Below are 57,671 nucleotides of genomic sequence, written 5' to 3' on the forward strand. Positions count from 1 at the left end.
GCCGACGCCCTGCTGCGCCAGCGCTTCGCTCTGCTCGCGAATCGATCCGTACAGCGACAGATCGCCGGTTTGCAGCCGCACCACCAGCTTGCCGGCGCGCGCGCTATTCACCATCAGCGACACGATCTGCTCAAGGGTCATCCCGGCGCTGTCGCGGCACTCCGCCTGCGGCCGGCAGTATTCGAGCAATTCGGTGTTGATCAGCGAACCGGCGTAGATCACCACATCGGCCTGTTGCAGCAGGCGGTAGCCTTTGAGCGTAATCAGTTCGCGGTCGCCCGGCCCGGCGCCCACAAACCAGATTTTGCCGGCATCAAACGTCCGGCGTTGATTCACCTGTCGCCGTGTCTCGCTATGTTCAGACATCAGTTCCCTCCTTGCAGCAGGAAATAAGATAGGTAGGATTGTTCGGTTTAAAATAGTGGCCGCCGCCGAGCGGCGTCAGCGACGCGACCTGAAGCTGCGTGCAGGCCAGCGCCGCCACGCCCAGCGCCTGCAGGTGCGTCAGCGCCGTATGCAGATTCTCCAGCAGAATAAAGGTCAGCACCAGCCGGCCGCCGGGATGTAAATGCGCCAGCGACCAGTCGATAAGCGCCGTTAACTGCCCGCCGCTGCCGCCGATAAACACCGCATCCGCCATAGATTCCAGCGGCAGCGGCGCGGCGCCGGCGATAATCTCCACGTTGTCGCAGCCAAAGCGCCGGCGATTCTCTTCAATCAGCGTTAGCGCCGCCGGATTGCGCTCAATGGCGGTCACCTGCAGCCGCGGGAAACGCAGCGCCGCCTCCAGCGACACGCTGCCGGTGCCGGCGCCGACGTCGATCAGATGGCGCGCGCCGCCCAGCTCCAGCCGCTCCAGCGCCAGCAGCCGCACCGGCTCTTTGGTCATCGGCACCCGCTGGCCGCGTAAAAATTCATCATCATTCATTGAGGATCACCACTACGTTCATGTCATAGCGCTGCGCCACCTGCTCCGGCGCCAGACGATGGATACGTTCATCCGGCAGGGAGAGGTTTTCGCCGATAATCAGCGTGCGCGTCAGGTTTCGTTGCAGGATGGCGTCGGCGATGGCGCGCGGGCCGATATGCCTGTCGGTCACCATCGCCACCTTGTCGTGCCGCAGCAGCCAGTCGAAATCGGGCGCCCGCCCGTGGCTGCTGGTGAGATAAATATCATTCATATCCAGCGCGATACGGGCGCACAGATACTGCACGGCGCTGATGCCGGGCACGATAAGCAGTTCATCCGCGGCGAAATGGGCGGACAGGCGCTTACCGATGCCGTACAGCAATGGGTCGCCGGAGGCGAGCACCGCCACCCGGCGCGACTTGCGCGCGTCGAGCCAGGTCATCAGCCCGTCGAGATCGGCGTCCAGCCTGCGGGTCTCGCCGTTAAAATCGGGGAATAGCGCCAGATGGCGCGCGCCGCCCACCAGGATCTCCGCGGCGGCGATCGCCCGCTGCGCCTGCGGCGTCAGATGCGCCAGGGAACCGGGGCCGATGCCCACCACCACGATCATCGCAATGCCTCCACAATGTCCGCCAGCGGCCGGTTGGCGCCCAGCACCTGGTTATCGAAAGAGAACAGGACGACGTCGATATGCGGCGGCGTATTGGAGAATCGCATCATATCGTTTACCCGTTGACGAATGCGCCGGGCGATACGCTCATACACCGCCTCCAGGCCGTGCCGGGCGATCACCTCCATCGCCGCTTCAGTGGTATCGCACTGATTCACCGCCAGCAGGACCTCATGGGGCGCGCCCATCAGCGCCAGATTGGCGATCAGCGTCTCCATGCGCCCGTCGGCGATATGGCTGTGGGTATGGAAAATGCCCGCCGCCACTTTAATCAGCTTGCCGAGGTGGCCGATCAGCGCCACATGGCGGAATTTAAGCCTGACGGTTTCCTGCAGCATATAGCCGACGAAGTTGCTCATGGTCACCACGCTGCGCCCGTCCAGCCCAAGCTGTTCGCGCACGAAGCGTTCGCCGTGGTTGCCGGGCACCAGAATGACTTTGTCTTCCCCGGCGGCGCGTTTCATCTCCAGTTCCAGCGCCAGCGAGCGTTTCCAGCTCTCTTCCGACATCGGCGTTACTATTCCGGTGGTGCCGATAATCGAAATCCCGCCGAGGATCCCCAGGCGTCCGTTATAGGTTTTCTTCGCCCGCTCCTCGCCCTCCGGGGCGAAAATTTCGATTTCCGCGCCGCGCGTCGGGCCGATCGCCTCGCGCACCGCGGCTTCAATGGTTTGCAGCGGCGTGCGGTTAATCGCCGAACTGCCGATCGGCAGGCCGATGCCCTTGCGCGTGACGGTGCCCACCCCCTCGCCGCCGCGGATATGGATATCTCCCCCGTCGTTCAGGGTGACGCGGGCAAAAATCAGCATGCCGTGCGTGGCGTCCACGTCGTCGCCGCCGTCTTTGCGGATCGCCGCCGTCGCCTGCCCTCCTTCAATCAACGGCTGTTCGACATTGAGATACAGCGTCACGCCCGAAGGCGTCACGATGGAGACCTGATCGATCGTCTGCTGGCGCAGCACCATCAGCGCCGCCACCTTCGCTGCCGCCGTGGCGCAGGAGCCGGTGGTATAGCCCTTGCGGTATTGCTTGCCGTTGTGCCAGACGCTATCCAGCCCTATTGACGGTTTTTGCACATCGGCGTTCACTGGCTCTCCCGCATACGATACAGAATGGCGTTGACGATGGCGGCGGCCACATTGCTGCCGCCCTTGCGCCCGCGCGCGGCGATACAGGAGAGCGAGCTGGTTATCAGCGCCTCCTTCGACTCCGCCGCGCCGACAAACCCCACCGGCACGCCGATAACCGCCAGCGCCGAGTCCGGTTTCGCCGCCGCGTGCTCCAGCAGCCGAAACAGCGCGGTGGGGGCATTGCCGAAGACAAACAGCTTGTCGCCGGGCTCTTCCAGCGCCACGTCCACGGCGGCCATCGAGCGCGTGATATTTTCGGCTTTCGCCCGCTCAACCACGCGCGCATCGCTGATAAAACAGCGGCACTGGCAGCCGAATTGCGCCAGCAGCGTTTTATTGATGCCCGACAGCGCCATGGTGGTATCGGTATACAGCGTGCAGCCGGCGCGCAGGCCCGCCTTGATGCCTTCCACCACATGCGGCGAAAAATAGAGGGTGTCCAGCCAGTCGAAATCCGCCGTGGTGTGGATCGCGCGCTTAACGATCGCTTCCCGATCCGCATCGGCGAAACGGTAATCGGGACGCTCATCGGCGATAATGTCGCCGATGATGGCGAAACTTTGCCGTTCGATATCCTGCGGTTGTTGAAGATAGTTCATCGCTCTGTTCCTTATGCCGCCAATATCGCCGACGGCAGAAAATAGGCGGCGCTAAACAGCAGTAACGCCAGTAAAGAAGCCACTCTCATCAGGTTGACGCTGCGCGGGATATCGCTCAGCGCGATCTCCCGCCGCGCATCGCCGATCCAGGGTTTTTCTACCCGCTCGCCAAAATAGGTATTCGGACCGCCGAGCCGCACGCCCAGCGCGCCGGCCACCGTCGCCTCCGACCAGGCGCAGTTGGGGCTGGCGTGCCGGTAGCGATCGCGCCAGCCGATGCGCCACGCCTGCCGGTAGTCCTCTTTCAGCAGCCAGGCCGCCGCCGCCAGCAGCAGCCACCCCAGCCGCGCGGGGAGATAGTTCGCCAGATCGTCCATGCGGGCGGAAACATAGCCGATCGCCCGGTATTTCGGGTTTTTGTAGCCCACCATCGAATCCAGGGTATTCACCGCCTTGTAGGCCATCGCCAGCGGCGCGCCGCCCAACAGCAGGAAAAACAGCGGCGCAATCACCCCGTCGATGCTGTTCTCGGCCACGGTTTCCACCACCGCCCGGGTAATTTGCGGCCGTTCAAGACGCGAGGTATCGCGCCCGACGATCCACGAGAGCCGGCGACGGCTCTCCGCCAGCGTTCCCTGCCGCAGCGCCTGGTGCACCGCCAGCGCCGCGTCGCTCAGGCAGCGCCCCGCCAGACAGGTGTAAATCATCCAGACTTCCGCCAGCCAGCCGAGCCACGGATGCAGCGACGTCAGCAGCGTCAACACGCCCCAGCTTACCGCCCAGGCGGCGCTCACCACCGCCAGCCACAGTACGGCGCCGCCGGCCTTAAGCGCCCGTTCGCTGCGGCAGCGGGCGCGAATGCCACGCTGCAGCCAGGCGATCAGCGCGCCGATCCAGCGCACCGGGTGCGGCCAGCGCGGCGGATCGCCCAACCAGCAATCGAGCAGGAAAGCGGCGAACCAGGCGGCGAGCGTCGGGCTCATCGCTGCCTCCGGGCGGCGCTCAGCCAACGATCGAGCAGCCCCGGCCGCTGGGCGAAATGAATATGCAGATAGCCGGCGTAGGTCTGTTCGATCTGATAGCCGCCCTGCCACTGCTGGACGACGGCGCCGTCGCGCCATTTGGCGCACGCTAAAACCGGGGGCAGCGAGCTGGAAAAGTCGGAATAATGAAATTCATGGCCACGCAGAGTTTCGCCCGCCGCCGCCAGCAGCGTATCGCGCGTCGCCCGCGCCTGGCAGTAGCCGAAGCGGGTCAGCCGTTTTCCCATGACGCTCTCGCCGGGCAGAATGCCGGCCATCGCGTGACGCCGCCCGTCCGGCGCGGTCAGAGCGGAGCCCAGATACATCAGCCCGCCGCATTCGGCATACAGCGGAATACGGCGCCGATGCGCGTCTTGCAGGGCGCGATGCATCGCGGTATTGGCCGCCAGCCGCGGCGCGTGAATTTCCGGGTAGCCGCCGCCGATATAGATCATCTGGCAGTCGGGGAGCCGGCGGTCGTGAAGCGGGCTGAAACGTTGGATACGCACCCCGGCCTGCTCCAGCAGATCCAGGTTGTCCGGGTAGTAGAAATTGAAGGCCTCGTCATCGGCCAGCGCCAGCGTCAGACCGTCGGCCAGCGCAGCGGCGGGTAGAACGGGCGCCTCTCCGGCGGGCGATGGCGCATCGCCGCACAGCGCCAGCAGACGATCCAGTTCGACGGTTTCCTCAACCTGCCGCGCCAGCCGCTGCCAGCGGAGATCGTCATTAACCCGCTCCTGCGCGGGTATCAAGCCGAGGTGGCGGGAAGGCAGAGCGACGTCATCCATCACCGGCAGCCGCCCCAGCACCGGGATGCCGCAGTAGTGCTCAATGGCGTGACGAATAAGCGCGTAGTGCTGCGCCGAATTGACGCGATTAACGATCGCGCCGGCGATGGTCAGCGCGGGATCGAAACGGCAAAAGCCCATCACGGTGGCCGCCACCGACGTCGATGCCGCCTTGCCGTCCACCAGTAAAATCACCGGGCACCCCAGCTGCTTGGCCATCGCCGCCGTGCTGCAATAATCGGGATCCGTGCCGTAACCGTCGTACAGCCCCATGACGCCTTCGATCACCGCCACCTCGGCGCGGCGCATATGCTGGTTATACAGGCCGTTAAGGGTGGACGCCGGCAGCATAAAGGCGTCCAGATTACGGGAGGCCACGCCGCACACCGCGCTGTGCCAGCCGCTATCCAGATAATCCGGGCCGATTTTGAACGGCTGAACGGCGACCCCACGCCGCATCAGCGCCCGCAGAATTCCCAGCGTCACGGTGGTTTTACCGCATCCGCTGCCGGTGCCGGCGATAACAAACGCCTTTTTATGCGCACCGGACCCGACCGGTTTTATTTGACTTAAGCCCGACATAAAAAATCCCGACGTTTCGGCCGGGAATACGGTGTCAAAAGCGCACGCGCCGCCGGCATCGCCGCGGTGCGCATCGCATGACAACCCGCTTCCCACCGAAGGAGTTGAATAAGGTTATATACCCTACGGGTATAGCTGTCAGGTCGGTCTTCTGGCTTAGCGTCATCCTCCCCCGCGCCTTCCCAATCGTCTCGATCAGTGGCCTCCCCTTTCATGATTGACATCCAGGGGGATACGGGTTCGTCGGCATCACAGCAGCGGGGGCTGCGGGGGATTCACACCCCCTTCCCTGATAAGATCTCTCCATCCGCGTCGGATGGAGGGCGTCTTACCTGACGGCGATACATTTTTATTTACATCCGTTTATCTACTCATCATCCCGTTATCGACGGGATACCTCACAAATTCATAACGCATGACAACCTAGTATGCATCATACTGGATCGCGGAGAGTATCCCTTGATGTCGTGCAATAAATAGAGAGGAAATCGCAATGCAAAATATACATGGTTTTGCCGCGCTTGATGCCGCCAGCCCGTTAGTCCCGCACCAATTCGTCCGCCGAGACCCGCGGGAAGATGATGTGGTCATCGACATTATTTATTGCGGCGTGTGTCACTCCGATATCCATATGGCGCGCAACGAATGGAAAAGCAGCGTATACCCCATCGTTCCCGGGCATGAAATCATCGGCAAGGTGGCCGGCGTGGGTAAAGCGGTAACGCGGTTTAAAGAGGGCGACTGGGTCGGCGTCGGCTGTATGGTGGACTCCTGTCAACGCTGCGACGCCTGCGAAGGGGGGCTGGAACAGTATTGCCATGAAGGGGCCACTCTGACCTACGGCGCCGTCGATCGTCACGACGGCCAGCCGACCTTCGGCGGCTACTCCGAACGTATTATCGTTGCCGATAAATTCGTGCTTCGCCTGTCCGACAAGCTGGATATGCAATCCGCCGCGCCCTTGCTGTGCGCCGGGATCACCACCTATTCGCCCTTAAGACACTGGAATGTCGGCCCCGGCGATAAGGTCGCCGTCGTCGGTCTGGGCGGTCTGGGACATATGGGGCTGAAGTTCGCCAAGGCTCTCGGCGCGGAGGTTACGCTGTTCACCCGTTCCAAAGGGAAAGAGCAGGAGGCCCGCCGCCTGGGCGCGGATAACGTGGTCATCTCTTCCGATGACGCGCAGATGAAGGCGGCCGCCGGCCGTTTCGACATTATCCTTGATACGGTGCCGATGCAGCACGACCTCAACCCCTATCTCGCCACGCTGGCGCTCGACGGCACGCTGATTCTGGTCGGCCTGATTGAGATGATTGAACCGACGGTACACAGCGCGTCGCTGGTGATGGGCCGCAAAGCCATCGCCGGCTCGTTGATCGGCGGCATTCAGGAAACCCAGGAGATGCTGGATTTCTGCGCCGAACACGGCATCAGCTGCGATGTCGAGATGATCAGGATGCAGGATATCAACGCCGCCTACGAACGTATGCTGAAAAGCGATGTGCGCTATCGCTTCGTCATTGAGATGGCTTCGCTGAAAGCGAGTTTCTGACCCGGCGGCATTGGCCGCCGTTCCTTCGCTTATGCTACCCTGATGCCCAAAATGGGCAGCAAAAAGATGGCGATACCATGAGCGAACACGGCGGCAATATACTGGAAATGGCATTGAGGATCGGCGCGAATACCGACGATATCATCGACTTCAGCGCCAATATCAATCCGCTGGGCATGCCGGCTTCGCTAAAAGCCGCGATAGTCGGCCAGTTGGAGCGCGCGCAGCGCTATCCCGACGTGGAATACCGCGAGCTGCACGGCGCGCTCGCCCGCGCTCACGGCTGCCAGGTGGAGAATATTATCGCGGGCAACGGCGCCACCGAACTGATTTATGCCGTGACGCACTATCTTCAACCGCGCCGGGCGCTGCTGCTGACGCCGGGATTTGCCGAGTACCGCCGCGCCCTGCGGCGGGTCGGCTGCGTCATCGACGAGTATGCGATGACGCAAGCGGACGGCTTTCAGCCCGACGCGCGCCTGCTGGCCGCGCTCGACGACGCGCATTACGACTGCCTGTTTCTCGCCACGCCCAATAATCCGACCGGCCTGATGCCCGACGCCCGGCTGGTGCTGGCCGTCGCCGAACGCTGCCGCCGGCGCGATACCGCGCTGATCGTGGATGAAGCCTTTATCGATTTTCTGCCGGATGCGCCGGGGCTGATTCCACACCTATCCGCCTTCCCCCGGCTCTATATTTTACGCTCGCTGACCAAGTTTTTCGCCATTCCCGGCCTGCGCCTCGGCTATCTGGTCAGCGGCGATCGCCAGGGCGTCGACGCGATGAAGCGCGCGCGGGAGCCCTGGACAATCAATGCGTTCGCCGCGCTGGCGGGCGAAATGATTCTCGACGACCGCGCCTATATCGATGCGACCCGCAGCTGGCTGGCCGACGCGCAACCCCGGCTTTACCGGGAGCTGGCTGCCATCCCCGAACTTCAGGTCTGGCGGCCGGCGGCAAACTATATTTTTCTGCGCTGCCTGCGGCCGGAAATCGACCTCCAGCACGCGCTGCTGGAACGGCGGATTCTTATTCGCTCCTGCGCCAACTACCCCGGCCTGAGCGCCGCTCACTATCGGGTCGCCGTTAAAAGCGACGGCGATAACCGGCGGCTGATCGCCGCCTTACGTCAAGTTTTCGGCCGTGGCTGAAGCGCGCTGCCCCGCCTCCTGCGGCGAGCTGATTCAGGGCTGGATACTCGGCGGAGAGAAGCTGATCTCCTGCCCGGTGGACTGGTTTTGCAGCGTGTCGATCACCGACGGCAAACCGGGGTTGAACGAACGCCCGCGCATGCGGCAAATGCTGGAAAGCGTACTGCTCCGCTTCGGCTTCCCGGCGGATGCGGCGCGCGGGCTGCGCATTGACTTCAACTCCACCATTCCGGTGGCGAAAGGGATGGCCAGCAGTACCGCAGATATCGCCGCGACCGCGCTGGCCGCCGCCCGCCATCTCGGCGGCACGCTGGATGAAACGGCGCTCGCCGCGCTGTGCGTCCGCCTGGAGCCTACCGACAGCACGCTATTCCGCCGGCTCACGCTGTTCGATCACCAGACGGCGGCGACCGCGATCGCCTGCGACTGGCAGCCGGATATCGATATTTTGCTGCTGGAAAGCCCGCAAACCCTGAACACCGCCGATTATCACCGCCGCGATCGCCGCCGGGCGCTATTGCTGCAGGCGGATCGCTTGGAGCGCGCCTGGCGGCTATTCCGCTCGGCCGCGGCGGCGCAAGATCGCCACCGGCTGGGAGACGCCTGTACCCTCAGCGCCATCGCCAGCCAGCGACTGCTAATCAAACCGGCCTTTAACGATTTGCTGGATGCGGTGGAAACCAACGGCCTTTACGGTCTGAACGTGGCGCACAGCGGCAGCGTGGTCGGGCTGCTGCTCGACCGCCGCCGCCACGATGTCGAGAAGGTATGCCGCCAGTTGCATCGGCGCGGAATTACGCGGCACTACCCGCGGCAATATTTGCTGTCGATGGTCGCCGGCGGCGTGCGCTAACGGCGCGCCGTCGGAAAAAGCGGCGCCCCGCCTAATGATTGCGGGGACGAGGCAGGGGGTTATTTATCGCCAGCCGGCTGCTGTAGATAGTCGGTCAGAAAGGCTTCCGCATTCCCCTGCTCGGACAGGTTTTTGCTATAGCCGATTTGCACGGGCTGCGCTTCGCCGGGCAGATAGAGTTCGCCGTAGCCTTGATTCAATATCAGCGCGACAAACTTCTTACCGTCTACGTTCAGCCAGTAACGGGTGCTATTGGCGAGTTTTTCGACATTCATCTTCTGGATCTTGCCGTTCCAGTGATGATCGATGCCGGTGATCTGCACCAGCGCCTGCGATTCGGCGGGCTCGCCAATGCGCAATGTCCAGATCTGCGCGCCTTCCGCTCCCTGATAGGCCTTCACGATATTGGCGATCGGCGGCCGCGGCGTTTCCGCATAAACAGCGCTGATTCCCGCCATCTGCGCCAATAAAAGTATCGCGACCAGACCGAGTATATAACGTAATTTTTGCATTATTCCGTTCCTGTATTCAGACAATCGTTATCTTAAACGCAATGAAAGAGAGGGGCATAATAGCATCGCTATCATAGCGTTAGCATCATTATCGCTATCAGCGAGCTAAAGAAAAGCGCGGCGGCCCGCAGGGTGAGGGGCAGAACGTCCGCCATAAAAAAACAGGCAGGAAAAACCTGCCTGCCAATAGTATCGATTGCTGGTCTAAAGGATAAAAACTTAGCGCGGCCCCATCTGACTGCCGTGCGCATCCTGGAAACCAGGACCGCCGGGGCCGCCGCCATGACCGCCGCCGCCGCCGCCGCCACCCGGAGGCGGAAACAGACAACCGCTCAGCGCCGTGATTAATGTAATCACCCCAATGATTTTAAAAATACGACTCATGTTCACCTCAGTGTTGATGGGATATCACCAGCGAATAATAGGAGGGCAACCATCGGCAAACAATGCGGAATCATCCTGAAAATATGCTTATAAACATTATGTTACATCAGCCTACTTATTTCTGTATCAATCAAAACGCCTTCCTGATTTCAGGCGATGCATCAGCCGGCGCCGGCGGCTCATGTGCGATAGAGATTCAGACGTTTCACGCGGCTTTCGAAGCGCGCCAGGCGCTGTTTTAGCTTATCGCGGTTGCGGCTCGCCACGCAGTGCAGCAGCACGTTCAGCGCATTCACCAACCCGGCGGTGGACTCCAGTATCAAGCCGGTTTTGGTGGTAATGGTGACGATATGCGGCGTATTCATATATTTGGCGATGCCATACTCATCGGTGAAAACCACCAGATCGGCGTTTTCCCGCATACATTCATTAGCAAAGGCGATGCCCGCATCGGCATACGGAGCGATATCGATGAGCAGGACGCAGCACCGTTTGTCATCGCTATCAATCCATCCGCCCAATACGCCGCCATAAATATCAAGAAACTCGACATTGGATCTGACCAGCGACAATCGGTTGGCGAAATCCTCCGTCAGACCGCGGATCGTCTGGAAGCCGCAAACGAAAACGCGCTCCGCCTGGCTTACGCGCTGAACAATTTCTTGCCAGCGTTCGCTGCCGATTTGCTCCCAAAACTTAACCAACGCCGCTATCTCATTATTAAGATGAACGGTTAAGTCATCGTTTTGCTGTTCGACGCGCTCAAGCAACGTGGTATTCAGCAATGACTTTACCCGCACCTCATCGCGCAGATCCTCTTTCAGCCCTTTCAACCCCTTGTAGCCCAGGCGGCGACAGAAGCGGCTGACGGTATTCGGGCTAACGCCACTTTTTTGTGCAAGCGTCGCACCATTTTCGAAGGCGATATTCTCAAGATTGGCGTTGATATAGGCCCACAACGTCTTTTCCGACGGCGTCAGATTGCCTTCCAGCTTCTCCAGTCTGGCATCAAGCATCTTGTTACCTCCTTAATAAAGAAAGACATATAAATACCAGATAAAAAAAGATGACATAAAAATACCACCAAGCCGTGCGCCGATCTTTTTCTGGCATATTAATTGCAAAAAAACAGGAAACGACAGAATTCTGTCAAACACTCTATCAGTTTAGTCCCCATTGCTAAACAGCAAGCCCACCGGAGAAGAAAAATGTACATCATTAACCAAACAAGTTGGATGAAGAGCATCATTTTCGGGGTAACGTTATCTTGCGCATTCAGCAGCTTACCGGCGAAAGCCGCCGGCGAGCTGCGGCTATATAACTGGGGGGACTACATTAACCCGGAAGTATTGACGCGCTTTACCCAGGAAACCGGCATTAATGTAAAACTCGACACCTACGGCAGCAATGAAGAGATGCTGGCCAAAATACAGGCGGGAGCCAGCGGCTACGATATCGTATTCCCCTCGGTGCACATGCAGGACGCCATGGCGGCGCTGAAGCTGCTGGCGCGTACGGATATTAACCGCTCGCCCGACTTTAAACATATCGACCCGGTATTTTTACGCGCCAAAAGCGATCCCGCCGGCGAATATTGTCTGCCCTACGCCTGGGGCAGCGTCGGTATTTTCTACAATAAGAAAAAAGTCGATAAGCCGATTACTTCCTGGAAAGACTTCTTCAGCGAAGCCGAGAAAGGGAAAAAGGTGATCATGCTTGATGATATGCGCGAAACGCTGGGCGTCGGCTTAATCGTTAACCATAAATCCGTCAACAGCACCAATCCTGACGATCTCAAGCTGGCGTCCGACTGGCTAACCGCGCGTAAGCCGTTAATCTCCGCATTGACCTATGAAAGCATTCCGCTGGTGCAATCCGGCGATGTGGCGGCGGCCCACTATTTCGTCGGCGCGCTGATGTATGTGTCGCAGGATCCGGAAAATCTGGCGTACGTCATTCCGGATGAGGGCGCGACCATGTATCAGGAGAATATGTGCGTACTGGCCAACGCGCCCAACAAAGAGAATGCGAAAAAATTTATGGCGTTCTTCCTGAAGCCTGAAATCGCCGCGATGAATACCGCGCAGCAGATGAACGGTACGCCGAACCGCGATGCCGTGGCGCTGCTTCCCGATGCATTGAAAAATAATCCGGCCGCCAATCCGCCGGAAGAGATCCGTCAGAAATTGCAGATATTCGACGATTTGGGCAAAGGCCTGCGCCTGTATGACCGCACCTGGACGAAATTCCGCAGCGCCAACTAGCTCCGCCGGCGCGCGCCGGCCGACCCGATGCGCGCCGTAAAATCGCGCGCTAGCCATACGCCAACGTCAATGCCCCGCACCGGGACGCTCGCTACTGGGAATAGACAATGAGTCATGACCGCCAATTTCGCACCGTCGTGTCGCTTGAAAAAGCCGTTAAATATTATCAAACCCCCGAGGGCAATAGCGTTAAGGCGCTGGACGATCTCTCTTTCTCGGTCAGGGACAATGAGTTCGTTACGCTGCTAGGCCCCTCCGGATGCGGCAAAACCACGCTGCTGAGGATTATTAGCGGGTTCGAACGGCTGGATGCCGGCGATCTGTTGATTTTAGGGAAAAAAATGAATGATATACCGCCGCATTTGCGGCCGGTGAATACCGTGTTTCAAAGCTATGCCCTCTTCCCCCATATGAGCGTGGCGGACAATGTCGGCTATGGTCTGGATATCCGCGGCGTACTGCGTCAGGAGCGGAATAGCCGCGTGGCCGAAACGCTGGAAATGGTGGGGTTGCTGAATATGGAAAAGCGCCGCCCCGCCCAGCTCTCCGGCGGCCAGCAGCAGCGCGTGGCGCTGGCGCGCGCCATTATTAATCGCCCGACGCTCCTGCTGCTGGATGAACCTTTGTCCGCGCTGGATCGCAGCCTGCGTAAAAGCATGCAGCTCGAGCTTAAGCGCCTGCAGGCCGAGCTCGGCATCTCATTTATTTTCGTCACCCACGATCAGGATGAGGCGCTGACCATGTCCGACAGGATCATCGTGCTGAACGGCGGGAAAATACAGCAGAACGACAGGCCGACGGCCGTTTACCATACGCCGACCAACCCTTTTGTCGCCGGTTTTATCGGGGAAGGCAATATGATCGCCGTGGAGATCGCAGAGAAAATGGACTGCGGCACGCTGCGGCTAACCAGTGAAACCGGGGACGCCTGGCTGGCCGAAGAGCGTCAGCCGTACCAAACGGGGACGCGCCTATGGCTGTTGCTGCGGCCTCAGCATTTCCATCGCGTCAGGCCCGATAGCGGCCAGACGCGCTATGGCGAAGTGAGCGGCGTTATCAGCCAGACGATCTTTATGGGCAGCGATATCGAGGTTATTGTGCACGCCGATCGGGGGGATACCGTCAAGGCGCTGATCCGCCTGACCGACTCCGCTCACGATGATTTGGCGCCGGGCAGCCGCATCACACTGTGGTATGCCGCTGCCGCTTGTCATCTATTGCCGCGTTGAGGATACCCATGAGTCAATGGAAAAAATCATTTCCGCTTATCGGGCTGCTATCGCCGATCACGCTGTTGCTGGGAGTCTGTCTGTTTATTCCACTGGCGATCATGGCGGTATTCAGCGTACTCGCGCCGGGCATGTATGGCGGCGTGGAGTGGAGCTATTACTCCGATAACTATGGCCGCATACTGGGCTGGGCGGACGGCACCCAGGAAGAGTTCGATATTCTCTATTTAAAAATTATTCTGACCTCTTTTCGCATTGCTCTGATGAGCGCTATCGTTTCGCTGCTTATCTGTTACCCGATCGCATTCTGGGTAAGGAGCCAATCGCCCAGGATACGCAACTTTTTACTTTTCCTTATCACGCTGCCGTTTTTCGCCAGCCTGATTGTACGCCTCTATGCCTGGGTGCTTATTCTGCGTCCGAGCGGATTTCTTAATACCCTGCTACAGGCTCTAGGAGCGATCGCCCAGCCGCTGGATCTGATTTATACCGAACAGGCGGTGTTGATCGGCATGGCCTATATCTATATTCCCTTTATGTTTCTTCCGGTTTACGCCAGCGTCGAACGGCTGGATTCGCGCCTGATCGAAGCCTCCTACGATCTGGGCGCCAACCGGGTAAAAACCTTTTGCCGGGTTATTTTCCCGCTGACGCTGCCCGGCGTAATTTCCGGCTCCATTATGGTGTTTATTCCCAGCCTCGGAAATTTTATCGTGCCGTCGCTGCTGGGAGGGGCGAAGGTGGTGATGATCGGCAGTTTAATCGAACAGCAGTTTCTCTCCGCCAGAAACTGGCCGTTTGGCGCGGCGTTGGCCATGTTGCTGATGTCGATGGTGCTATGCGTACTGTTGATCTATCTCTGTCTAAGCAGCCGCTATTCCCACGCCGGCGGCGTATCGAACGGGAGGAAAAATGAAGCGTAATATTTTTTCACGGCTCATAACATGGCTATTTAACTGTTATGGCATTCTGTTCTTTATTTTTCTTTATCTTCCTATCTTTCTGATTGCGGTTTACTCCTTTAACGCCAACCCCATTAATATGATGGTATGGCAGGGATTCAGTATTGACTGGTATTTATCGCTGTTCGGCGTCAGCAATAATTTATCGGACAATGCGCTATATATCGATTCCACCGCACAGGTGCTTAACGCATTAAAAAACAGCCTGATCATCGCCCTGATCACCACCGCTATTTCGACGATAATCGGCACCATGACCGCGCTGGCGTTAATGCGCTACCGTTTTTATCTACGAGGCTTCTATCGGTTCCTGCTGTATATGCCGATGATGATGCCGGATATCCTATTAGGCATCGCGCTGCTGATTTTTTTCGTCAATGCCGGCGTCCCCTTGGGAAGAACCTCGATTATTCTCGGCCACTGCACCTTTTTGTGCAGCTATGTTTTTCTGATTGTCAGCGCCCGGCTGGCGGGCATGGATACCCGGCTGGAAGAGGCCTCTTACGATTTGGGCGCCAACGGTTGGGTCACATTCCGGCGCGTTACGCTGCCGATGTTATTGCCCAGCATTATCGGCGGCGCGCTGCTGGCGTTTATTATCTCGATGGACGATCTGGTCATCACCTATTTTATCTCCGGCGTTGACGCCACCACGCTTCCCGTACAGATATACGGCATGATCCGGCGCGGAATAAAGCCGGAAATCAACGTGATCGCCACGCTGTTGATTATTATATCGCTGCTGATCGCCGCGGCGGGACTCTATCTTAGAAACAGAAATGAAAATAAATAAGGAAAGTCATGATGGCCAAACTCAGAGCCCGCCAATTGGGATTACGCTTTCCCGGCGCCACAGGAAAATATAACGCCATCACCGATGTCGACGGCGTACTGGTCGGCTATCGCACGCTCGACGGCGTCAGCCGGGACGGCAAACGGATAAAAACCGGCGTCACCGCGATCTTGCCCCGGGGATACCAGGCCAAGCCGCAGCCGGTATGGGCGGGCTACGATGCGCTAAACGGCAACGGCGAAATGACGGGAGTTCATTGGATAAAGGACGGCGGCTACTTTGTCGGCCCGGTTTGCCTGACCAATACCCATTCGGTCGGCGCCGTCCATCAGGCGGCCGTGGAGTGGATGCTGACCCAGTACCGCGCTACCTGGGAAGCGCATCATATCTGGGCTATGCCGGTGGTGGCCGAAACCTATGATGGCGTTATCAACGACATTAACGGGCTGCACGTTACCCGGGAGGACGCCTTATGCGCGCTTAATTCGGCGCGCTCCGGCACGCCGCCTGAAGGCAACGTGGGGGGCGGCAACGGTATGATCTGTTATGGCTTCAAGGGCGGAACCGGCACCGCGTCGCGTCGCTTTGCCATTGAGGATCGCCAATACTCGCTAGGGAGCCTGGTGCAGGCCAATTACGGCCAGCGGGATTGGCTTGAGCTATTCGGCGTGCCGGTCGGAACGCTGATCGCGCCGCCGCCGCCGTCGGCGTTGCTGCGCGAACGGGGGTCAATCATCGTGGTACTGGCGACGGACGCCCCGCTGATGCCGCACCAGCTTCAGCGTTTAGCCCGGCGGGCGGCGCTGGGGATCGCCCGCTCCGGGAGTCCCGGGGGCAATAATTCCGGCGACATTTTTCTGGCGTTCAGTACTGCGAATGCCGGCGAGCTGCCGCAGATCGCGGCGGCGCACCGCTCTTTTCAGTACCTGAATGATGAGTGTTTCGATGCGATCTATCAGTCGGCGGTCGATTGCACGCACGAAGCGGTTATCAACGCGCTGCTTGCCGCGGAAGATGCGCCGATGCAAAAGCCGGTCGGGATATGTAAAGCTATCGACCCCCAGGCGCTGTATGAGGTGGTGAAACGCATGAATCCATCCGCGATCGTCTCTTAGCCTGTATCCAGTGAGGGCTATTTACCTGTCGTTTTAAACCCGACGGCGCTCGCAATCCGCGACGGCCCTCTTAAAGGTCTCCCCCGACTCAGCCCCTTTACGCCAAAGGGAAAACAACCTGTTGCCCGTAGTCTCTTCCTGAGTTGAGACTAAGAGACGGCCTGCGCGGGGATGACGGCAAGGAAACAAGAATGATGGTAAAGAAACAGGGGATGCCGGAAAAATTCAGGGCATAACAGCCATGTTATGCCCTGAAGCGAAGGATGGACTATCAGTTATAGGTCACGCCGTACAAAGACGTGCGACGCTGCAACATCTGTCCGCCGTCACGCGTTAACGGCACCCATCCGACGGCGCCCCGTTTCACCGTCGGCTCGGAGAGCAGCAGGTCAAACGGTATGGAGATATAGAAGCCTTTGGTAAAGCTGCCTTCACCATATTCGCTGGAGCTGACGTCGGTTTTCGTGGCAAAGGCGCCGGCGACGATGCCGCTGTCAAAGCGGCGGGAGAGATCGAGCGTCACCCCTTTGTCGCCCGCTAGGTAGCGCCCGACGCTGACTTTCGCCACCGCGCCTTCGACGAACGGCAGTTCCCAGTACCCGGTCAGGTGGCCGGTTACCACGTCGTAATCCGCCGTTTTCATGATGTTGTCCCAGTCGCGCTGCTTGACGTAGTTAACATCCATTCCCAGCGCCCAGCTTTGTCCGTAAGGCCGATACAGCACTTCCGAACCGACGCCGGCGTACATCATCTCCAAATAGCCGCCGTACACCTGGGTGTACCAGTCCGGCGCCGGATTATCCATGCGCGTCAGCTGTAAATTGGTGAGCAGCACGTCGGAAGAGGTGACATATTCCCGGATCCGGGTTCTGACCCGCGGCAGCGTGGTTTTATCCGTAGGCGCCGTATAGTTGAACCTGTCGTAGTTATCCAGCAGATTCAGCGATGCCGTGCCGCCGAGGGTCCAGTGGTCGCTCAGGCGATAATCCACATTGCCTTTCAGCGCCACCTGATACATATAGAAGGATTCAGGACCGCCGAAGGATTGCGTCAGCGCCGGCTCCAGCGAATAGGAGAAACGGTCCGGCTCGGTGCGCAGCACCTGCTGTCCGCGCATATCCGCCACCGGTTCGGCGCGATGCGTTTGCGGCTCCGGCTGACCCAGCGGCGTCGCCGCCTGCTGCACCTGGTGGAACGCTTTAGCGTCCACCGCGGTGCTGGCGATCGGCATCCGCTGATTGCGCTTCACGATATGATACTCGGCGACATCCTCCGGCACGTGGTTAGCCAGTATCGTGGCCGCCCGCTGGTTAGCCTCGTCGTTATCCCGGTATTTAGTCTGATCGGCGACCACGGTGACCTGATGCCGATCGGCATAAATATCGGCTCCGCGATATCCGGCCTTATCATCCAGCTCTTTCGCCACCTGCTGCCAATTGGTGCCCTTCCCGTCGCTGACCGGCGCATAAACCGGCGGCGCATCGTCGATGCGATTCGGTTTCAGGCGGTCGAAGTTGGTGCGCAGGGTAAAGCCCCACATCAGGGTGTTGCCGCGCTGCCAGGAGAGCGTGGTATCGAGAATATCACCGACGCGGTACACCATGCCGAGGTTAAACGGCGAATCCTGGCTTATTTTCCCGGCGCTTTCATTGCTGTAATCATTGGCGTCATATTCCAGCTTGAAGCGCAGCGGATCCCACGGCGTTTGATATTCAACGCCGCCGAATATCGCCGCCGGGCCGTGGAAAAAGTTTTTAACTTCGAACTGTCCGGTCTCCGTATTCGCCGTACGGGTACAGAAGCTATCTTTTAAAGAACAGGCGGGGTTTTTGATATTGCCGCTTTCCGCCATATTCCCCCAGCCGACGCCCAGGGTGAAGTCGAACGGCCCGAGTCGCTTGCTGGCCGCCAGATATTCGCTATCGAACAGTCCGGTACCGGCGATATCGCGCAGGCCGACGGAGACGTCCGGCAGCCAGTAACTCTCCTGCCATAAGCGTGCTTTCAGATCGAAAGCCTTATCCTTATAGCTTTGATTGCCGCTGAAGCTGGGATCGTTGCTATAAAGACGCGTTCGGATATCGGTATAGCGCACCGTCGCTTCCAGCCAGTCAAATAGCTGCAGCGACACCGAGTAGCGGCGGTATTCATCGTTATCCCGGTAGTTGAGGCTGAACTCCCCCGTCTCGGCCATACGGGCCGTCGGCATTTGCAGCAGCCCGGTGCCGCCGAAATCGGACTGCGACACGCCAGCCGGCTGAAAGCGCGTATTGGCGTTGGTCGCCGCATTTTCTTTCGCCGTATCCGCCGCCATCGTCTGGGCGCTTAAAACGCCGCCGATCGCCAACGACAGGCAGCCCAGTTTAAAGTTTTTGTTCTTTATCATTAGTGTGGGATCCGGTTTGCAAGATAGTCGGCAAGCTGATCGTTTAGCGATGCCATATCGCTGGGCAAGACTGAAGGGTCAAAACCGATAAACAGCGTTTCGCCTGCCGCAGGCTCAATATGTTGCCGATTCCACAGCGCCAGAGGAACCTTGCGCCATACCCCGTTACCGCCGATCAGATAACCGACGCTTTTATCCGCCCCGGCCAACAGACGACGGCTGGAAATGTAATCCTCAACCGACCACCCGGAACGCAAGGCAACGCTGCCTGACGTTTCCAGCTCCCCCACATCGGCAGAGGTATTAATCAAGCCAATCAGCGAGAAATGATTGGAGTACGGCGCGAGATAAAGCGCATATTCGCCGACCAGCGGCCGGTTATCGCGAATATAAACACGTACGCGATCGGGATCGAGATCGGTATGAATTCGGCCGGCAACGTCGATCGGCTCCAGCGTTTTACGCAGCAGCCACGCGGATATCGCCAGATCGCCATCGCCGGAATTACGCCAGCGCGTTTCCAGCGCGGCCAGCTTTTCCCTGAGCGCGTCGCCCTGCGCATAGACTTTCTGCGTGGTGGCGAAATCGGATATCAAGGCCGTGCGCCAGTTGATATTTTCGGGTAAAGCGGTCTGCTGGTAGAATTTTTCCAGACGCGTGCCATCGTCGAGTTTTACCACCGCAATAGTTTGCTGCGGATCTTTCACGGTCAGCTGTGCGGCGCTCGCCGAGCCGCAAACCAGCAGCAATAAAGTCGCCATACGAGTGAGTGACAACATTTGAGCCCCTTATTGTACGTATGGTTTTAAAACGGTAAATTTCACCAGCGCCATATCAGGTCCCATATATTGGTGACTCTGTACAACCTGGCCATTTGCCGGATCGAGCCAATAACTATTGGTATAGGTCTCATTCAATGAAGGGACGGTTACCCGCTCATCGAAACGCATCAATTCGCGCGATTGATTTAAAATCTGAACCTTTTCCCTGCCCCGCGCCAGGAAAACGGAAGTGAGATCGTACCCGCCGCGGAAAACCTGGGCCCACTCAACGCGAGTCCGCCATTGCAGCGGCGTGGTGGATTTCAGCAACCCCAGCGCCAGCGGATCCTGAGCGAGATTATCGACATAGGTAATATCTTCGCCAAATCCCTGCGTTTTGATGAGTCGACCATGTTGGGTGACCACCATATTTTTGTCCGCGGCAATCCATTTCAACTGCTGTTGTTCAGCAAATGCCAACACGACAAAGGCCTGGGGAGCTTTACCCACTTTCAGATAAGCGGAAGCGTAAGGGGTATTGGCGACCTGCTGCGCGCTAACGTGCGTATCATCCTGCCCCAAAAAAGCCAGCTTCGCCGTTTTCCCCAATGATTCCATTTTCTGGGAACAACCGGTCATAAGAATGGACAAAATAGGCATGGCGATCAGCATATTCATTTTTGCCATTCGTTTTATTGTCGTCATGGATTTTATTTTTATCACTGAATGAATTCTCGCTGAACAGCGTAATAGTCAGGAAAAAGAAAGGCCACCGAAGTGGCCTTATGGTTAACACTATATTAACGCGTGCTAGTAACGGTAGAGGTGGAAGTAGCAGTACCCGCACCGCCATTGTCATCGTCGTTAGCAACGGCAACGGCAACGCCGGCCGCGACAGCCGCAGCAACGCTGACGGCAACGATTCCAGTCGTACCAGCCGCAGCGCCGCCGGCAGCGCCAGCGGAACCTGCAGCGGCGCCGCCTTCAGCGGCAAACGCATTTGACGACATGGCTAATACAGCAGCCAGTGTAATTAACGCTTTTTTCATTACGATTTCCTTTTTTGAACATGAAGTACTTCAGGGTGAGGCATCGTCACTACGACCATACCCCGTCCTTCATTCCGGTCGGGACTATAGCAAAAAGATCCTGTTTTACCATTGACCTACCGATACTGGGATCCTCCCAGTCATGAGTTACAGGTGTATGGCGGTTAAATAACTATCCTAAACACCATCATCCCCAAGCCCAATTCTTGCAACATTATTAAAAATAGCAAGATCCATACACACTAGACAACGAAGATCCCAGTAAAAAAACAGACTTCTTTAACCAAACTGACAAGGGGGAAAACCAAAACACCCTATTTATCAAAACAATATGAGGATTTTCCCTTTAAAAACAAGAGCGCCAGATATTTCCTAATCTGGCGCTCTTATCTAACATAGTCCTAACCGACAAATCGTCATCCGCAACCGCAAACAGCCATCGACAGATCCCGTCTGCGCGGGAATGACGGAAAGAAGGCGCGAACATCACGCCCTTCTTTCCCGGAATGATATTACTCCAACCACTCGGTATGGAATACGCCTTCTTTATCCGTACGTTTATAGGTATGCGCGCCAAAGTAATCGCGCTGCGCCTGGATAAGATTAGCGGGCAGCACCGCGGAACGGTAGCTGTCGTAATAGGCGATGGCGGCGGAGAACGTCGGGGTCGGGATACCATGCTGCACGGCATAGGCTACCACATCACGCAGCGCCTGTTGGTATTCATCCGCCACTTTTTTGAAGTACGGCGCCAACAGCAAATTGGCGATATCGGCGTTTTGCTGGTAGGCATCGGTGATGGTTTGCAGGAATTGCGCCCGGATAATGCAGCCCGCGCGGAAAATCTTGGCGATCTCGCCATAGTTAAGATCCCAGTTGTTTTCCGCCGATGCCGCTTTCAACTGAGAGAAGCCCTGCGCATAAGAGACGATCTTGCCCAGATACAGCGCACGGCGAACTTTTTCCACGAACTCCGCCTTATCGCCGCTGAACGGCTGAGCAACCGGCCCGCTCAGCACTTTTGACGCCGCGACGCGCTGATCCTTCAAAGAAGAGAGGTAACGGGCAAACACCGACTCGGTGATTAGCGACAGCGGCTCGCCCAGATCCAGCGAGCTTTGGCTGGTCCATTTACCGGTGCCCTTATTCGCGGCTTCATCCAGAATAACATCCACCAGATACTTACCGTCTTCATCTTTCTTGGTGAAGATATCGGCGGTAATTTCAATCAAATAGCTGCTCAGCTCACCTTTATTCCATGCGGAGAAGGTGGACGCCAGCTCTTCATTGCTCAGGTTCAGCGCCTGCTTCAACAGCGCATAGGCTTCGGCGATCAGCTGCATATCGCCATACTCAATGCCGTTATGCACCATCTTCACATAGTGGCCCGCGCCATCCGCGCCGATATAGGCCACGCAAGCCTCGCCATCGGCGCGCGCGGCGATTTTCTCCAGAATCGGCGCCACCAGCTCATAGGCTGCTTTTTGACCGCCGGGCATAATAGAAGGGCCTTTCAGCGCGCCCTCCTCGCCGCCGGAAACACCGGTGCCGATGAAATTGAATCCTTCAGCGGACAGCTCTCGATTGCGGCGAATGGTATCTTTATAAAAGGTATTGCCGCCGTCGATCAGGATATCGCCCTTCTCCAGATAGGGTTTCAGCGATTCAATGGTTTTATCGGTCGCTTCCCCGGCTTTAACCATCAGCAGTATACGACGCGGTCTTTCCAGAGATGCAACAAACTCTTCAACGCTGTAGTAAGGAGCCAGTTTTTTACCCGGATTTTCTGCGATCACTTCGTCAGTTTTATCTGAAGAGCGGTTAAAAATGGAAACGGTATAGCCGCGGCTTTCAATATTAAGCGCCAGATTGCGCCCCATCACCGCCATACCGACAACGCCAATTTGCTGTTTGGACATTAAAGCAACTCCTGTTTGAAGGATAACCTGCCCGCGGTACGCATCATACCCCGCCGGCAATCAAAAGCAGGCCAACATGGTAACTCAGCTTACGGCGGGTGAATAGTGATTGGTTTGATAGCGGGAATAGTCCCTGACTAACCAACCAAACGCCGTGTTTGTTTCCGCCGCTTGCTGAGATTTCTCCCATTACGTAGTATGCACCTCAAAGACCCATCTCTCCCTCGACCCAGAGGCCTCTGCATCTAATGTAAGAAGGAGAATTTCATGAGTGCGAAACTTTATCAGCTAAAGGTCAGCCTTATCGGCATTAAACCTGCCGTCTGGCGACAGTTCACCGTACCTTCTTCTATTACTCTCGATCGTTTACATGACGTACTGCAAATCGTGATGGGCTGGGAAGATAGTCATCTTCACCAATTCGCCTGCGGTAAAAAACGGTTTACCGAACAACCGCAAGACGCCTCGCAGGGTGAAGAGGAAGGTCTATTCCGCCTCAACGCACTACTCAAGCGCAAAGGCGATAAGCTGATTTACCTTTATGATTTCGGCGACGATTGGCAACACGAAATTCTATTGGAAAACAGCAACTATAAACCAGACGAATTCGATGCCCCGTTGCTTTGCCTGGACGGCGAGCGCGTGTGCCCGCCGGAGGATTGCGGCGGCGCGCCGGGTTATGAATATTTGCTCGGCATTCTGCAGGATCCGACGCATGAAGATTATGAAGAAACGCTGGAGTGGCTGGGCATTCCCGCCGAACTGCTTGAGGTTGCGCCGGATATTTTCGCAGCATTCGACGCCGATGAAGTCAACGGCAGCTTGGCGCTTTACTTCCGCTGGACAAGAGATCGATGCCGGCCGTGGCTTGACGAGTAACCGCTGCCTGGAGATGCCGGCCGAAGCAACTCCCGATGTTTCCGTCGGGGGTTGCCTTCGCCGGCTGTTCGGCGCATGAAAACGCGCCTAACGATTATTTATACAAAACCCGAACACTGCCGTACCGGCTGCGGCACGGCGTCTTTTATCAGGCTTGCTCTTTCAGCAGCGCTTTGATGCTTTCTTTAAACGCTTTGCCGAATTCCGGGTTGCGCAAACCATAGGAGATGAAGGCCTGCGCATAGCCCAGCTTACGCCCGCAGTTAAAGCTACGGCCCGACATTTGTACCGCATCCACCTGCTGCGTTTTAATCAGCGAGGCGATCGCATCCGTCAACTGAATGCGCCCCCACGCCCCCGGCAGGATCTTATCCAGAATCGGCCAGGCGTCCGCCGTCAGCACATAGCGCCCAACCGCAGAGAGATCGGAGCCTTCGGACGGAGCCAGCGTTGGTTTTTCAACCATTGAAGTAATGGCCGAGGCGTCCCCGGCTTTCACCAACGGCGTTTCACACTCCACCACAGAGTACTCGGGCAGCACCTCATAAGGACGATGCTTCACCAGCACCTGACTATTGCCGCTCTTCTCAAAACGCGAGATCAGCAACGCCAGGTTCTCTTTGGTTTGATCCGCCGTATCCTCATCCATCACCACATCCGGCAGCACCACGACAAAAGGCGCATCGCCGATAATGGGTTTGGCGCAGGTAATCGCGTGACCCAAGCCCAGCGTTTCGCCCTGACGCACGTTCATGATGGTGACGCCTTTCGGACAAATAGACTGAACTTCCGCCAGCAGTTGACGCTTGGCGCGCTCTTCCAATAGGGATTCAAGCTCGAAAGAGGTATCGAAGTGGTTTTCAATCGCATTCTTGGATGCGTGCGTCACCAAAATAATGTCTTTAATGCCGGCATTGGCGCACTCATTAACGATTTTTTCAATTACCGGACGGTCAACCAATGGCAGCATCTCTTTAGGAATAGCTTTGGTAACCGGTAACAAATTCATCCCTAAACCCGCTACAGGGATAACAGCCTTCAATGATGTCATGAGTTGATTCTCTTATTGGATTATTGTCTCTTGGTGGCACCATACGCCGATGGGCCACATATGCCTTTAAGATTACACCTAATCGAAATCGAAGAGATCTCGGATATGCGTTTTTCTGCAACATCGGACAGTTCTGATGCCGCCAACGGCACCGTCATCTCCGCGTCGCTCGCCGGAAGCCGCTTTCGCCCGCTCCTCGGCGCAACCGGCAATCACCCACGGCCAATACAGCAATCCGTTATACGCCGCAATGCCACCCAGCAAGGTGATGTTTCCCCCTTCCTGCAGGCAGCCGACAAACAGCGCCCAGTAGCCGAATTACGTAATATAGTGGGCCAGATAGAGCACAGCGACGCCCTTGTTGCAACAACATAAAACGCCGGTTTTAGCCAGCGTTTTTATTTTGCTACGAAGGTTCAGTTTGACCAAAATTCCGGAAAAAAGCACTTCTTCTACCGTCCAGATACAATCATCGGGAAGATGCTCAGGCTGTGTTTCATTCGCAGCAATAGCCACGGCTTTAGACCAAATAACCCCATACCAGTCTGGATCATTAATCTTTGTCTTCAGGCTGGGAGACGCCTTTAGCGCGTACGCAACATCTTTACGTTGTGCTTTAATGATTTTCTCCCAACTTGAACCACGACGTTACGATTGAAATTTCCATTTCAGCAGGCGAGCAATCAAAATAACCATGCGGCTTACCAACTCCCTTTGTTCGCTCTTACCCACGTCTGCAATCTCCTCTACGATATTCTCGCAGTCGATTTCTGAAAGTTTACCGGAGCGTAAAAGTGCTGCTTGCTCATTGGCCCAGGCCACAACATCCGTCTCGTAACGCGGATGAGTGGTCATTTTTACCTCCGCAGACTCATGAAAGTAATTATTTAATTTTTAACACAAATTTTGATAAGCGGTGATGGGTTTGTCAACAGTCTGTGGTTCACTTTGTCTTCATGTAAAAAAGCGCTAGCCACCTTTACTAACAAGGGCGAGAACCTCTGGATACTATCGCCCGCGCAATATATTCGGCAAACGACTCTGGTGAAGTATGCCGACCACCGTGATGCCATAAGGCGCGAACAAATAATAAATGGTGTGGCTTATATATGAGAAACACCACAATCCCGGAATACCAAGCTCCGCAATATTATCACTGCCCATTTGCCGGTTTTCAGCCAGGCGCTGCAAACAGATCCGCATGCCATGCAGGTATTCGCGGGTTACTATCAAGCCGAACTGTTTTACTGAATGGTTTTTTATTGCGCGAAGATCCTTTCGCGCATCGTCGGTCAACTTATAACGGGGCATCAGAGATCCTTCATCAACTCATCAAACATCTCATCACCATCGTACACCTGACCGGCATTGACCTGTGCGACGGAATGCGCGAGTTTGTCTCGCAGTTGCTGGAGCTTGATCTCCTCATAAGCCAGATAATCATCAACGGACATCACTACCACGGAAGGTTTACCATTCTTGGTGATACTGACTGGCTCGCGCTGCGCTTTCGTGAGTAGTTCTCCAAACTGGGTTTTGGCCTGGTTGGCGGTAAAACTGAACATTTCCCCTCCTAAAAACAGCATGAATCGAACGATTCGAACTTATGTTAAGGCGTTCAGAGTACGTCTGCCAGTTTTTCTTTGGTTATCTTGCATACTATATATCTTTCACCGACCCAAGGACGGATAGAATCAAAAGAACCGATTAAAGAGCCCCCAACCACCACACCGCCATCCCCGCATCAGTAGGCGGGGATCTGCTTTCGCTGACGACTCGGCGCTGTTTGAGACATCCCCTTATGTCAGCCGCGCTCATTAATCCGGCGCACCACATCATACAGAGCGGCGGCTCCACCAATAGCGCAGCAGCAGAACGGCAAGGATAACCAAGCCCAGCCACAATAAGATGGAGAGCTTTTTATCGATGTCGCCGATAACACTTTCAATTACCTGACCGCCGAAATAGCCGAGCATCACAAATACCGAAGCCCAGAGGACGGCGCCAAGAATATTGAGCGGCACGAAGCGCGCGGGAGGAAGCCGTCCGGCGCCGATCAGCGCCGGACCGATAATGCGAAAGCCATACATAAAGCGCACGCCGATAACAAACAGCAGCGGATGACAGGCAATCAGACTCTGGGCGTAGGCAATCCGCTTTTGTTGGCCCTTTAAACGCGAAATAACCCGTTCGCCATAACGGCGCCCGGCGAAATAGAGCAGTTGATCGCCTAATGAACCGCCGGCCGCAACCATGGCAATCACCCACGGCCAATGCAGCAATCCGTTATGCGCCGCAATCCCACCCAGCAAGGTGATGGTTTCCCCTTCCAGCAGGCAACCGACAAACAGCGCCCAGTAGCCGTATTGCGTAATATAGTGGGCCAGATCGAGCATGTTTATTATCAACACCTTATTTCTATATCAAATAAGAGAAAGTATACATTTTCCTAGCTGAATAATTCCCATCAAAATAGATCTCAATCAAAAATATCGTTAATAAATTCTTATTTAAAACGCAATTAGTATAATTGATTTAGTTTAAAGACATAAAAAACAATAAATATAAAATCATACACTATATGATGACAAATTAATTTCAACCACAGACTCTAATTTGTTTATGACCAAACAATTATTACCTGACTTAGTCAGGTAAATATACCCTAACTCACTAATATCTGAAGAACCGTCTTTAATTACACCAATCAAATTACAAGTGATTTTTATTATATCAGTGTTATTATTCATTAAAACCATAGCTGAATCAACATTAGTTCTAAAAAATCGATCCTTCCATGTAGCTGAGATAAGAATAAAGTTGCCCGATGTTAAATGTCCAAACTTAAACTTATTATTGGGCTGTATTGTAAACGAGTTAAACTCAACAGGATATTTATTACTAGGCATACCGGAAAAGAGAAGAGGAAATACTTGTTCTGTGCCGTGCACAACAGATGAAAAATCGCCTAAATTTACTATACGATTTCCATAAATGGTTGCAGTTTTCGCGGCAAAGCTATCTATTGAAATAGCTACTTCTCTTTTTCCTTCGAATAGATTATTTGTAACTTGGGAATCTAAGCACTTATTTCCAACGTATATACCAACAAATCCATCGTCTTTTTCTCCCGAGAAATCGAATCGATTGTCAATAATACTACAACCCAAACCATTAATAGAGATCATAGGAGGATTAGAATGTTCTGGCTGTACTATTCCTTTCCAATATACATTTTGGACAACAACACTATCACTACCAGAGACTAAAGCGGGACCAGACAACCATGAAGTCCCTCCAGTTATTTGAATATTTCTTCCTGACACCAACTGCCAAACACCACGTAATTGTGCATTGTTTATAACAAGAGGCCCCATTCTGGAATCATATTTAAAATAGCAACCTCGTGAACCAAGACTTGATATTAACGTAGGTGAGTTAAAAACTAGTAATTGGTTATCGTCATCAGAAGATCTTCTAATCATATGAAACATAAAGAGATCTTTTCTTGCCCACGTTAACTCAGGACAGTCAAATGTTACTCCTCGAGTTCCAAGTATCGTTGAAGGAATGGAATCCGCATCATGGCTTTCTATCTTAGAGGAGACAAAGAAAACATGCCGGGTTCTTTTCTGTATCTGCATAAGTTGAGGGCATGATTCAATATGAAAACCGTAAAACCTGACAGCATTTGTACCATCATCAGGGCTATCCCCTGGCCCTATAAGCAAGCCAGGAATAGGGTTATGAAGATCACGAAAATTGCCACACTCCATAATACGCAAGTTGGTAAAATCACTATCCCAAACGTTCCCGAGCCAAAGACCAACTCCATCCATATAACGGCAAACGACGTCATTCAGAGTAAAATAACTAGCCTCTTTTATTTTTATCCCACCAACTCCGATCGGCGGATGACTATAATTAAGAGCACTTTTATTTTGATATCCACACCCGATAGTCATATTTTCAATACCAGACTGAAACAAACGACTATCAGACATATCTGTTGTTGTGAAACAAAATTTAGCATCACTTTTTGGAATAATTCGAGTAGCAAACTTCCCCTGTCCGCGATATTTTATACCAGAAAAAAATGGTACATCCCCAATAAGATATGTACCATTTCCAAATACAACCTCTGCATATGAAGTAGTAGCATCATTATATGCGGAAGAACGCGCTCCATTGATAGATGTGACCGCGGCCATGACCGCAGAAGTTGAGTCCCGATTTCCTGTTGGATCAGCCCCAAAACCATCTACAAAGACAGATACTATTGCGTCTTGTACCGTCCCCCGTTGTCTTAGAGGTATCAGCTCAGCACCACGCCCAACGCCAACGCTTGTGATTTGTTCCTTTAAAGACATATCGTCATTTTGATCAATACTAGTATTGTTTACTGAGTTAGCCTTAGACACTAGGCCAAAAAAAGACAATGGAAGTAGCTTTTTTAGTATTCCTCTTCGTGAAAAATCCGACATTCAGACACCTCTATAGAAATTACATCACATGAAAAACATACTAAGTAACTTATATTAAGTCATAGAAAAGGTCATCTATCTGATGAACATATTGATATCGGATTATTTTCATTAAAGGTAAATTATCTACATTGTAGATTAAATGTATGCACTTCATAATATTTATTAATTATAGAGCATTTTTTACCTATTACAAAATCAATATCTCCTTTAGTGGAGAATATATTAAGATTATAACTCGCTCCTTCATTAAAAACAGGATTGAATAAATATGATGTCGATATTAAAGATATGAGAAATATACAAATAATCTTTGTTAGCTGTATTCTCATCCCTCTTCCTTTTCCAGAAATAAAACCATCCATGTTGATAACAAGAAATGGAACAAAATAAAACCCAACTCTAATTAAAACACTAGAAAACCTGCTTATAAACAGCATGTAAATTGCGCATAACGATAAAGATAGATCCGCATATTTTCGTTTTAGTATAAATAAAGTAAAAAACATCAATGCATATACGAATATAATTTTTGATGACATTATAAATTCAAATATACCCATTTGCTTATCAACTAAAATCGTACCGTATTGAGTTATTTTCTCACCGATGAACGGAAGAAATGAAAGCGTAGTAGGATAATAAATTGAATATATAATTACTGTTGCTACCACAGTCGCAACAACAATAAATCTTGATGTATTTTCGCCCGTCTTCCTTGTTATTATATGGTAGGGTAAAAGCATTATCGCAAATAAATGAAAGAATGACGCGAGTATACACAAAAAAGGAAACGCTTTACCTTTCCCTCTTTTTTCAAAAACTAAACCAATCATAACTATACATATTGCAAGACATTGTCTAAACCATTCACTTAATATATATATACTAAAGAATGAGAATATAGCAAAAAAAGCAAATGTGGGACTTTTTAAACTGTTGCAAAAGTAATATATTGATGAGTATATAAAAATAAACGATACTGTAAGGAATTGTAAAAATGAAAAACCTAACCAAGAAAAAAACTTCATGATCCAAAAAAGACCAGGCTCTGTGAAGAAGAATGGTTGATAACCATCACTCAAAGAATTATTATAAACCTCCATGTAGTTCATCCAATCATACCCATAACAAAAATTAAAGCTAAAGTATGTTGCTATGGATATAAAAAGAGCGTTAAACAAAAGTCGGTTTTCTATTATAGATGCGATAGCCAACGTTAAAGATATTATAAAAAAAACCATCCTTTACTCCCATATGCTAAATGCTAAAAACCAATAGCATAAAAAATAATATCTTTTCATATCTAAAAAGACATTGACAATAATTTATTTTTCAAGCATACCTGTATGCAAAAACATGCATACAGGCTAACACACTATACTCAAGGTGTTTTTATTTCAAGTTATTTTTAACATCCAACAATAAGTCTAGTACAAAAGTATTCTGCCAATTATTTTAATACAGTTCACCAATAGTTGGCCATGAATATGAAACTAGCTTATTGGATGGGAAAATACTACGTTAGAATGATAAAAATTAACGCGCTGCTCTATTATTAGAGTCAGTAAAGTAAACCACATTTTTCAATTAATCTGAACCGAAAAGATCGCGAGTATAGATTTTTTCCGACACATCAGCGAGTTCCGATGCCATACGGTTGGAAAGAATTACATCTGAGATCTGTTTAAACTCCACCAAATCGCGAATTACGCGCGAACGGAAGAAACTCTCTTCCTTTAGTTCAGGCTCATAGACGACGACTTCGATTCCTTTAGCCTTAATCCTTTTCATTACGCCTTGAATCGCCGACGCGCGAAAATTATCAGACCCGCTTTTCATAACTAAACGGTATACACCGACAATTCTTGGATTCTGGTTAATAATTGAATCCGCAATAAAGTCCTTACGAGTTCGGTTGGCTTCAACAATAGCGTTAATAAGGTTATTAGGTACGCTTTCATAATTAGCCAACAGCTGCTTGGTATCTTTCGGTAAACAGTAACCGCCATAACCGAAGGATGGATTATTGTAATGATCTCCAATACGCGGATCTAAACCGACCCCCTCTATAATCTGCTTGCTATCCAGACCGTTTGTTTGCGCATAGGTATCCAGCTCATTAAAGTAAGCCACGCGCATGGCGAGATAAGTATTGGCAAACAATTTAATCGCTTCGGCTTCTGTGGCATCGGTAAGAAGCACAGGGACATCTTTTTTTATCGCACCTTGCAACAGTAATTGAGCGAACTTTTCAGCTCGCGTGGAACGCTCGCCAACGACAATCCGAGACGGATAAAGATTATCGTAAAGAGCCTTTCCCTCGCGCAAAAACTCTGGTGAGAATAAAATATTATCCGTACCATATTTTTTACAGATCTGTTTGGTATATCCAACCGGGACGGTAGACTTAATAATCATCACCGCACCAGGGTTAATCGCTAACACATCCTTAATAACCGCCTCAACAGACTTTGTATTAAAATAGTTGGTTTTGGGATCATAGTCCGTTGGTGTCGAGATAATAATAAAATCAGCATTTTCATAAGCTAATTTTTTGTCCAACGTTGCCTGAAAGCAAAGATTTTTATTCACCAAAAAATCTTCAATTTCCTTATCGGCAATTGGGGATTTTTTATTGTTAAGCAGTTCAACTTTTTCAGGAATAATATCAACTGCTACGACTTCATTATGTTGCGCCAATAACATGGCATTAGACAGGCCAACATAACCTGTACCGGCGATTGCTATTTTCATATTTTAATCACATTTATTAAAAATTACACACCAAGTACGAAACAAAAGTTAGCGCCGTACTTCACTATATATACCGAATATCTATCAACAAATGCCTCTGTTTACAATTTTTTGGGGTAGAGATATTATCGAAATTTTTAAAAATCATCTAGACTGTACTAACAACCGAAAAAACCCCCTATAAAAAGAATAATATTATTATCATAGAAAAATGATTTTTATTATATCAAATTATAAATATTCCTCATGTGTATTCATACAGTCATTCAATATACTTTTCAAATTAATGGATGGTTAACTCTATGATTAAGAATCAATCACTATAAATAACATTTATAAATTGATGTAAAGAAAATAATGAAAAATAAGAAACTGTACTTATACTCCAGTGTTAGCCAGTATTTTTAGTTTAAATTAATTGTTATTTAATTTATTTTTCAATAGAAACAGAATGAATATTAACTAACACTTTTTTTCTGATTATCATGCAGGCAAAAATCGCAGTGATAATTAGCTCAGTGACGGAAACAGCCATTGCGACCCCATGAACTCCAAAAAAACTGGTGAAAAAAAACAAATAAGATACATGGCATACCAACCCAATAAAATAGCCTTTCTTTAAATAAAAGCTCAAACCTGCAGGTACGATAATAAGATTCACTAGAATAATAGCCATAGAAATTATAAATTGAGTGATAATCATAATTGTCAACAGACCCGTAATATCATAACCATAACCAAAAATTAGGGTAATGATAAACTTACCGACAATAAGATTACCTAAAAAAGCTATCGATGTTATTCCTAAAAAAATAAAAAATATTTTTAACAATCGATTTCTAATAGCATCAAATTTTTCTACTTTAAATAGAGAGCATACAGGGCTAAAATTCCCCTGTACTATAGGGTTGTAGAGTTGACGTAATACCGCAGCTAGCCTATCAGCTACAGCGTAATGCCCTAATGCAGAATCACCAAATAAAAATTTAACAACAATAGGATTTAAATAAGTAAATCCTAATGTAAATGCTGAAGCAGAAAAATTATGAAAGCTTTCTTTCACCTCATCCTTCATCCTATTCATACTTACAAGTCGTATGTTAAGCCTCACCAGATTACGTTTTCTCAGCAAATATTGAATCATTAATCCAGCAAGTACAGGAGGAAATAACTGAATTACCGCAGCCCAATAAATATCATCAGCACTAGATACAAGTAAAAAAACAAACAGTAATGATCCTGTTCGACAAATTAGGTTAAATACTGCTAGAGTAGAATTACGTCCAATTCCTTGAAACAACCAATTGGCAGTTAACACTGAACTTAGTGATGACGCTAAACCGAAGAAAAATAGAATACTATCAATTCTAGATTGAGTAATAAAAAAATCCATAATACAACCTGCGATCATGACCAACAAGAAAATTATTGTTTTAGCGCATTGTACATTGGAATATACTTTATCAATAACTTTATTATTACCAATATTGACACCGATCTTTCGAGCAGCGGAAAAATTAAAACCGAAATCAACGATAAAAATAGCAATAAAACTAATGGATTGAGCGTAGCTTAATTTACCAAAAAACTCACTACCTAATACTCTGGCAAGATAGGGGAAAGTCAACAATGGTAGAAGCATATTGGATATTTGGATTAGATATAAATAAAAAACTTCCTTCTTTATTCTTCCTTTTTCCATCATAATGTCCACCAGATTAAATAGCTTAGCGTTTTCCTTTCACCATTTCTAGCTCTATACATTAGATTCAACTTGTTAAGAAAACTCATATTATTATCGATCACAGGTCTGAAATAATCAGTTTTTACTTTGTGTCGATGATAAAATGCAGCCAGTTCTTCACGCATTACCGCTGTTCTTTTTCGGGTAACACTGAAACCACGCAAACATAGTAAGCTATCGGGGAGTATACGCCTGCGAGCCATACCGGGAACCCCAACAGTATTATTTCCATGTTGACGATATTTAATCAATGGTCGATCAATATAACAGATTACTCCACAACTAGCGGCAATCATAGCAATCCACCAATCATGCATGCGAATACGTTTAGGGATAGGCTCAAACAGTTGCTTCAATTGACGATTGAACAACATGACACAGCCTGGAATATGGTTACTAACCAAAAAATCTTCGGGATTTACGGCTTTACTAGATTTAATTGATGAACGATAAAACGATGGAGCTATTCTCCCTAAAGTTTCATTGACGATCTCCAGATCAGAGAATGCTAATATGGCTTCTGTAGGGCTAATCAATTCCTGTTTTTTTACCTGCACTAACAGAGCAGACAGCTTTTCAGGATGCCAGTAATCATCCTGATCGCATAAAGCTATATAAGGAGCGTCACAGAGAGAAATTGCTCGATCAAAGTTTCTTAATGCTCCCAGTCCTCCCTTTCCCGGATGGATAATTATTTTTCCCTGTTGATAAAGTGGGTGAGCTTTAACCACCATTAACGTATCATCTTTCGAACCGTCATCACATAAATGAATGATAAAATTCTTATGTGTTTGTTCCGAGATAGAATCCAACTGTTGTTGTATAAAACGCTCACCATTATAGGTTGCCAGAGCAATGTTGATCAGATCGTTGTCTGTCATAGTAATAAACCGCAGATATTAAAAATAAAATGGAATTATGCTGCATCAGGCGTTTTCCCTGATGCACATTAAATCAGTCCAGCTTCGCCACAATGACAGTTAGCGCCTGGCGCCAATCAGACAGAACAACTTCTAACGCTGATATTTTACCGCAGTTCAGCACAGAATAGAGTGGGCGGGCTGCAGGAGTAGGATACTGTTCCGTAGTAATCGCCTTAACTACCGGGGCTTTCTCTAATTTTTCTAATCTTACCGCATTATAAAAAATAGCTTCGGCAAATTCACACCAAGAAACTTCCTTATCACCACAGAAGTGATAAACACCGCCATCAGCATTCTGCTTCAATAAATCAATAATCGCCTGAGCAATATCCCCTGCGTAAGTCGGGCAACCACGCTGGTCGGCAACAATGCCTAACTCATCTCGATCTTTTGCTAAACGCAGCATGGTTTTCACAAAGTTATTGCCATATTCGCTGAATACCCAAGCCGTACGAATGATAATAGCGTCAGGCAGAACGTGAGAAACGGCAATCTCGCCGTCCAGTTTGGTCTTGCCATACACACCCAGCGGGTTGGTTTTGTCGGTTTCTACATAAGGAACCGTAGCGTTGCCGTCAAAAACATAATCCGTCGATACATGAACCAGACGCGCGCCAACCTCCTTAGCAGCCCGCGCCAGATTTTCCGGGCCGGTTTTATTCACCAATGCCGCCAGTTCCGGTTCGCTTTCCGCTTTATCCACCGCGGTGTACGCAGCCGCATTGACAATAGCATCCGGTTGAAACTCTGTTACTGCCGCCAATACCTTCTTATAATCGGTGATATTCAGATCGGCGGTGTCCGTCGCCCATACCTGCCAGCCGGCGGGCAGTCTATCCTGGAAACAGCGGCCAAGCTGGCCGTTTGCGCCCGTCAGTAAAATTTTCATACCGCCAGCTCCTTAAATCGTTTACCTAACTTGTCTTTTTCAGAAAGCAGAGGCTCGGTTACAGGCCATTCGATACCGACGTCCGGATCGTTCCACAGCAGGCAGCCTTCATTTGCCGGGTTGTAATAATCTGTGCATTTATATTCAAAATCAGCCACGTCAGACAACACAACAAAACCGTGCGCCAGGCCAGGCGGGATCCAGAATTGGGTTTTATTCTCTTCTGAAAGGATCACCCCTTCCCAGGCGCCGTAAGTTGGCGAGCCAGGACGAATATCAACAGCGACATCAAAGACTTCACCGCGAACGACCCGCACCAGTTTTCCTTGCGGATTTGATCTCTGGAAATGCAGCCCGCGCAATACGCCTTTAGATGAGCGGGAGTGGTTATCCTGTACAAAATCCAGATCGATATTCAGCATCTCCTGATAACGTCGTTTTTCAAACGTTTCCAAGAAAAATCCTCTTGCATCGCCAAAAACCTTCGGCTGAACGATTTTCACGCCCTCAATACGGGTATCCTTAACCTGCATCTTATTTCTCCCCAATCAAACGGGCCAAATATTGCCCATAATTCGTTTTACTCAAGGCTTTCGCCTCTTCAGCCACTTGTTCTTTGCTCAACCACCCCTTGCGGAAAGCGATCTCTTCCAGACAGGCAACTTTAAACCCTTGGCGTTTTTCGATAGTGTGAACAAACTGCGATGCTTCCATCAGGCTGTCATGCGTGCCGGTATCCAGCCAGGCAAAACCACGTCCTAACTGTTCGACATTCAGCAAACCTTTCTCCAGATACATTTCGTTCAGCGTGGTAATTTCAAGCTCGCCGCGCGCGGAAGGTTTTACCTGTTTAGCCATATCGACGATCCGATCGTCGTAGAAATAGAGGCCGGTTACCGCCCAGTTGGATTTAGGCTTCAGCGGTTTCTCTTCCAGAGAGATCGCCCGATTATTTTTATCGAATTCAACCACGCCAAAACGCTCGGCATCTATCACCTGATAGCCGAATACCGTAGCGCCTTCCGTGCGCGCCGATGCGGCTTCCAGTTTTTGACCGAAGCTTTGACCAAAATAGATATTATCCCCCAGCACCAGGGCACAGCGCTCGCCGTTAATAAACTCTTCGCCAATAAGGAACGCCTGCGCCAGGCCGTCCGGGCTGGGCTGAATAGCGTAGCTGAAATTGACGCCGAACCGGCTGCCGTCGCCCAAAAGTCGTTTAAATGAAGGCATATCTTCCGGCGTGGAGATAATCAGAATATCTCTGATACCGGCCAGCATCAGAACGGAGATGGGATAATACACCATCGGTTTATCATAAATCGGCAACAACTGTTTAGACACGCCGCGGGTAATAGGATGCAAACGCGTTCCGGAACCACCTGCCAATACAATACCTTTCATATTCTTTATCTCTCCTAAATTAACGCGTTAGCCCCAGACGTTCACCGGCATAGGAACCATCTTTAACACGGCGCCACCATTGCTCGTTCACCAAATACCATTCCACCGTTTTGCGAATGCCGCTTTCAAACGTCTCCTGCGGTTTCCAGCCTAATTCGCGGTATATTTTTGACGCATCAATGGCATAACGCATATCGTGACCGGGACGATCGGTAACATAAGTAATCAGATCCTCATATTTACCAATGCCAGCGGGCCGGTTTGGCACCATTTCATCCAGCAGCCGGCAAATAGTCTGCACCACTTCGATATTTTTGCGCTCATTATGCCCGCCGATATTGTAGGTTTCCCCAACAACGCCTTCAGTGACCACTTTGTACAAAGCACGGGCGTGATCCTCCACATACAGCCAATCGCGAATCTGAGCACCATCGCCATATACCGGCAGCGGTTTACCTTCCAGCGCATTGAGAATAATTAACGGGATCAATTTTTCCGGGAAGTGATAAGGACCATAGTTGTTCGAGCAATTGGTCACAATGGTCGGCAAGCCATAGGTGCGCAGCCAGGCGCGGACCAGATGATCGCTGGAAGCCTTAGACGCGGAATAAGGGCTGCTGGGGGAATACGGGGTAGTTTCGGTAAAGAGATCGTCCGTACCATGAAGATCGCCATACACTTCATCGGTGGAGATATGATGGAAGCGAAATGCTTTTTTGGCATTATCGTCCAATGAATTCCAATACTGACGCGTAGCCTCCAATAGCGTATAGGTGCCAACGATATTGGTTTCAATAAATGCGGCCGGGCCGTCAATGGAACGGTCAACATGGCTTTCCGCCGCCAGATGCATCACCGCGTCAGGTTTAAAGGCATTAAAAATACGCTCTAACTCTTTACGATCGCAAATATTTACCTGTTCAAATTTAAAACGCGCGTTATTTGCAATCGGTTTTAATGATTCAAGATTGCCGGCATAGGTCAGGCTATCGACTATCAGAATTTCATCCGTCGTATCATTAATAATATGGCGGGCAACCGCAGACCCAATAAACCCGGCACCACCGGTAACGATAATTTTCATTTTCTATTATCTCATTTTTAATAATGGCTGATAAAAAGAAACTACTCTGATAGCAACTAGTTATATATCAGAATCATAGTTTAGTTTAACTAAGGCTAATATTGGAAAGCATATATAACAAGCAATTATTCAAAACAATAAATTCAAAGCCATCTTTAAAAAACGCCTTAAAAAATCACCTTTATAAATAAAAAACATCTCATAATAATTAATAAATCGGTATCTCATTATTAATTATTATTCCATGCGTAATAATGTCAGAATTTCATTAGTCTTTTCTTTCATTAGTACAACATCAAATCGCGACTCAACATTCAAACGGACCACGGGCTCTGTATTGGAACTGCGTAAATTAAAACGCCAATCTGTATATTCCACACTGATCCCATCAGTATAATCAACTGCTAGTGCTCCAGATTCATACTTATTCAACACACGGGCTATCGCTTCTTTCGGTTTTTTCAAGGAACTATTGATTTCACCGGAGGCTGGATAGGCTAGCATACGATCATGAACTAACTGTCCAAGTGTCTGTCCCTTAATACATAACAACTCAGCAACCAATAACCATGGGATCATACCACTATCACAGTATGCAAAATCACGAAAATAGTGGTGAGCACTCATTTCCCCACCGTATATTGCATCTTCTTTACGCATACGTTCTTTGATAAAAGCGTGACCAGTTTTAGACATAATAGGAATACCACCAGCCTTAGTCACAATATCAATCGTGTTCCAACTCAATCTAGGATCGTGAATAATGTAAGAGTTTGGATATTTCTCCAAAAAAGCTTCAGCCAATAATCCGACAATATAATAACCTTCAATGAAATTACCCTTTTCATCAAACAAAAAGCAGCGATCAAAATCTCCGTCGAATGCAATTCCCATATCAGCTCCATGCTTGAGAACCGCATCTGTAGTATCCTGGCGACACTCTGGTAGAAGTGGGTTAGGAATTCCATTGGGAAAATGTCCGTCCGGTTGATGATGTAGCTTAATAAATTCAACAGGCACGCCAGCCAATCTGAAACGAGCCTCAATAGCATCTATCACATGACCCGCAGCGCCGTTCCCTGAATTCAGTACTAATTTAAGCTGGCGATTAAATTTTTGGAAATTGATGTAACTAAGCAATTTGTCGATATAAGCATCCAATACAGTGATTTTTTTATATGCCCCACGCTTACCTATTTCTACTTCCGTAAAATTATTTTCTTCTGCTAAGCGTTGAATATCACGTAATCCAGTGTCACCACTAATTGGTTTAGATTCCTCACAAACCAACTTCATTCCATTATAATCTATTGGATTATGGCTAGCAGTTACTTCAATTCCGCCATCAGCATTTAAATAAGAAGTAGCAAAATAGATCTCCTCAGTACCAGATAAACCAATATCCAGCACATCAGTACCAGCATCTTGAAGACCATTTGCCAACGATAATTTCAATGCATCACTGGTAAGACGGACGTCTCCACCCAACACAATATTTTTAGGCTTTAAATACTCTCCGTAAGCCCTTCCGATACGGTAAGCAATATCTTCATTCAACTCTGCTCCTAATTTTCCACGAATATCATACGCTTTAAAGCAAGTTAGTTTTTCTGACATCTTAATTATCCCTAAATTAACAATTGCCATAATGGTCTTTTATACGAATAATATCGTCTTCACCTAAATAGGAACCAGATTGAATTTCCAGTAACTCTAACGGAATTTTTCCAGGGTTCTCCAACATGTGAATGGAACCTATTGGAATAAATGTCGATTGATTTTCTGTCAGCAAGTAGGTTTTATCATTTAAAGTAACCTGTGCCGTTCCAGCAAGGACTACCCAATGTTCAGCACGGTGATGATGCATTTGCAAAGAGAATCTACCACCCGGTTTTACAGTAACCCGGTTGACATGGTAACGAGGTGTTTTAACGACCTTATCATTACGCCCCCATGGGCGGTAAGATTCGCGATGAAGTCGACATTCACAACGATCATTTTCTTTTAGATACTCTACAACCTTTTTTACATCTTGAACCTGGGATTTATCAATCACCAATACTGCATCCTTAGTATTGATGATTACTAAATTTTTTACCCCTACCGCAGCTACTAATTTTTCATCGGTATTAATGTAGCAATCTGATGAATTATACGTAAACACATCACCGGTTAGAACATTACCATTGAAATCTTTATCATTCACATCCCACAGAGCAGACCAAGACCCAACATCATTCCAACCCGCATTAAGAGGAACCACAACGGCTTCTGTGGTCTTCTCCATAACCGCATAATCCACAGACTCATCAGGACAAGCAATAAACGCTTCCTTATCAACACGAATAAAATTTTCTAACGCATCAGGTTGCTGAGCAGAAATAGCCTGCTGGCAAGAACGAAGGATATCCGGACGGAAAGTTGACAGTTCATCAAGAAAACGACTGGCGCGAAACAAAAACATACCGCTATTCCAGTAGTACTCACCACGTTCCAAATACGATCGTGCCGTTGCTAAATTAGGTTTCTCAACAAAGCGTTGAACCCGAAAAGCAGAGACATCTATAGCATCAATCTCCTCACCACGCTGAATATAGCCATAACCTGTTTCCGGTCCTGTTGCCACAATTCCAAATGTCACTAATTTTCCCTGTTCCGCAAAAGGAATAGCATTCTGAATAGCTTGATGAAATATGGTAGTATTTTCTATTACATGGTCCGCAGCCAATATGAGTAGAAGGGGATCCTCCCCATTCGCTATAGCATTTAATGCGGCAAGCGCAATAGCTGGCGCTGTATTACGTCCGACTGGTTCAAGAATTATATTATTTGATAATTGGTCAATCTGCCTCAGTTGTTCAGCGACCAAAAAACGATGCTGTTCATTACAAATAACTAGAGATCTACTAACTTCAAGGCCGATTAGACGGGAAATAGTTTCCTGAAGCATAGACTGCTCACCATGTAGACGTAAGAATTGCTTAGGATAAAGCTCTCTTGACATGGGCCATAAACGGCTACCAGTACCACCAGCCATAATTACAGGAAGGATCATAGTATCTCTCTTATATTAATAATTAATGCAATAATCTTGGTTTTAATAAATTCTATTTAAAAATTCAATAAGGATTTTATATATTAGAAAATATTAATATAGTTATGAGAAGCCGCTTTATATAAGTTAAACACATTTTAAAAAAAATATAAAATAATCACAGGAGTGAATTTATGATTTATCTGAAGCTATTTTTATATTATTACATCTAGGATGCATTCCTGACATTAATATCTTAAACATTATAAAAACTTCTTTATATCTAAATAACACAATTCTTTTAAAAAACATTTTTATAAAAAATATAAAAGAAGATAGAAAACTTTCCGGATAACTCCGTAAAGTAATAACATTATCAATAAGTCTTTCTATCCGACGGAATTCAGAAGGTTTTTCTTCTAGACTAGACATACTATGAGATATAATGTTTGCTATTTGAATATTTATATGACACCCATTGTTTTTAATTAACTTTATTCTTCTGAACAAGCTAACGTCTACACCATATAAAGCATAGCGCTCATCAAATAAGGCGATATTATAATGACAGAACTTATCAATTAGAGATCTATATATAATCAATCCTGAACCAATAGTGTAAATAAAATCATTATCATCATACATACCTTCCTTATCTAATAAGCACCCTCTTCTTTTGGGATACATTACTGTACCAGATATCGATTTTATTATGGGGACTCTAATATCAACATCATCATTATGAACATAATTTAGATAATCTATAGGCACAGTAGTATCATCATCAAAAATAACATATCGTGAGTATAGATTACTTTTCAGAAAATCATTATAAATATAGCTTAAAGGCCTATTATTAAGATCTTCTATAATAACCAAATGGCTAAAATTACTTTTTAATTTATTCAAAAAAACACTATCTTTCTTAATCGATGATGGACCATTATTAAATATGGTCAGTGTAGTACTGATATTAGCTAAGTTAATAAGAGAATTTAAAGTCGTTGAATCATCACATTCTTTTGAATATAAAACCACTAAAATGTTAGTTTTCATAGTAACAAACCATTGTTAATTTAATATAATATGAAGATATTTTTGTGTTTTTATAAAAATTTTTTATTTGTAAGACTATTCAGTTTTTAAATTGTGAACGTTGTAACACCACTATTATTTCAATATGTGTCGATTAAGATATATAGTTCTATGTTATTTTAATAAAAAATAAATTTTAAAGTAAAATTAAATTATTTTTACATCGAGCTAAAATAAGCATCTATATATTTATTAGCGATATTTTTTTCATCGAAAATTCCTTTTTCCATTTCTGTCACAGGCATAGCACCTATATCCAAAAATTTTGTAAAATCTTCTTCTATATTCGCTGTAAGATATATATTTGGTAATATTCTAGATAGTTCGGTTATCCCACCAACAGGAGTTGAGATCACTATTTTTCCAGACAATACACATTCTACAACGACTCTTCCAAATGGTTCATTCCACTTAATAGGAAGAATAACAATATCCGTCATTTCCAAAAAATTTTCCAGCGAAATATAGCCTAATAAATCAACTCCTGTTTTTTTTGCATTAATATATATTTCGCTATTCTCCCCCATAAAATCTCCAGCAGCTATGAATTTATATTTATCATTATCCTTTAAACTCTTAGCCATATGACAAAAAACATCAAATCCTTTTTCTTTTGTAAGTCGACCAATAAAACCAATTCGTCGTTTACATACATCGTTCTCATGCACTAACTTATTTTTTATTACAGGTATTACAGAATTATAAATTGTTTTGCTTTCAGCTTTTATAAAAAAATTATTTCTTAAATGAATATTTCTTATGAAATCACTTATTCCAACAAATACATCTACATTTTTACTGGCTAGTTTTTTTGGGAAATTAATAAGATTAACTAAAAAAGAGCCATCATCTACTATTTTCCCATTTTTAAATAAAGTACTATTAGGATGTATTAAATAGTAATCTCTAGTCGTATGTACTACTTTTTTATTGTATCGCTTCGATGCACTCCAAACAGAAACAGACCAGCCAGCAAGATTATTTGTATGTATTACATCCGGGTTAAACGTCTTAATTTCATTAAGAGCAATAAAATATGACTTTATATTAAAACAGTCTAAAATATGCCAAGCTAATTTTTTTATTAAATTTACTTTAATATTACCGAATGGCCAATAAATATTAGGTATTGGGTAATATTGACAGTGAACACCATTAACATTATTATTTGATATATTTGGATCATTTACTAATGAAACAACTTTTACTTCATGTCCCATTTCCACCAAGGTCTCTGCCAGTAATTGAACTGATACTTCTGCTCCACCAAGCTTTTGAGGATAATAAAGCGTGTTAAAAATTAATATTTTCATATTTTTCTATTTTAGAAGTTTTATTGTTTCTTGAGAAAATAATCTCGCATCATCAACCACATATAAGTGATTATCACTATCAATAATACCCTCAGCACCAACAGATGTTGATACTACCGGTATTTTAGCTGCTAGTGCTTCAATTACTTTTATTTTAATCCCAGCACCATATCTCAATGGTACTATTGCCACTTGTGCTTTTTCGAAAAAACATTTTGGAGATTCAACAAATCCTGTAACAACTACAGACTCACAAGCTAAAGATTTTATAGTTTCAGATGGTGAAGTTCCGACCACATATAATTTAGCATTGTTAATTTCTTTTTTTATTAAAGGGAATATTTCGTTAACAAACCATATAACAGCATCTTCATTTTCTTTTCTATTCATAGCCCCCCAAAATAGCATAGATCCTTTTTCTATATTATCTCTATCTATTTCGCTAAAAGATTTATCAACCACGGGGTAGTCTATGAATATTTTTTCTCTATCAACATTCACATTTATATCTAGCAACTCTTTGTCTTTGGAATTTAGCACTATTATTTTACCAAGACCTTTTAATTTTTTTTCCCATTTCTTTATTAGAACAAACTGCGTATAGTAAAAAGCTTTTGAAATAATCCCCTTTGCATTCTCGAAGCCTCTTTCAATAGATTGAGAAATAACATCATGAACAACTAGAGTTGTTTTATCATACAGATATGAAGGTATATTTTGAATACCTTGTTCATATTCGACATGAATTTTTGCATCAGGAATTTCATTAAGTATATTTTTTATTACATTTTTCATTACAGAATCCGTTCTGATTCCGACTCCAACAGGCAACAACGGATTTTTTATAAAATTTTTTAATCGTCTAGTATTATTTATTTTAATTAAGTTAATAGAGGCACAATTTTTAAATCTTTCATTATTTAAGTAATTTAACTCTTTCTCATTAGCAAAGGACACCAAATGCACTCTGTTTCCAGCTAATATCATTTGATTCAATCTATGATAAGCTAGCTTTTGCCCTGCTTCAGGTATATTTGGCTCTGGTAAATACATAGATATAAAAATAATATCATTATAATTTATTTTACTCATGGAATAACCTTTAAACATATTAAAAAATCAGATGACCTTATTATTAAATATAATATTTAATACGCACCATCTCTTTTTATAACCACATTGATAGTTTTAAAAAGAATTGCAATATCATTCCATAAAGACCAATTTTTCACATACCAGGCATCAAAATAGACGCGGGTATCGTAATCAACATCACTTCTGCCGCTCACCTGCCATAGTCCGGTCATCCCCGGCTTGGCCATTAAATAATAATCAACGTCGCCGGCATAACGCTCCAACTCCTTTTCAATTACCGGACGCGGCCCTACCAGACTCATCTCCCCTTTCAGCACATTAAAAAGCTGCGGCAACTCATCCAGGCTGGTTTTACGGATAAAGTGCCCTACCCGGGTAATACGCGGATCATTTTTTAATTTAAAGTCTTTATCCCATTCGGCGCGAGCTTCAGGGTCGCTTGCCAATAATTGCTGCAGCACCTCTTGTGAATTGATAACCATAGAGCGGAACTTCAGGCATTTAAATTTTTTACCGTCACGGCCAACGCGCTCATGCCCATAAATGGCATTACCGCCATCTTTAGAGACCAGATATGCCAGAACAAGCAACAGCGGAGAAAGACAAATAACAATGCCCGCCGCACCGACAATATCAAACGTTCTTTTCAAAATGCGGGAAGTTCTTTTCGCCAGATTATTACTGACGCGCAAAATCATAACTTCATGGCTGAAAATAAACGACATATCCGTACCATACAGCGGCACGCCGCGTAATGTCGGGATCACGGACACCGAACGGCAATGGTGCTTCGCCAGCTTCTTTAACCACTCATCACGCAAGGCATGCTCATCAAACTCTAACGCCACAATAAACTGGGTTGATTCAGGATCGCACTGTTGCCAGAGCTGTTCCTCCTGGCAAATCACCGGTATTCCCAACAGTTCTTTCTCGCACTGTTTCCCGCTGGAGAAAAAAGCGCAGATGGCGAATCCCAGCACTTCTTCACTTTGCAAGGCAGCGTAGGCATCGCGGGCATTTTTGCCGGTGCCGATAATAATCGTCTGCTTTTGCCACAGGCCCAGTTTATTTAAAAGCCTTTTCACCAGCGCCCGTCCCAGGGGGACTAAAATAATCGCCAGCATCCATGTGATTACCCAGATATAACGGGAAAAATGCCATTTTGAAAAAGCGACAAGAGCCAGATCGAAAACAGAAAATATTACTAATGTCCGAATAACTTCTTTTAGCTCAAACCAAAACGGTTTGCGATAGGTATAATGGCGCAATCGCACCCAAAACCAGCCAATGCATAGCAAGGATAATATAAAATGCGAGGTGAATCGCGCGGGAAGCTCTGAGTCGGGAATAAAATCTGAAACATTATAGTTTAGTAAGCTTACTAAACCTAAGGTAATAAGCAGTGATAAATTAAATAGCAAAAAATCCGATAGCGCTAAAAAAATCTTTATTATATTGTTATTTATTGAATTTTTAATTGTATGCATGACTGCACCCCAGTTTATATTAATTCTTAGACCAATAACCCTTATGCATACTGAATTTCTTCACCAGAGCTTTAGGTAACCTGCTATAATTTTGCCCAAGCTTATAACCTACTATTTTAAAAAAATTATTTATACAGGCTAAAGGAATTGAAAGTGGAGATCTTTTTAGTAAGAATTTTAATTCTGAAAAAATAAATTTTTTCCCTTCTCCGCCGGCGCCGCCAAAACTCTCTCTAATCCAGGGCTCATCATGATGAAAAACGCCAATATCAAAATATCGTTTAAGCTCTTCCCAAGCGGAATAGTTATGCGAATGTTTTACGCCAGACTCGGCAACATAGGCAATTTTATAGCCGGCTAACACGGCCTTCGCCGCAAAGTACATATCTTCGCCCAGGATAGTATTAGAAGGGAAACCTCCTAGCGTTCTAAATATATCGGTACGATAGGCGGAAAAAGAGTTAGAGGAGAAAACTGTTTTAATACCATACTTCTTTCTATCGTCTAAACCTAGTATATGGCTTTCTGCGCCATAATTAAAATTACGCGCATGCGCCGCAATAGGGTTAGCATCATCATGGGGTAGCTGGCGGCCATAGGCAACCGCCACCTTTGGATTATTAAAAACCGATACGATAGATTTAATACACCCCGACTCCGGTATGGCATCCTGCGTAAGGAATATCACTATATCCGCATCCGCAGCTTTTTCGACTCCCAGATTTCGGGTTCCCCCATGATTGAATTCCGTTTTCTTAATGTTAATAATCTGAAAACCAGAATCTCCCGCTATTTGACGGGTATCATCACTACTGGATGAATCAATTACCAATACGGATTCAAAATCTTCAGATTGTTTTTTTATAGCGGCACAAGCCTTCCGCCACAATTCGCCGCCATTATAAGCAGGAATAACCACTTTAACTCGCATTATATTTCACCGTTGAAAGCAACAATAAACAGGCAATCATATTAAATTTATCTAATTTGATTTTTATATTATTAATGGTTTTATCCAAAAGGTATATTTAATTTCCATCTAAAATAAACATTAAATATAACTTCAGAAGTTCTATTTTATAAACGATTTTTGCTTTTTATGAAATTCAACATGCAATTTTATTTACAATCTGTTAATCCGTTGTTTTAAACCCTGTATTATTGGGAATGACGCCAGAACGCTTCGCCCTCTATGGCAATAGATAATAATGGGAGATATAAGGGAAAACACTTAGTTTTATAGCCAAATTTAAAGTTCGCCTTCAATGAAGACGAACTTATTTTAAAATCGAATTAATATTGAATAAAATCTAAACGTCAGATTATCTATTTTTTATACTCATAGGTATAGTAGTCATAATTACCGTAGCCATAATAACTCGCCGCTCGTTTGACAATCGCATTAAGAATAACGCCTTTAATCTCGGCGCCATTCTGTTCAAAACGGCGAATACTCACCTCAATCTCTTTTAGGGTATTCATCTCAAAACGGGCCACCAATAGCGATGTGCCGGAATGACGGCTGATAATGGCCGCATCGGTTACCGCCAGAATCGGCGGGGTATCCAGCAGCACGATCTCATAATGTCGGGAAGCCCAATCGATAAAGTCAGAGAAATGGCTATGCATTAATAGCTCGGAAGGGTTGGGCGGAATCTGCCCTCTGGGAATAAAGTCCATATTCTCCACCGCGGTTTTCCTTACCGCCTTTTCCACGGCAGTTTGCCCTGACAACAAATCCGATAATCCGTTGGTGCTCTCTGTCCCCAGCAGTTCATGGGCATAGCCTTTGCGCATATCGCAGTCGACGATCAGCACTTTCTTGCCCGACTGGGCAATCACCGCCCCCAGGTTGGCGCTGATAAAAGACTTCCCTATTGCCGGGCTGGCGCCGGAGATCATCAGCACATTATTTTTCGCCTCCATCATAGCAAAATGCAGGCTGGTGCGCAGGCTTCTGATCGCCTCGATCGCCAAATCGGTTGGGTTGCCGGTCGCTAATAATTCATTGGCGCGTGCATTGGTTTTTTTACCCCTATTGCGCGTAAATAACTCCCGGTCTTTTTTCTGCTGCCATTCAGAAAGCGGCACGCTGGCATACACATTAATCCCCAGCTCTTCCAGCTGTTCCGGGCTTTCAATACCTTTATGTAACATAGTCTTAAGAACTACAAAGGCAGTAGAAAGTACACCACCAAGAATTAAACTTAGCAATACAATCATTGCTTTCTTAGGACTAACTGGTTTTATCTGCGTCGCGGCAGGGTCAATAATACGCACATTCCCCACCACGCTGGCTTTATTAATGCTCAGCTCCTGCTGTTTATTCAGCAGTTGCATATAGACTTCCTGCCCGGCCTGCACATCACGAGTTAAGCGCAGGATCTCCTGCTGGGTTTTCGGCATTGCGCCCACGCGCTTATTCAGCTTGTCCCGCTCCTGCTCCAGCGTTCTGCGTTTTTCCAGCAGCGCGCGGTAGGCCGGGTGCTCTTTGGTATAGAGCTTAGAGATTTCCGCTTCTTTAAAGGTCGACTCATTTAGCTGGGTTTCGACGGAAACCATGGTATCCAGCACCGATTTAGCTTCCAGAGAAAGATCCACTGACTCATTCTGCTGACGATACTGATTAAGCTTATTTTCCGCCTCGTTCAGCGAATTACGCACGGTGGGCAGCTGTTCTTTAAGAAACTCCAGGCTTTTGCCCGCCTCTTCCGATTTACGCTCAACGTTTTGCTGCAAATAGTTTTGGCTAATGCTATTTAAAATCTTGCTAATACTGGCAGGATCTTCCCCTTCCAGACTAAGCTGTAGCACCCCAGTATCTCTACCAGTATCGGCAATGGAAAGATTCTCCAGTAAATCTTTAATGGCGGTTAATTCATTTAATTTCCTTAAACCAAAAACGGTGCCTTCCGGAGCTGCAATATCACTCACTAATAGCTTAAGACCATCGTGGATCTCTAACTTACCAACACTGCCGGTAAAATTAACAATATCACCGGCTATGAGCTGGTAGCTTGTCGGACCTAATATCGTTAATTCAATCTTTTCATCCTGCCAGGAGTCCGGTACATCAAGACGAGAAACGGCAATTTTTCCCGGCTCATCTTTCATAATGCGCGCCAGACCCTTGCCGAACACCGGAAAATATTTCTGCTCAACCACCGTATCTAAAGAAAGGTCGCGAATGGTTTTACCGATGACCATACGCGATTTAATCAATTCAATTTCCGCCGCCGACTGCGGCTTGGCATCCGGCAGCATACTGGTAATATCATTCAGCAGCGAATTACCCTGACTTTGCTCTACCTGAATCAACGCATCGGCGCGATACACCGGCGTAGCCAATGTCGCATACAGAATACCAATAATGGCAAATACGGCGGTCACGCCGATTATCAGCCATCTATTATCCAGCAACGTGCCTAACAAACGCCCTAAATCAATCTCATCTGACGCGGTTTCAGATGCTTTTACTGAAATTTTCTCTGCCATGGGTTTCCCTGACTTATTAAAGATTTAGTGCTTGCACCCATTTGCGGGCGGACTGCTCAAGTTGTGAATAGACGAATTCAAACGCCTCGCGGCTTTTGCGGTAGGGATCGGCAATCTCCTGCTGATTGAGCCAGTGGCCGAACAGCATGGTTTTACCCCTGACTTCCGGGGCGATGCGCCCCACCGCGTCAATATGCCCTTTTTCCATCACCAGGATCAAATCATACTGGCGGCAGAGCGAAGAGGTTAGCTGCTGCGCGCTGTGCCCGTCGAGCGACAGGCCATGCTGAGAAGCGACCTCGGCGGCGGTCGCGTCCGCAGGTTTTCCTACCAGCGCCCCTAATCCGGCGGAAGCTATGCGTTTCGCGGGCAACGCCTGCTTAAGCAGCCGCTCCCCGGTCGGGGAGCGGCAGATATTGCCGACACATACGACTAAAATAGAATCAAACATTGTTATCTCTACGGCCAATTACGCACACGCAGCGAGCCTTCGGTCAAATCATTAAATCCGGAGATGGTCGGCACCAACTGGCTGATAACCCGGTTCCAGCGCACCACCGGGGCGGTGGTCACATAGACGATATCGTAAGGCTGAAGCTGGAACTCGGTGCCCATCACCATGGCGGTGGCATCGTTGGCGTTAAGCTGATAAATATTGGCCAGTTTCGGCCCTTGCGCCCCTTTTAGCGAACGAATGACAAAGATACCGGTGGCATCGGAAAACGCCTGATCGACGCCTTCGGCATTGCCCAGCGCCTCGGTCAGCGTCATGCCGCTGCGATCCATTTTCAGGGTGCTCTGTTTCTTCACTTCGCCCATCACGAACACTTTCAGGTCGTCATTGCGGGGAATATAGAGAATATCGCCGGGGTAAAGCAGGCGATTTTGCGACAGGTCGCCGTTTTGCATCAACGCCTGCAGCGAGATACGCTGCTCCTTGCCGTTATGGGTCAACACCACGTTGCGCCAGTCGGCATTTTCCGTCAGGCCGCCCGCTTTGTTGATCGCATCCAGTATCGTCAACGGCACGTTGGTTATCGCCTGTTGCCCCGAGGTAGCCACCTCGCCCGTCACATAGGCTTTCTGCGAGCGGAAGGCGGCGATGCTGACGTCAACCTGAGGAGATTCAATATAGGTCGCCAGACGGCTCATAATCTGGTCGCGAACTTCAGTCACCGTTTTACCGGCGACTTTTACCTTACCGATATAAGGATAGAAAATAGTGCCGTCGGAGTGCACCCAGTTGCCAGTATCCGCCGCGGTACGATACGTCCCCGCCGGCGTGGTGAGTTCCGGGTGATCCCAAACGGTAACCATGATGACATCGCCGATACCGATACGGTATTCGTAACTCTGCAATTCGCTCTCAAGCGCCGGATTATTCTGCGCCACCAGCGGTTTAGCGCGCATTTTTTCCACCAGATAAGGCGTCATCGGGTAAATGTTGACAAGCTTATTAATGTCAAAATCAGCATCCTGCTGTTCAATTACTTCTTTACCACCGGTGGAAAGATGCGTTCCGGGGACGAGGGTACAACCACTGAGCAGAACGGTTGACACCACCAACGGTAACAATTTTAACTTGTGCTTTATCATCCTGTGTATGCCATCGCTTTTGATTGAAAATTGCGCAAATCCCTACAAAATGATCGATTATTATAGAGAAGATTTATTCGAATGAACCCAAGGTCTAACGTACAAAAAGCGGGTAATTTACCTGTTAACGCCGCTGCGCCATGCGGTTCATCAATGTATTCTGCCGGCCATGGCTAATGCGTCTAAACCCTGCCACGACTCGCCATACGCGCGGGGTTGACCAGAAATAACCGACAAAAGCCACAAGAAATACGCTCAACATAATAGACTCAGATACGCCATTGCGCTCGCTAATGATGCCAATTGCCGCAAATAAAATTGCCGCACCGACAATCATAGACAACGCCAGGCGCGGCGTTAACCCCGAGCGCAGCAAAATATGATGAATGTGCTCGCGGTCGGATTTAAACGGGCTATCCCCCCTAAGCGTGCGGCGAATCATTACGGTTACCATATCCATTAAAGGGATAGCTATCAGCCACAGCGCGGTTACCGGATGCATAACGGCCTCTTCTCCCTGCGTCGCCAGCACCAGCAGCCAAATTACCGTAAAACCAATCAGCGTACTGCCGGCGTCGCCCATAAATACCTTGAATTTATCGCCGCAAACACTCAAGTTTAATAATAGATAAGGCAGCGTTGCCGCCAGCATGCATAGGCTCCACTGCGCCAGCTCGTCCTGCCCGCCAAAGTAGAACAGAACGGCAAGCGCGCCAAAAGTAACACAGGAAAGCGCCCCCAGTAAGCCATCAATGCCATCAATCATATTGAAAGCATTGATGGCTCCCCATACGGCGAACAGCGTAATGACATAACCCCATGCGCCTAAAAAGATTTCATAGCCAAATGGCGCATTGCCCAGCGAGGTCAAATAGAGACCGGCATACATCATTACGACAGCGACCAGCGCCTGCAAAACGATACGGGGTAATACGGGAAGGTCGAAACGGTCATCCAATACGCCGACGATCAGCAGCGCACCGGTACAAACCATATAGAGAGGGAAATAGGGCAGCCATTCAGGTTGGAGTGCATATAAAACCCATAACGCCAGATAAATAGAAACGCCACCAACCAGAGGAACATCGCCGTGGTGTTGTTTCCTGATATTGGGTTTATCCACTAACCCAATAGTCAGCGCCGCCCTTCTTGCGAAAAAAAGGACAATAAATGCACTTATAAACACTAGGGTAAATTCTTGCATTTTCGCATCATCATCAACCGTTATAAATCATGTAGCATCAGACACGCTACCGCCCTTGGCTTATAGCTACCAATGCACTGTAAAAAACGGAACCGCTCTACGGAGTCAGATTTGGCGCCGCGAATCGCACAGTCTATGTGCGAGATTTTATTTTTTATTCAGGGGGTGAGTTTGGTAACAAAAATGTTACTGAGACACCCGTCTTTTGTTGAAAAAGACGATCCCTGTTGCAAAACTAAATTTTGCGTTCTAATAGTATTGACTACTAATTGCAGAGCACAAGGAGAAGATGTCCTAAGCGGGTCTTTTCAGAAAAAGACTACGTCCATCCATAACCATCCCACATCCATTAGAACAAAAAGCCGACTTAACGAATAAAATCGGCATATTTTATGAAGATTGATTGTTGATAACGTTCTATGCGCCACAAAACCACAATAATTATGGCGACATATTCTATTCACTGATTGAATACACTTCAAACGCTACGCGCCCTAACATGGCTATACCCCACACAAAAGGGATTGTTTGCCTTTTTTTTAGGCAACGGTGATATTTTTGCGCCGGAATAACGCCGTTCCGCTTACCAGGGCAGCAACAAGAGCCGAACATTGAATCGGCCTATAATGTTGCCCCTCCCCCTAAATAGTACGTCACAAGATAATGCTTTGGTATATACTCGGTATATCTTTATAGGGGGCATTATGACGACAAAAGCAGTTTTCACCATGAAGTTGGAGCCTGAGCTGCGCGATGCGTTCATGGCGGAAGCGGCAGCCGACGATCGGCCTGCTGCTCAGGTTATTCGAGAATTGATGCGAGGCTATATTGAGCAGCGCAGGCAGAGTCGTGACTATGATACCTACCTCCGCCGCAAAGTCGACATTGCCCGTAAGTCAATGACGGCTGGCCGTGGCCGCACAAACGACGAGGTCGAAGCAGCATTTGCTGCGCGCCGCAACGAGGTGACGGCAGGCAATAACAAATCGTGATAGTGATCTGGACCCCTGAGGCCGAGCAAGATCGTGCTGATATATGGGACTATATTACAGCTGATAATCCGGTTGCTGCGGTTAAGATGGATAATCACTTTAGTGAAAGTGCCATCAGCCTTGAAGAGCAGCCAGCAATGGGCGTTCCCAGCAAGATCCCCGGTACTCGTGAACTATTCCCTCATCATCATTATCGTATGGTGTATGAAATCAGCGAGGATGAAAATACTGTATGGATATTGTCCCTGGTTAGTACATTTCGTGCATGGCCGCCTGTTTAACACGCCTTTTTACATTGTTTTCATGGGTACAGCTGACTGAGTCAACTAAAACAAGAACAATCTGGAGTTGTAAATTTTACATCGTCAAATCCTCAGTCTCTATACCATTGCTTTGATTCATCACCATAAAATACCCCTACAAATTCTGGTTCATCCGCGCTTGCCCTGATACGCTATCCGGCGTGGTATTTAATTAAAGGTGAAATAACAAGTATGGAGTGGATCATTGATCCAACAATATGGGCCGGTCTGGCGACGCTGGTAGTGCTGGAGCTGGTGCTGGGTATTGATAACCTCGTTTTCATTGCCATTCTGGCTGAAAAGCTGCCTAAAGAACAAAGAGATAAAGCACGAGTCGTCGGTTTGCTGCTGGCGCTGGTGATGCGTCTGATTTTACTGTCGTCGATTTCCTGGCTCGTCTCCCTGACGACCCCGCTTTTCACACTGCTCGGACACGCATTCAGTTCACGCGACGTCATTATGCTTGTCGGCGGCGTGTTCCTGCTGTTTAAGGCGACAATGGAGCTCAATGAGCGGCTGGAAGGTAAGGATCAGGAACAGCATACGCAGCGCAAGGGAGCCCGTTTCTGGCCCGTCGTCGCCCAAATTGTCGTACTGGACGCCATTTTCTCGCTGGATTCCGTTATCACCGCCGTCGGCATGACGGAACATCTATTAGTGATGATGTCCGCGGTAACCATCGCCATCTTCCTGATGCTGTTAGCCAGCAAGCCGTTAACCCGCTTTGTCAGCGCGCATCCAACGATTGTTATTCTGTGTCTGAGCTTCTTGCTGATGATTGGCTTTAGCCTAGTCGCAGACGCTTTTGGCTACCATATCCCCAAAGGTTATCTCTATGCGGCAATCGGCTTCTCGGTCCTGATTGAGATGTTTAATCAGGTATCGATGTTTAACCGTCGGCGCTTTCTCTCCTCGTCCGTCCCCTTGCGCCAGCGCACGGCGGAGGTGGTGCTGCGGATTTTGAAGGGAGAACATGAAGAGGCCGAGCTGAATAACGAAACCTCCTCCATGATTGCGGACAACACCCAGACCGGACAGGAAGTTTTTAATCTGCAGGAACGCCGTATGATAGAGCGGGTTCTGGGCATGTCGCAGCGCGCCATCAGCAGTATTATGACATCCCGCCATGATATTGATCCGGTTGAGCTTTCTGCCTCGCAAGATGAGCTGGCGCGGATCTTAAAAAACAACCAGCACACGCGTATGGTGATCATTGATAGCGAGAAATCGGACGAGATACTGGGCGTCGTCAATGTCACGGATCTATTACAGCAGCAGTTGGACCATGCGCCATTTGACCTGCGGACGCTGGTGCGTCAGCCCCTGGTCTTTCCCGAACAGCTTTCTCTGTTGCTGGCGCTCGAGCAATTCAGGGAAGCGCGTACTCACTTCGCGTTTGTGGTTGACGAGTTCGGTTCGGTGGAAGGCATTGTGACATTGAGCGATGTGATGGAAACCATCGCCGGCAATCTGCCGTTAGCCGGCGAGGAAGTGGATGCCCGCCATGACATTCAGCAGAATGCCGACGGCAGTTGGACGGCCAACGGCTATCTGCCGTTGGAAGATCTGACCATGTACGTCCCCATCAAGCTGGATGAAAAACGGGAATACTATACGCTGGCCGGCCTGCTGATGGAGCATTCGCAGCGGATCCCGGAAGCTGGCGATACGTTATCCATCGACGGCTACACCTTCACCATTTTAACGGTGGAGAGCCATCGCATCGTGAAGGTGTTGATTACGCGCAATGCCGAGCCGCAGCCTGACTTCGAGGTGTGATCTCCAGCGCTTCCGCGCCGTCTGAAAAAGCAGATCCCCGCCTACTGACGGCGGGAACCTCCAGCGGCGCCGCGCCGTCTGAAAAGCGCCTTATAGCCGATCGAGCAGCTGTTTCAGGTCCTTACCTTTCTGGCTCTGACTATTTTTATCGGCCCAATCATTTAACCGTCTTTTCATTTCGTTCTGTAAGCGCTTACGCAACAGCTGCTCTACCTGCAGCTGATAACTCAACTTATCCCAGGGGCCGTAGATGCGCAGCGGCACGACCGTATTTTGCAATATCTTGATTAACTGCTCGTCGCCGCGCCACCCTGAAAGCACCTTCACGCCCAGGTCACTGTCGCAGGTTCTGGCTAAAAGATCGAGCTGGCCATTCCCGGTCAGCGACAGAAACTCAGAGCTGCCGTTGAGATCGCTGATGCGCAGTTTTCCGGCGTTCAGCTGGGCATTTCCCGTCAGTTGCCGGATCTCGGTATAACGCTCATAGCGCTCCATTCCCTGAATGCTGCTGTTGCCGCGCGCCACCGCCATCTGCACCATCTGATGAACATTCAATCCTTGTAAACGCAGGTTGGCGACTTTCAAAGCCGCTCTCCCCTGCCATTGCCGGGTAATGGCGGCAAGCGTCAACGCATTGCCGCTTAATTGGCCGTTCATCGAGAATTTACCGCTCAGCGTTGCGGGCAAATCAAACGCGGCCGTCAGCGGCGCGATATCCATATCATGAATTTCGGGTTGCAGCGTAATCGCGGGGGAAGCGTCGGCATCCATTTTTCCGGTCAGAGAAAAGCGTCCCTCGCCCAGCCTGCCGTTCAGCGCGGCGATATTCAGCAGCCCCTGTTGATTGGTCGCCTGAAGAGTAAACCGGCTGATGTTAAGCCCGCGATAGATCAACGTTGCCGCCTGCAACGACAACCGCGCGCTAAACCCCTGTAGCGCGTCATCGTGGGTTTTATCTTCTTCTTCAGAGGAGATAACCGGTTTTCCCGCTTTACTCTGAACGGATAAGGCGCCTTTTTGCGTGGTCGCTCGGACGCCAAGCAGCGTATCCAGATCGATGTTGTCAGACTTCAAATCCAGCGCATAGTCGGGAATAGCGCCGAACGTCGCGCTGCCGCTTCCCGTGAGCTGGCTTTCGTTGGCGCTCAGGGCCAGCTGGCTTAGCGTGATTTTTTCAGGCTGATGCTGATAGCTGGCCTGCAAACTGCCCTTGCCTGAAATACCGCCGCCGGGAATGCCCGCGCCCTGAATTTGGTATTCCAGCTTTTCGATATTCGCCGTTACCTGCTGCGGGAAATGCGCCATATCCATATTGGCCGCCAGGGAGAAAGCGATATCCCGCTGATCGCGGTTGATGCGGCTGGAGAGCTCGATATGCACCTGACGGTTGCTATCCTGCTCCATCAATAAATTGATATCGCGAACGTTTATATGTTCATTATCGTTACGCTGCAGAACCAGTAGGCTGTCGGCGATCCTTATCTTATCAATATCCAGCCGCCACCCCCGCCCTTCCTGAGCAGACGATCCCGGCGGGGCGATAGGCGAATTGCCGGTCTGTTTAACCTCGCTGTCCGGCGTCAGTCGGATGACCGCGCCTTTCAGCATAACCTGTTTAACGGCGAGTTTATGGGAGAGAAGCGGCCAGAGCTTAACGTCCAGACGCATGTTTTCCGCGCTGACCACCGGCGCGGTCGATCCCGGCGCGCTCAGCGCCATGCCGCCGGATAAAATACTAAGCTGCGGCCAGACGTGCCAGCGCAGATCGCCATCCAATCGCAACTGATAACCGCTTCGCTCTTCGACTTGCCTTACCATGTAAGCGCGAAAATCATTGGGATTCACCAGTACGACCAGCGCCGTCATTCCTGCCACCAACACAACCAGCAGAATCGCCAGCGTTGTCAGAAATCTTCTCATGCCATCCTCATTGTCGTACGCTTCATCACAGACAGTATTGGCAATTAATGAGTTTGCTGACAAAGTCCGATGAGCGGCGATAATGGATGGCTCGTAAAGACGCGGCAAGTACGTCCCTGTATGCTCGAGCCGCGCGAATAGGAATCTCATCCCTGAGATTCCCCCTTTCAGGGCCGTCGCAAGCGACGTTCAAAGGCGTTCCCTACGCCTTTGTCCCTGACGCGGACGCTTTACTCTTCCATTCCATTATCACCGTTCGATAAAGGGTGATAGGTTTGTCAACTGTCTGAATTAATCTTTGTCGATACGGCTCGCCACCGCTCCCTGCTGATCTTTATATTTTGCATCCTGACGGCGGTTATAAGGACGGGCCGCCGGGCCTGAAAGCGGCTCAAAGCTCAGCGCGCCAATCATCATTCCGGGACGCAGCGCCAAGGGCAACTTACCTGAATTATAGAACTCCAGCACAATTCTTCCTTGCCAACCGGGATCGATCCGGTGCGCGGTAACGTG

The 57,671-nt window shown here is 48.9% G+C and carries 53 protein-coding genes, 2 pseudogenes and 1 riboswitch (2 of these 56 cut by a window edge); of the genes and pseudogenes, 13 read left to right on the top strand and 42 right to left on the bottom strand.

Features of this window, described 5'->3' with window-relative positions:
• The 7 genes in view from VSX58_RS05270 to VSX58_RS05300 are tightly spaced (at most 11 nt apart) and all read right to left on the bottom strand, a layout consistent with a single transcriptional unit that may run on beyond the window.
• Window positions 1-366: the 5' portion of a cobalt-precorrin-4 methyltransferase gene (locus VSX58_RS05270; protein WP_327617182.1), read on the bottom strand. Its footprint begins 444 nt before the window's first position; only the first 366 of its 810 coding nucleotides appear in the window; its start codon is at window positions 364-366; its stop codon lies off the left edge, out of view.
• The gene (locus VSX58_RS05275; protein WP_327617183.1) at window positions 359-928 is read right to left on the bottom strand and encodes a decarboxylating cobalt-precorrin-6B (C(15))-methyltransferase; all 570 of its coding nucleotides are present in this window, start codon (window positions 926-928) and stop codon (window positions 359-361) included. Before VSX58_RS05275 ends, VSX58_RS05270 begins: the two co-directional genes overlap by 8 nt.
• Window positions 921-1,520, bottom strand: a complete 600-nt coding sequence (locus VSX58_RS05280; RefSeq protein WP_327617184.1) for a cobalt-precorrin-7 (C(5))-methyltransferase — start codon at window positions 1,518-1,520, stop codon at window positions 921-923. The genes VSX58_RS05275 and VSX58_RS05280 overlap by 8 nt, the downstream gene beginning before the upstream one ends.
• Window positions 1,517-2,668 carry a cobalt-precorrin-5B (C(1))-methyltransferase CbiD gene (gene cbiD / locus VSX58_RS05285; RefSeq protein ID WP_327617185.1) on the bottom strand — a complete coding sequence of 384 codons (1,152 nt, stop codon included), beginning with the start codon at window positions 2,666-2,668 and terminating at the stop codon, window positions 1,517-1,519. The genes VSX58_RS05280 and cbiD overlap by 4 nt, the downstream gene beginning before the upstream one ends.
• The gene (locus VSX58_RS05290) at window positions 2,665-3,309 is read right to left on the bottom strand and encodes a cobalt-precorrin-8 methylmutase (RefSeq protein ID WP_327617186.1); all 645 of its coding nucleotides are present in this window, start codon (window positions 3,307-3,309) and stop codon (window positions 2,665-2,667) included. The genes cbiD and VSX58_RS05290 overlap by 4 nt, the downstream gene beginning before the upstream one ends.
• Before the next feature lie 11 nt (window positions 3,310-3,320).
• A complete protein-coding gene (gene cbiB, locus VSX58_RS05295) occupies window positions 3,321-4,292 on the bottom strand; it encodes an adenosylcobinamide-phosphate synthase CbiB (protein ID WP_327617187.1) in 972 nt (323 codons plus the stop codon).
• Window positions 4,289-5,701 carry a cobyrinate a,c-diamide synthase gene (locus VSX58_RS05300; protein ID WP_327617188.1) on the bottom strand — a complete coding sequence of 471 codons (1,413 nt, stop codon included), beginning with the start codon at window positions 5,699-5,701 and terminating at the stop codon, window positions 4,289-4,291. The genes cbiB and VSX58_RS05300 overlap by 4 nt, the downstream gene beginning before the upstream one ends.
• 124 nt (window positions 5,702-5,825) lie before the next feature.
• Window positions 5,826-6,052: riboswitch (cobalamin riboswitch) on the bottom strand.
• A 142-nt stretch (window positions 6,053-6,194) separates the two neighbouring features.
• Here VSX58_RS05300 and VSX58_RS05305 point away from each other — a divergent pair.
• The 3 genes from VSX58_RS05305 to VSX58_RS05315 all read left to right on the top strand — a co-directional run bounded on the left by VSX58_RS05305 (window position 6,195) and on the right by VSX58_RS05315 (window position 9,257).
• Window positions 6,195-7,253 carry an NAD(P)-dependent alcohol dehydrogenase gene (locus VSX58_RS05305; protein WP_327617189.1) on the top strand — a complete coding sequence of 353 codons (1,059 nt, stop codon included), beginning with the start codon at window positions 6,195-6,197 and terminating at the stop codon, window positions 7,251-7,253.
• 77 nt (window positions 7,254-7,330) lie between these two features.
• Window positions 7,331-8,404, top strand: a complete 1,074-nt coding sequence (cobD, locus tag VSX58_RS05310) for a threonine-phosphate decarboxylase CobD (RefSeq protein ID WP_327617190.1) — start codon at window positions 7,331-7,333, stop codon at window positions 8,402-8,404.
• On the top strand, window positions 8,397-9,257 hold the full coding sequence (locus VSX58_RS05315) for a GHMP family kinase ATP-binding protein (protein WP_327617191.1): 861 nt from the start codon (window positions 8,397-8,399) through the stop codon (window positions 9,255-9,257). Before cobD ends, VSX58_RS05315 begins: the two co-directional genes overlap by 8 nt.
• Window positions 9,258-9,316: 59 nt before the next feature.
• Here VSX58_RS05315 and VSX58_RS05320 read toward each other — a convergent pair whose 3' ends face one another.
• The 3 genes from VSX58_RS05320 to VSX58_RS05330 form a co-directional block, all read right to left on the bottom strand.
• Complete coding sequence (locus tag VSX58_RS05320) at window positions 9,317-9,769, bottom strand: hypothetical protein (RefSeq protein WP_327617192.1); 453 nt, start codon at window positions 9,767-9,769, stop codon at window positions 9,317-9,319.
• Window positions 9,770-9,988: 219 nt separating this feature from the next.
• Window positions 9,989-10,153, bottom strand: a complete 165-nt coding sequence (locus VSX58_RS05325) for a hypothetical protein (protein WP_327617193.1) — start codon at window positions 10,151-10,153, stop codon at window positions 9,989-9,991.
• A gap of 179 nt (window positions 10,154-10,332) precedes the next feature.
• Window positions 10,333-11,169: a MurR/RpiR family transcriptional regulator gene (locus tag VSX58_RS05330; RefSeq protein ID WP_327617194.1), complete on the bottom strand. Its 837-nt coding sequence runs from the start codon at window positions 11,167-11,169 to the stop codon at window positions 10,333-10,335.
• A gap of 192 nt (window positions 11,170-11,361) precedes the next feature.
• Here VSX58_RS05330 and VSX58_RS05335 point away from each other — a divergent pair, with 192 nt between their 5' ends.
• The 5 genes from VSX58_RS05335 to VSX58_RS05355 all read left to right on the top strand — a co-directional run bounded on the left by VSX58_RS05335 (window position 11,362) and on the right by VSX58_RS05355 (window position 16,516).
• Window positions 11,362-12,417 (top strand): polyamine ABC transporter substrate-binding protein, encoded by a 1,056-nt coding sequence (locus VSX58_RS05335; RefSeq protein ID WP_327617195.1) that lies wholly within the window; start codon window positions 11,362-11,364, stop codon window positions 12,415-12,417.
• A 107-nt stretch (window positions 12,418-12,524) separates the two neighbouring features.
• The gene (locus VSX58_RS05340) at window positions 12,525-13,646 is read left to right on the top strand and encodes an ABC transporter ATP-binding protein (RefSeq protein WP_327617196.1); all 1,122 of its coding nucleotides are present in this window, start codon (window positions 12,525-12,527) and stop codon (window positions 13,644-13,646) included.
• A gap of 8 nt (window positions 13,647-13,654) precedes the next feature.
• Window positions 13,655-14,569, top strand: a complete 915-nt coding sequence (locus VSX58_RS05345) for an ABC transporter permease (protein WP_327617198.1) — start codon at window positions 13,655-13,657, stop codon at window positions 14,567-14,569.
• Window positions 14,559-15,401: an ABC transporter permease gene (locus VSX58_RS05350; protein ID WP_327617199.1), complete on the top strand. Its 843-nt coding sequence runs from the start codon at window positions 14,559-14,561 to the stop codon at window positions 15,399-15,401. The genes VSX58_RS05345 and VSX58_RS05350 overlap by 11 nt, the downstream gene beginning before the upstream one ends.
• Before the next feature lie 8 nt (window positions 15,402-15,409).
• Window positions 15,410-16,516, top strand: coding sequence for a DmpA family aminopeptidase (locus tag VSX58_RS05355; protein WP_327617200.1), 1,107 nt, complete (start codon window positions 15,410-15,412; stop codon window positions 16,514-16,516).
• Between the two features lie 271 nt (window positions 16,517-16,787).
• Here VSX58_RS05355 and VSX58_RS05360 read toward each other — a convergent pair whose 3' ends face one another.
• The 3 genes from VSX58_RS05360 to VSX58_RS05370 are packed head-to-tail and all read right to left on the bottom strand — an operon-like array spanning window position 16,788 to window position 20,368.
• Complete coding sequence (locus VSX58_RS05360) at window positions 16,788-18,902, bottom strand: YjbH domain-containing protein (RefSeq protein WP_327617201.1); 2,115 nt, start codon at window positions 18,900-18,902, stop codon at window positions 16,788-16,790.
• Window positions 18,902-19,681: a capsule biosynthesis GfcC family protein gene (locus tag VSX58_RS05365; RefSeq protein ID WP_327617202.1), complete on the bottom strand. Its 780-nt coding sequence runs from the start codon at window positions 19,679-19,681 to the stop codon at window positions 18,902-18,904. Before VSX58_RS05365 ends, VSX58_RS05360 begins: the two co-directional genes overlap by 1 nt.
• Before the next feature lie 9 nt (window positions 19,682-19,690).
• Window positions 19,691-20,368, bottom strand: a complete 678-nt coding sequence (locus VSX58_RS05370; protein ID WP_407654852.1) for a YjbF family lipoprotein — start codon at window positions 20,366-20,368, stop codon at window positions 19,691-19,693.
• Between the two features lie 80 nt (window positions 20,369-20,448).
• On the opposite strand from VSX58_RS05370, the gene VSX58_RS05375 reads away from it, so the two are divergent.
• Complete coding sequence (locus VSX58_RS05375; RefSeq protein WP_327617204.1) at window positions 20,449-20,667, top strand: hypothetical protein; 219 nt, start codon at window positions 20,449-20,451, stop codon at window positions 20,665-20,667.
• A gap of 557 nt (window positions 20,668-21,224) precedes the next feature.
• On the opposite strand, the gene gndA is transcribed toward VSX58_RS05375, so the two are convergent.
• Entirely contained in the window at window positions 21,225-22,631 is a 1,407-nt protein-coding gene (gene gndA / locus VSX58_RS05380; RefSeq protein ID WP_327617205.1) for an NADP-dependent phosphogluconate dehydrogenase, read from the bottom strand.
• 267 nt (window positions 22,632-22,898) lie between these two features.
• Between gndA and VSX58_RS05385 the strand changes: the two genes are divergently transcribed.
• Window positions 22,899-23,510 (top strand): plasmid pRiA4b ORF-3 family protein, encoded by a 612-nt coding sequence (locus VSX58_RS05385; RefSeq protein ID WP_327617206.1) that lies wholly within the window; start codon window positions 22,899-22,901, stop codon window positions 23,508-23,510.
• A 148-nt stretch (window positions 23,511-23,658) separates the two neighbouring features.
• Here VSX58_RS05385 and VSX58_RS05390 read toward each other — a convergent pair whose 3' ends face one another.
• From VSX58_RS05390 to wecA, 26 genes and pseudogenes are all read right to left on the bottom strand, one after another.
• Window positions 23,659-24,561, bottom strand: coding sequence for a sugar phosphate nucleotidyltransferase (locus VSX58_RS05390; protein ID WP_327617207.1), 903 nt, complete (start codon window positions 24,559-24,561; stop codon window positions 23,659-23,661).
• 207 nt (window positions 24,562-24,768) lie between these two features.
• A pseudogene (locus VSX58_RS05395) lies at window positions 24,769-24,864 on the bottom strand (DedA family protein); the annotation flags it as partial.
• A gap of 113 nt (window positions 24,865-24,977) precedes the next feature.
• Window positions 24,978-25,416 (bottom strand): annotated as a pseudogene (locus VSX58_RS05400) (DUF29 domain-containing protein).
• A 153-nt stretch (window positions 25,417-25,569) separates the two neighbouring features.
• Window positions 25,570-25,872: a type II toxin-antitoxin system RelE/ParE family toxin gene (locus VSX58_RS05405; RefSeq protein WP_327617208.1), complete on the bottom strand. Its 303-nt coding sequence runs from the start codon at window positions 25,870-25,872 to the stop codon at window positions 25,570-25,572.
• Complete coding sequence (locus tag VSX58_RS05410) at window positions 25,872-26,126, bottom strand: type II toxin-antitoxin system Phd/YefM family antitoxin (protein ID WP_327617209.1); 255 nt, start codon at window positions 26,124-26,126, stop codon at window positions 25,872-25,874. The genes VSX58_RS05405 and VSX58_RS05410 overlap by 1 nt, the downstream gene beginning before the upstream one ends.
• Before the next feature lie 270 nt (window positions 26,127-26,396).
• Window positions 26,397-26,957 carry a DedA family protein gene (locus VSX58_RS05415; protein ID WP_327617210.1) on the bottom strand — a complete coding sequence of 187 codons (561 nt, stop codon included), beginning with the start codon at window positions 26,955-26,957 and terminating at the stop codon, window positions 26,397-26,399.
• A gap of 174 nt (window positions 26,958-27,131) precedes the next feature.
• Entirely contained in the window at window positions 27,132-29,045 is a 1,914-nt protein-coding gene (locus VSX58_RS05420) for a hypothetical protein (protein ID WP_327617211.1), read from the bottom strand.
• Window positions 29,046-29,167: 122 nt separating this feature from the next.
• The gene (locus VSX58_RS05425; protein WP_327617212.1) at window positions 29,168-30,289 is read right to left on the bottom strand and encodes an EpsG family protein; all 1,122 of its coding nucleotides are present in this window, start codon (window positions 30,287-30,289) and stop codon (window positions 29,168-29,170) included.
• 346 nt (window positions 30,290-30,635) lie between these two features.
• Window positions 30,636-31,802: a nucleotide sugar dehydrogenase gene (locus tag VSX58_RS05430; protein ID WP_327617213.1), complete on the bottom strand. Its 1,167-nt coding sequence runs from the start codon at window positions 31,800-31,802 to the stop codon at window positions 30,636-30,638.
• 430 nt (window positions 31,803-32,232) lie between these two features.
• The gene (locus VSX58_RS05435) at window positions 32,233-33,507 is read right to left on the bottom strand and encodes an oligosaccharide flippase family protein (protein WP_327617214.1); all 1,275 of its coding nucleotides are present in this window, start codon (window positions 33,505-33,507) and stop codon (window positions 32,233-32,235) included.
• The gene (locus tag VSX58_RS05440; RefSeq protein ID WP_327617215.1) at window positions 33,504-34,427 is read right to left on the bottom strand and encodes a glycosyltransferase family 2 protein; all 924 of its coding nucleotides are present in this window, start codon (window positions 34,425-34,427) and stop codon (window positions 33,504-33,506) included. Before VSX58_RS05440 ends, VSX58_RS05435 begins: the two co-directional genes overlap by 4 nt.
• 73 nt (window positions 34,428-34,500) lie before the next feature.
• A complete protein-coding gene (gene rfbD / locus VSX58_RS05445) occupies window positions 34,501-35,358 on the bottom strand; it encodes a dTDP-4-dehydrorhamnose reductase (RefSeq protein ID WP_327617216.1) in 858 nt (285 codons plus the stop codon).
• Complete coding sequence (gene rfbC, locus VSX58_RS05450) at window positions 35,355-35,891, bottom strand: dTDP-4-dehydrorhamnose 3,5-epimerase (protein ID WP_327617217.1); 537 nt, start codon at window positions 35,889-35,891, stop codon at window positions 35,355-35,357. Before rfbC ends, rfbD begins: the two co-directional genes overlap by 4 nt.
• A gap of 1 nt (window position 35,892) precedes the next feature.
• A complete protein-coding gene (gene rfbA / locus VSX58_RS05455; RefSeq protein ID WP_327617218.1) occupies window positions 35,893-36,762 on the bottom strand; it encodes a glucose-1-phosphate thymidylyltransferase RfbA in 870 nt (289 codons plus the stop codon).
• A gap of 19 nt (window positions 36,763-36,781) precedes the next feature.
• Complete coding sequence (rffG, locus tag VSX58_RS05460; protein WP_327617219.1) at window positions 36,782-37,846, bottom strand: dTDP-glucose 4,6-dehydratase; 1,065 nt, start codon at window positions 37,844-37,846, stop codon at window positions 36,782-36,784.
• A gap of 237 nt (window positions 37,847-38,083) precedes the next feature.
• The gene (gene cpsG / locus VSX58_RS05465) at window positions 38,084-39,463 is read right to left on the bottom strand and encodes a phosphomannomutase CpsG (RefSeq protein ID WP_327617220.1); all 1,380 of its coding nucleotides are present in this window, start codon (window positions 39,461-39,463) and stop codon (window positions 38,084-38,086) included.
• Window positions 39,464-39,479: 16 nt separating this feature from the next.
• Window positions 39,480-40,901, bottom strand: a complete 1,422-nt coding sequence (locus tag VSX58_RS05470; protein ID WP_327617222.1) for a mannose-1-phosphate guanylyltransferase/mannose-6-phosphate isomerase — start codon at window positions 40,899-40,901, stop codon at window positions 39,480-39,482.
• A gap of 171 nt (window positions 40,902-41,072) precedes the next feature.
• Window positions 41,073-41,936 (bottom strand): glycosyltransferase family protein, encoded by an 864-nt coding sequence (locus VSX58_RS05475; protein ID WP_327617223.1) that lies wholly within the window; start codon window positions 41,934-41,936, stop codon window positions 41,073-41,075.
• Window positions 41,937-42,133: 197 nt separating this feature from the next.
• Window positions 42,134-43,288 (bottom strand): glycosyltransferase family 4 protein, encoded by a 1,155-nt coding sequence (locus tag VSX58_RS05480; protein ID WP_327617224.1) that lies wholly within the window; start codon window positions 43,286-43,288, stop codon window positions 42,134-42,136.
• A 6-nt stretch (window positions 43,289-43,294) separates the two neighbouring features.
• On the bottom strand, window positions 43,295-44,380 hold the full coding sequence (locus VSX58_RS05485) for a glycosyltransferase (protein ID WP_327617225.1): 1,086 nt from the start codon (window positions 44,378-44,380) through the stop codon (window positions 43,295-43,297).
• 56 nt (window positions 44,381-44,436) lie between these two features.
• Window positions 44,437-45,870: an undecaprenyl-phosphate galactose phosphotransferase WbaP gene (gene wbaP / locus VSX58_RS05490; RefSeq protein WP_327617226.1), complete on the bottom strand. Its 1,434-nt coding sequence runs from the start codon at window positions 45,868-45,870 to the stop codon at window positions 44,437-44,439.
• 19 nt (window positions 45,871-45,889) lie between these two features.
• Complete coding sequence (locus VSX58_RS05495; RefSeq protein ID WP_327617227.1) at window positions 45,890-46,801, bottom strand: glycosyltransferase family 2 protein; 912 nt, start codon at window positions 46,799-46,801, stop codon at window positions 45,890-45,892.
• A 395-nt stretch (window positions 46,802-47,196) separates the two neighbouring features.
• On the bottom strand, window positions 47,197-49,365 hold the full coding sequence (gene wzc, locus VSX58_RS05500) for a tyrosine-protein kinase Wzc (protein ID WP_327617228.1): 2,169 nt from the start codon (window positions 49,363-49,365) through the stop codon (window positions 47,197-47,199).
• A gap of 16 nt (window positions 49,366-49,381) precedes the next feature.
• On the bottom strand, window positions 49,382-49,816 hold the full coding sequence (locus VSX58_RS05505) for an arsenate reductase/protein-tyrosine-phosphatase family protein (RefSeq protein WP_327617229.1): 435 nt from the start codon (window positions 49,814-49,816) through the stop codon (window positions 49,382-49,384).
• An 8-nt stretch (window positions 49,817-49,824) separates the two neighbouring features.
• Window positions 49,825-50,961 (bottom strand): polysaccharide export protein, encoded by a 1,137-nt coding sequence (locus VSX58_RS05510; protein WP_327617230.1) that lies wholly within the window; start codon window positions 50,959-50,961, stop codon window positions 49,825-49,827.
• A 124-nt stretch (window positions 50,962-51,085) separates the two neighbouring features.
• Window positions 51,086-52,165 (bottom strand): UDP-N-acetylglucosamine--undecaprenyl-phosphate N-acetylglucosaminephosphotransferase, encoded by a 1,080-nt coding sequence (wecA, locus tag VSX58_RS05515; protein ID WP_327617231.1) that lies wholly within the window; start codon window positions 52,163-52,165, stop codon window positions 51,086-51,088.
• 704 nt (window positions 52,166-52,869) lie between these two features.
• Here wecA and VSX58_RS05520 point away from each other — a divergent pair.
• The 3 genes from VSX58_RS05520 to VSX58_RS05530 all read left to right on the top strand — a co-directional run bounded on the left by VSX58_RS05520 (window position 52,870) and on the right by VSX58_RS05530 (window position 55,238).
• Window positions 52,870-53,157, top strand: a complete 288-nt coding sequence (locus VSX58_RS05520) for an antitoxin of toxin-antitoxin stability system (RefSeq protein WP_327617232.1) — start codon at window positions 52,870-52,872, stop codon at window positions 53,155-53,157.
• Window positions 53,154-53,438 carry a type II toxin-antitoxin system RelE/ParE family toxin gene (locus VSX58_RS05525; RefSeq protein ID WP_327617233.1) on the top strand — a complete coding sequence of 95 codons (285 nt, stop codon included), beginning with the start codon at window positions 53,154-53,156 and terminating at the stop codon, window positions 53,436-53,438. The genes VSX58_RS05520 and VSX58_RS05525 overlap by 4 nt, the downstream gene beginning before the upstream one ends.
• A gap of 213 nt (window positions 53,439-53,651) precedes the next feature.
• Window positions 53,652-55,238 carry a TerC family protein gene (locus VSX58_RS05530; protein WP_327617234.1) on the top strand — a complete coding sequence of 529 codons (1,587 nt, stop codon included), beginning with the start codon at window positions 53,652-53,654 and terminating at the stop codon, window positions 55,236-55,238.
• Between the two features lie 90 nt (window positions 55,239-55,328).
• On the opposite strand, the gene asmA is transcribed toward VSX58_RS05530, so the two are convergent.
• The gene (gene asmA, locus VSX58_RS05535; RefSeq protein WP_327617235.1) at window positions 55,329-57,158 is read right to left on the bottom strand and encodes an outer membrane assembly protein AsmA; all 1,830 of its coding nucleotides are present in this window, start codon (window positions 57,156-57,158) and stop codon (window positions 55,329-55,331) included.
• Window positions 57,159-57,449: 291 nt separating this feature from the next.
• Window positions 57,450-57,671: the 3' portion of a dCTP deaminase gene (gene dcd, locus VSX58_RS05540; RefSeq protein ID WP_327612591.1), read on the bottom strand. The gene runs 360 nt beyond the window's last position; only the last 222 of its 582 coding nucleotides appear in the window; its start codon lies off the right edge, out of view — the gene reads right to left on this strand; the stop codon is at window positions 57,450-57,452.

Source organism: Brenneria populi (genome assembly GCF_036016195.1).
GTDB lineage: Bacteria > Pseudomonadota > Gammaproteobacteria > Enterobacterales > Enterobacteriaceae > Brenneria > Brenneria populi.

What these genes read in the sequence shown, in the direction of transcription:
- VSX58_RS05320 (WP_327617192.1), bottom strand. Translation starts at nt 9,769, where the DNA reads ATGCAAAAATTACGTTATATACTCGGTCTGGTCGCGATACTTTTATTG.
- VSX58_RS05355 (WP_327617200.1), top strand. Translation starts at nt 15,410, where the DNA reads ATGATGGCCAAACTCAGAGCCCGCCAATTGGGATTACGCTTTCCCGGC.
- VSX58_RS05280 (WP_327617184.1), bottom strand. Translation starts at nt 1,520, where the DNA reads ATGATCGTGGTGGTGGGCATCGGCCCCGGTTCCCTGGCGCATCTGACG.
- VSX58_RS05305 (WP_327617189.1), top strand. Translation starts at nt 6,195, where the DNA reads ATGCAAAATATACATGGTTTTGCCGCGCTTGATGCCGCCAGCCCGTTA.
- VSX58_RS05345 (WP_327617198.1), top strand. Translation starts at nt 13,655, where the DNA reads ATGAGTCAATGGAAAAAATCATTTCCGCTTATCGGGCTGCTATCGCCG.
- VSX58_RS05375 (WP_327617204.1), top strand. Translation starts at nt 20,449, where the DNA reads ATGGTTAACACTATATTAACGCGTGCTAGTAACGGTAGAGGTGGAAGT.
- rfbA (WP_327617218.1), bottom strand. Translation starts at nt 36,762, where the DNA reads ATGAAAGGTATTGTATTGGCAGGTGGTTCCGGAACGCGTTTGCATCCT.
- VSX58_RS05520 (WP_327617232.1), top strand. Translation starts at nt 52,870, where the DNA reads ATGACGACAAAAGCAGTTTTCACCATGAAGTTGGAGCCTGAGCTGCGC.
- VSX58_RS05330 (WP_327617194.1), bottom strand. Translation starts at nt 11,169, where the DNA reads ATGCTTGATGCCAGACTGGAGAAGCTGGAAGGCAATCTGACGCCGTCG.
- wzc (WP_327617228.1), bottom strand. Translation starts at nt 49,365, where the DNA reads ATGGCAGAGAAAATTTCAGTAAAAGCATCTGAAACCGCGTCAGATGAG.
- VSX58_RS05440 (WP_327617215.1), bottom strand. Translation starts at nt 34,427, where the DNA reads ATGACAGACAACGATCTGATCAACATTGCTCTGGCAACCTATAATGGT.
- asmA (WP_327617235.1), bottom strand. Translation starts at nt 57,158, where the DNA reads ATGAGAAGATTTCTGACAACGCTGGCGATTCTGCTGGTTGTGTTGGTG.
- gndA (WP_327617205.1), bottom strand. Translation starts at nt 22,631, where the DNA reads ATGTCCAAACAGCAAATTGGCGTTGTCGGTATGGCGGTGATGGGGCGC.
- VSX58_RS05335 (WP_327617195.1), top strand. Translation starts at nt 11,362, where the DNA reads ATGTACATCATTAACCAAACAAGTTGGATGAAGAGCATCATTTTCGGG.
- VSX58_RS05510 (WP_327617230.1), bottom strand. Translation starts at nt 50,961, where the DNA reads ATGATAAAGCACAAGTTAAAATTGTTACCGTTGGTGGTGTCAACCGTT.
- VSX58_RS05485 (WP_327617225.1), bottom strand. Translation starts at nt 44,380, where the DNA reads ATGAGTAAAATAAATTATAATGATATTATTTTTATATCTATGTATTTA.
- VSX58_RS05290 (WP_327617186.1), bottom strand. Translation starts at nt 3,309, where the DNA reads ATGAACTATCTTCAACAACCGCAGGATATCGAACGGCAAAGTTTCGCC.
- VSX58_RS05415 (WP_327617210.1), bottom strand. Translation starts at nt 26,957, where the DNA reads ATGCTCGATCTGGCCCACTATATTACGCAATACGGCTACTGGGCGCTG.
- VSX58_RS05405 (WP_327617208.1), bottom strand. Translation starts at nt 25,872, where the DNA reads ATGCCCCGTTATAAGTTGACCGACGATGCGCGAAAGGATCTTCGCGCA.
- cpsG (WP_327617220.1), bottom strand. Translation starts at nt 39,463, where the DNA reads ATGTCAGAAAAACTAACTTGCTTTAAAGCGTATGATATTCGTGGAAAA.
- VSX58_RS05470 (WP_327617222.1), bottom strand. Translation starts at nt 40,901, where the DNA reads ATGATCCTTCCTGTAATTATGGCTGGTGGTACTGGTAGCCGTTTATGG.
- wbaP (WP_327617226.1), bottom strand. Translation starts at nt 45,870, where the DNA reads ATGCATACAATTAAAAATTCAATAAATAACAATATAATAAAGATTTTT.
- VSX58_RS05420 (WP_327617211.1), bottom strand. Translation starts at nt 29,045, where the DNA reads ATGTCGGATTTTTCACGAAGAGGAATACTAAAAAAGCTACTTCCATTG.
- VSX58_RS05425 (WP_327617212.1), bottom strand. Translation starts at nt 30,289, where the DNA reads ATGGTTTTTTTTATAATATCTTTAACGTTGGCTATCGCATCTATAATA.
- VSX58_RS05410 (WP_327617209.1), bottom strand. Translation starts at nt 26,126, where the DNA reads ATGTTCAGTTTTACCGCCAACCAGGCCAAAACCCAGTTTGGAGAACTA.
- VSX58_RS05340 (WP_327617196.1), top strand. Translation starts at nt 12,525, where the DNA reads ATGAGTCATGACCGCCAATTTCGCACCGTCGTGTCGCTTGAAAAAGCC.
- VSX58_RS05430 (WP_327617213.1), bottom strand. Translation starts at nt 31,802, where the DNA reads ATGAAAATAGCAATCGCCGGTACAGGTTATGTTGGCCTGTCTAATGCC.
- VSX58_RS05475 (WP_327617223.1), bottom strand. Translation starts at nt 41,936, where the DNA reads ATGAAAACTAACATTTTAGTGGTTTTATATTCAAAAGAATGTGATGAT.
- VSX58_RS05495 (WP_327617227.1), bottom strand. Translation starts at nt 46,801, where the DNA reads ATGCGAGTTAAAGTGGTTATTCCTGCTTATAATGGCGGCGAATTGTGG.
- rfbC (WP_327617217.1), bottom strand. Translation starts at nt 35,891, where the DNA reads ATGCAGGTTAAGGATACCCGTATTGAGGGCGTGAAAATCGTTCAGCCG.
- cbiB (WP_327617187.1), bottom strand. Translation starts at nt 4,292, where the DNA reads ATGAGCCCGACGCTCGCCGCCTGGTTCGCCGCTTTCCTGCTCGATTGC.
- VSX58_RS05275 (WP_327617183.1), bottom strand. Translation starts at nt 928, where the DNA reads ATGAATGATGATGAATTTTTACGCGGCCAGCGGGTGCCGATGACCAAA.
- VSX58_RS05370 (WP_407654852.1), bottom strand. Translation starts at nt 20,368, where the DNA reads ATGACGACAATAAAACGAATGGCAAAAATGAATATGCTGATCGCCATG.
- rfbD (WP_327617216.1), bottom strand. Translation starts at nt 35,358, where the DNA reads ATGAAAATTTTACTGACGGGCGCAAACGGCCAGCTTGGCCGCTGTTTC.
- VSX58_RS05435 (WP_327617214.1), bottom strand. Translation starts at nt 33,507, where the DNA reads ATGATGGAAAAAGGAAGAATAAAGAAGGAAGTTTTTTATTTATATCTA.
- VSX58_RS05325 (WP_327617193.1), bottom strand. Translation starts at nt 10,153, where the DNA reads ATGAGTCGTATTTTTAAAATCATTGGGGTGATTACATTAATCACGGCG.
- VSX58_RS05300 (WP_327617188.1), bottom strand. Translation starts at nt 5,701, where the DNA reads ATGTCGGGCTTAAGTCAAATAAAACCGGTCGGGTCCGGTGCGCATAAA.
- wecA (WP_327617231.1), bottom strand. Translation starts at nt 52,165, where the DNA reads ATGCAAGAATTTACCCTAGTGTTTATAAGTGCATTTATTGTCCTTTTT.
- VSX58_RS05365 (WP_327617202.1), bottom strand. Translation starts at nt 19,681, where the DNA reads ATGTTGTCACTCACTCGTATGGCGACTTTATTGCTGCTGGTTTGCGGC.
- VSX58_RS05350 (WP_327617199.1), top strand. Translation starts at nt 14,559, where the DNA reads ATGAAGCGTAATATTTTTTCACGGCTCATAACATGGCTATTTAACTGT.
- VSX58_RS05385 (WP_327617206.1), top strand. Translation starts at nt 22,899, where the DNA reads ATGAGTGCGAAACTTTATCAGCTAAAGGTCAGCCTTATCGGCATTAAA.
- cobD (WP_327617190.1), top strand. Translation starts at nt 7,331, where the DNA reads ATGAGCGAACACGGCGGCAATATACTGGAAATGGCATTGAGGATCGGC.
- VSX58_RS05505 (WP_327617229.1), bottom strand. Translation starts at nt 49,816, where the DNA reads ATGTTTGATTCTATTTTAGTCGTATGTGTCGGCAATATCTGCCGCTCC.
- rffG (WP_327617219.1), bottom strand. Translation starts at nt 37,846, where the DNA reads ATGAAAATTATCGTTACCGGTGGTGCCGGGTTTATTGGGTCTGCGGTT.
- VSX58_RS05480 (WP_327617224.1), bottom strand. Translation starts at nt 43,288, where the DNA reads ATGAAAATATTAATTTTTAACACGCTTTATTATCCTCAAAAGCTTGGT.
- VSX58_RS05360 (WP_327617201.1), bottom strand. Translation starts at nt 18,902, where the DNA reads ATGATAAAGAACAAAAACTTTAAACTGGGCTGCCTGTCGTTGGCGATC.
- VSX58_RS05530 (WP_327617234.1), top strand. Translation starts at nt 53,652, where the DNA reads ATGGAGTGGATCATTGATCCAACAATATGGGCCGGTCTGGCGACGCTG.
- VSX58_RS05390 (WP_327617207.1), bottom strand. Translation starts at nt 24,561, where the DNA reads ATGACATCATTGAAGGCTGTTATCCCTGTAGCGGGTTTAGGGATGAAT.